This is a genomic window from Collinsella sp. LCP19S3_F2, assembly GCF_052121015.1.
Lineage (GTDB): Bacteria > Actinomycetota > Coriobacteriia > Coriobacteriales > Coriobacteriaceae > Collinsella.
Window position 1 is genome coordinate 1 of record NZ_JBQKFA010000005.1, and the last position, 57,671, is coordinate 57,671.

General features: G+C 56.4%; 48 protein-coding genes and 2 tRNA genes (1 of these 50 running past the window's edge). 36 read left to right on the forward strand and 14 right to left on the reverse strand.

Going from position 1 to position 57,671, the window contains the following annotated elements:
• The 10 genes from ACTQX9_RS05530 to ACTQX9_RS05575 form a co-directional block, all read left to right on the forward strand.
• The coding region (locus tag ACTQX9_RS05530) for a fibronectin type III domain-containing protein (protein WP_441540720.1) at positions 1–1,921 on the forward strand (1,921 nt) is incomplete at its 5' end.
• Between the two features lie 98 nt (positions 1,922–2,019).
• The gene (locus ACTQX9_RS05535; protein WP_441540721.1) at positions 2,020–2,949 is read left to right on the forward strand and encodes a glycosyltransferase family 2 protein; all 930 of its coding nucleotides are present in this window, start codon (positions 2,020–2,022) and stop codon (positions 2,947–2,949) included.
• Positions 2,950–2,952: 3 nt separating this feature from the next.
• Complete coding sequence (locus ACTQX9_RS05540; RefSeq protein WP_441540722.1) at positions 2,953–3,975, forward strand: NAD-dependent epimerase/dehydratase family protein; 1,023 nt, start codon at positions 2,953–2,955, stop codon at positions 3,973–3,975.
• Between the two features lie 2 nt (positions 3,976–3,977).
• Positions 3,978–5,126, forward strand: coding sequence for an ATP-grasp domain-containing protein (locus ACTQX9_RS05545; RefSeq protein ID WP_441540723.1), 1,149 nt, complete (start codon positions 3,978–3,980; stop codon positions 5,124–5,126).
• Positions 5,127–5,129: 3 nt separating this feature from the next.
• Positions 5,130–5,480, forward strand: coding sequence for an EamA family transporter (locus ACTQX9_RS05550; RefSeq protein ID WP_156598966.1), 351 nt, complete (start codon positions 5,130–5,132; stop codon positions 5,478–5,480).
• A gap of 75 nt (positions 5,481–5,555) precedes the next feature.
• The gene (locus ACTQX9_RS05555; RefSeq protein ID WP_441540776.1) at positions 5,556–5,843 is read left to right on the forward strand and encodes an EamA family transporter; all 288 of its coding nucleotides are present in this window, start codon (positions 5,556–5,558) and stop codon (positions 5,841–5,843) included.
• Complete coding sequence (rffA, locus tag ACTQX9_RS05560; RefSeq protein WP_441540724.1) at positions 5,840–6,976, forward strand: dTDP-4-amino-4,6-dideoxygalactose transaminase; 1,137 nt, start codon at positions 5,840–5,842, stop codon at positions 6,974–6,976. The genes ACTQX9_RS05555 and rffA overlap by 4 nt, the downstream gene beginning before the upstream one ends.
• Before the next feature lie 47 nt (positions 6,977–7,023).
• On the forward strand, positions 7,024–10,038 hold the full coding sequence (locus ACTQX9_RS05565; RefSeq protein ID WP_441540725.1) for an N-acetylmuramoyl-L-alanine amidase: 3,015 nt from the start codon (positions 7,024–7,026) through the stop codon (positions 10,036–10,038).
• A gap of 31 nt (positions 10,039–10,069) precedes the next feature.
• Positions 10,070–12,472: a YfhO family protein gene (locus ACTQX9_RS05570; RefSeq protein ID WP_441540726.1), complete on the forward strand. Its 2,403-nt coding sequence runs from the start codon at positions 10,070–10,072 to the stop codon at positions 12,470–12,472.
• Between the two features lie 16 nt (positions 12,473–12,488).
• Positions 12,489–14,840 carry a glycosyltransferase family 2 protein gene (locus tag ACTQX9_RS05575; RefSeq protein WP_441540727.1) on the forward strand — a complete coding sequence of 784 codons (2,352 nt, stop codon included), beginning with the start codon at positions 12,489–12,491 and terminating at the stop codon, positions 14,838–14,840.
• Positions 14,841–14,881: 41 nt separating this feature from the next.
• Here ACTQX9_RS05575 and ACTQX9_RS05580 read toward each other — a convergent pair whose 3' ends face one another.
• Complete coding sequence (locus tag ACTQX9_RS05580) at positions 14,882–16,321, reverse strand: hypothetical protein (protein WP_441540728.1); 1,440 nt, start codon at positions 16,319–16,321, stop codon at positions 14,882–14,884.
• 99 nt (positions 16,322–16,420) lie between these two features.
• Between ACTQX9_RS05580 and rfbA the strand changes: the two genes are divergently transcribed.
• The 3 genes from rfbA (at position 16,421) to ACTQX9_RS05595 (ending at position 19,936) form a co-directional block, all read left to right on the forward strand.
• Positions 16,421–17,320 (forward strand): glucose-1-phosphate thymidylyltransferase RfbA, encoded by a 900-nt coding sequence (rfbA, locus tag ACTQX9_RS05585; RefSeq protein ID WP_427794509.1) that lies wholly within the window; start codon positions 16,421–16,423, stop codon positions 17,318–17,320.
• A gap of 24 nt (positions 17,321–17,344) precedes the next feature.
• On the forward strand, positions 17,345–18,367 hold the full coding sequence (gene rfbB / locus ACTQX9_RS05590) for a dTDP-glucose 4,6-dehydratase (RefSeq protein ID WP_441540729.1): 1,023 nt from the start codon (positions 17,345–17,347) through the stop codon (positions 18,365–18,367).
• A gap of 114 nt (positions 18,368–18,481) precedes the next feature.
• Entirely contained in the window at positions 18,482–19,936 is a 1,455-nt protein-coding gene (locus tag ACTQX9_RS05595) for a sugar nucleotide-binding protein (RefSeq protein ID WP_441540730.1), read from the forward strand.
• 37 nt (positions 19,937–19,973) lie between these two features.
• Here ACTQX9_RS05595 and ACTQX9_RS05600 read toward each other — a convergent pair whose 3' ends face one another.
• From ACTQX9_RS05600 to ACTQX9_RS05610, 3 genes are read right to left on the reverse strand one after another with little or no spacing between them, the layout of a single operon-like run.
• Positions 19,974–22,382: a YfhO family protein gene (locus tag ACTQX9_RS05600; RefSeq protein WP_441540731.1), complete on the reverse strand. Its 2,409-nt coding sequence runs from the start codon at positions 22,380–22,382 to the stop codon at positions 19,974–19,976.
• A complete protein-coding gene (locus ACTQX9_RS05605; protein WP_441535782.1) occupies positions 22,366–23,334 on the reverse strand; it encodes a glycosyltransferase family 2 protein in 969 nt (322 codons plus the stop codon). Before ACTQX9_RS05605 ends, ACTQX9_RS05600 begins: the two co-directional genes overlap by 17 nt.
• Positions 23,335–23,340: 6 nt before the next feature.
• A complete protein-coding gene (locus ACTQX9_RS05610; RefSeq protein ID WP_441540732.1) occupies positions 23,341–24,312 on the reverse strand; it encodes a glycosyltransferase family 2 protein in 972 nt (323 codons plus the stop codon).
• A gap of 160 nt (positions 24,313–24,472) precedes the next feature.
• Between ACTQX9_RS05610 and ACTQX9_RS05615 the strand changes: the two genes are divergently transcribed.
• From ACTQX9_RS05615 to ACTQX9_RS05630, 4 genes are all read left to right on the forward strand, one after another.
• Positions 24,473–25,318 (forward strand): ABC transporter permease, encoded by an 846-nt coding sequence (locus ACTQX9_RS05615; protein ID WP_427794415.1) that lies wholly within the window; start codon positions 24,473–24,475, stop codon positions 25,316–25,318.
• 11 nt (positions 25,319–25,329) lie between these two features.
• Positions 25,330–26,097, forward strand: a complete 768-nt coding sequence (locus tag ACTQX9_RS05620) for an ABC transporter ATP-binding protein (RefSeq protein ID WP_441540733.1) — start codon at positions 25,330–25,332, stop codon at positions 26,095–26,097.
• 52 nt (positions 26,098–26,149) lie between these two features.
• Positions 26,150–26,226 (forward strand) — tRNA-Arg (locus ACTQX9_RS05625).
• A gap of 75 nt (positions 26,227–26,301) precedes the next feature.
• On the forward strand, positions 26,302–27,288 hold the full coding sequence (locus ACTQX9_RS05630; protein WP_441540734.1) for an acyltransferase family protein: 987 nt from the start codon (positions 26,302–26,304) through the stop codon (positions 27,286–27,288).
• Positions 27,289–27,327: 39 nt separating this feature from the next.
• On the opposite strand, the gene ACTQX9_RS05635 is transcribed toward ACTQX9_RS05630, so the two are convergent.
• The 10 genes from ACTQX9_RS05635 to aroF form a co-directional block, all read right to left on the reverse strand.
• Positions 27,328–28,329 (reverse strand): hypothetical protein, encoded by a 1,002-nt coding sequence (locus ACTQX9_RS05635; RefSeq protein ID WP_441540735.1) that lies wholly within the window; start codon positions 28,327–28,329, stop codon positions 27,328–27,330.
• Positions 28,329–28,778 carry a DUF4869 domain-containing protein gene (locus ACTQX9_RS05640; RefSeq protein ID WP_441056638.1) on the reverse strand — a complete coding sequence of 150 codons (450 nt, stop codon included), beginning with the start codon at positions 28,776–28,778 and terminating at the stop codon, positions 28,329–28,331. Before ACTQX9_RS05640 ends, ACTQX9_RS05635 begins: the two co-directional genes overlap by 1 nt.
• A 129-nt stretch (positions 28,779–28,907) precedes the next feature.
• Positions 28,908–29,345, reverse strand: a complete 438-nt coding sequence (aroQ, locus tag ACTQX9_RS05645; protein ID WP_022094776.1) for a type II 3-dehydroquinate dehydratase — start codon at positions 29,343–29,345, stop codon at positions 28,908–28,910.
• A gap of 100 nt (positions 29,346–29,445) precedes the next feature.
• Positions 29,446–30,684 (reverse strand): shikimate kinase, encoded by a 1,239-nt coding sequence (locus ACTQX9_RS05650; RefSeq protein WP_441540736.1) that lies wholly within the window; start codon positions 30,682–30,684, stop codon positions 29,446–29,448.
• On the reverse strand, positions 30,685–31,830 hold the full coding sequence (pheA, locus tag ACTQX9_RS05655) for a prephenate dehydratase (protein WP_441540737.1): 1,146 nt from the start codon (positions 31,828–31,830) through the stop codon (positions 30,685–30,687).
• 169 nt (positions 31,831–31,999) lie between these two features.
• Positions 32,000–33,097 (reverse strand): chorismate synthase, encoded by a 1,098-nt coding sequence (gene aroC, locus ACTQX9_RS05660; RefSeq protein WP_441540738.1) that lies wholly within the window; start codon positions 33,095–33,097, stop codon positions 32,000–32,002.
• A 1-nt stretch (position 33,098) separates the two neighbouring features.
• Entirely contained in the window at positions 33,099–34,418 is a 1,320-nt protein-coding gene (gene aroA, locus ACTQX9_RS05665) for a 3-phosphoshikimate 1-carboxyvinyltransferase (protein ID WP_427794801.1), read from the reverse strand.
• Positions 34,412–35,518 carry a 3-dehydroquinate synthase gene (gene aroB / locus ACTQX9_RS05670; RefSeq protein WP_427794800.1) on the reverse strand — a complete coding sequence of 369 codons (1,107 nt, stop codon included), beginning with the start codon at positions 35,516–35,518 and terminating at the stop codon, positions 34,412–34,414. Before aroB ends, aroA begins: the two co-directional genes overlap by 7 nt.
• Before the next feature lie 36 nt (positions 35,519–35,554).
• Positions 35,555–36,469, reverse strand: coding sequence for a prephenate dehydrogenase (locus tag ACTQX9_RS05675; RefSeq protein WP_441540739.1), 915 nt, complete (start codon positions 36,467–36,469; stop codon positions 35,555–35,557).
• A gap of 3 nt (positions 36,470–36,472) precedes the next feature.
• Complete coding sequence (aroF, locus tag ACTQX9_RS05680) at positions 36,473–37,495, reverse strand: 3-deoxy-7-phosphoheptulonate synthase (protein ID WP_441540740.1); 1,023 nt, start codon at positions 37,493–37,495, stop codon at positions 36,473–36,475.
• A gap of 203 nt (positions 37,496–37,698) precedes the next feature.
• On the opposite strand from aroF, the gene ACTQX9_RS05685 reads away from it, so the two are divergent.
• The 19 genes from ACTQX9_RS05685 to rsfS all read left to right on the forward strand — a co-directional run.
• Positions 37,699–37,775 (forward strand) — tRNA-Arg (locus ACTQX9_RS05685).
• A 75-nt stretch (positions 37,776–37,850) separates the two neighbouring features.
• Complete coding sequence (locus ACTQX9_RS05690) at positions 37,851–40,571, forward strand: HAD-IC family P-type ATPase (protein WP_441540741.1); 2,721 nt, start codon at positions 37,851–37,853, stop codon at positions 40,569–40,571.
• A 215-nt stretch (positions 40,572–40,786) separates the two neighbouring features.
• Complete coding sequence (locus ACTQX9_RS05695; protein ID WP_441056620.1) at positions 40,787–41,941, forward strand: zinc ribbon domain-containing protein; 1,155 nt, start codon at positions 40,787–40,789, stop codon at positions 41,939–41,941.
• Between the two features lie 105 nt (positions 41,942–42,046).
• On the forward strand, positions 42,047–42,589 hold the full coding sequence (locus ACTQX9_RS05700; RefSeq protein ID WP_154516178.1) for a peptidylprolyl isomerase: 543 nt from the start codon (positions 42,047–42,049) through the stop codon (positions 42,587–42,589).
• 12 nt (positions 42,590–42,601) lie between these two features.
• Positions 42,602–43,906: a tetratricopeptide repeat protein gene (locus ACTQX9_RS05705; protein WP_427726917.1), complete on the forward strand. Its 1,305-nt coding sequence runs from the start codon at positions 42,602–42,604 to the stop codon at positions 43,904–43,906.
• 127 nt (positions 43,907–44,033) lie between these two features.
• Entirely contained in the window at positions 44,034–45,065 is a 1,032-nt protein-coding gene (locus ACTQX9_RS05710; RefSeq protein WP_006236061.1) for a rod shape-determining protein, read from the forward strand.
• A gap of 78 nt (positions 45,066–45,143) precedes the next feature.
• The gene (gene mreC / locus ACTQX9_RS05715; RefSeq protein WP_154516181.1) at positions 45,144–46,085 is read left to right on the forward strand and encodes a rod shape-determining protein MreC; all 942 of its coding nucleotides are present in this window, start codon (positions 45,144–45,146) and stop codon (positions 46,083–46,085) included.
• A gap of 12 nt (positions 46,086–46,097) precedes the next feature.
• On the forward strand, positions 46,098–46,664 hold the full coding sequence (locus ACTQX9_RS05720) for a hypothetical protein (protein WP_441540742.1): 567 nt from the start codon (positions 46,098–46,100) through the stop codon (positions 46,662–46,664).
• A 13-nt stretch (positions 46,665–46,677) separates the two neighbouring features.
• Positions 46,678–48,747 (forward strand): penicillin-binding protein 2, encoded by a 2,070-nt coding sequence (mrdA, locus tag ACTQX9_RS05725; protein ID WP_154516187.1) that lies wholly within the window; start codon positions 46,678–46,680, stop codon positions 48,745–48,747.
• A 9-nt stretch (positions 48,748–48,756) separates the two neighbouring features.
• The gene (locus ACTQX9_RS05730; RefSeq protein ID WP_154516190.1) at positions 48,757–49,983 is read left to right on the forward strand and encodes an FtsW/RodA/SpoVE family cell cycle protein; all 1,227 of its coding nucleotides are present in this window, start codon (positions 48,757–48,759) and stop codon (positions 49,981–49,983) included.
• Between the two features lie 18 nt (positions 49,984–50,001).
• The gene (locus ACTQX9_RS05735; protein ID WP_427726909.1) at positions 50,002–50,931 is read left to right on the forward strand and encodes a YcjF family protein; all 930 of its coding nucleotides are present in this window, start codon (positions 50,002–50,004) and stop codon (positions 50,929–50,931) included.
• A 9-nt stretch (positions 50,932–50,940) separates the two neighbouring features.
• The gene (locus tag ACTQX9_RS05740) at positions 50,941–52,818 is read left to right on the forward strand and encodes a TIGR03960 family B12-binding radical SAM protein (protein ID WP_441540743.1); all 1,878 of its coding nucleotides are present in this window, start codon (positions 50,941–50,943) and stop codon (positions 52,816–52,818) included.
• Positions 52,815–53,627, forward strand: coding sequence for a TIGR03936 family radical SAM-associated protein (locus ACTQX9_RS05745; protein WP_441540744.1), 813 nt, complete (start codon positions 52,815–52,817; stop codon positions 53,625–53,627). Before ACTQX9_RS05740 ends, ACTQX9_RS05745 begins: the two co-directional genes overlap by 4 nt.
• 67 nt (positions 53,628–53,694) lie before the next feature.
• Positions 53,695–54,069, forward strand: a complete 375-nt coding sequence (rplU, locus tag ACTQX9_RS05750; protein WP_035138585.1) for a 50S ribosomal protein L21 — start codon at positions 53,695–53,697, stop codon at positions 54,067–54,069.
• A gap of 33 nt (positions 54,070–54,102) precedes the next feature.
• Positions 54,103–54,360: a 50S ribosomal protein L27 gene (gene rpmA / locus ACTQX9_RS05755; RefSeq protein ID WP_154516202.1), complete on the forward strand. Its 258-nt coding sequence runs from the start codon at positions 54,103–54,105 to the stop codon at positions 54,358–54,360.
• 85 nt (positions 54,361–54,445) lie between these two features.
• Positions 54,446–55,912: a GTPase ObgE gene (gene obgE / locus ACTQX9_RS05760; RefSeq protein ID WP_441540745.1), complete on the forward strand. Its 1,467-nt coding sequence runs from the start codon at positions 54,446–54,448 to the stop codon at positions 55,910–55,912.
• Between the two features lie 3 nt (positions 55,913–55,915).
• On the forward strand, positions 55,916–56,593 hold the full coding sequence (nadD, locus tag ACTQX9_RS05765) for a nicotinate-nucleotide adenylyltransferase (protein ID WP_427794396.1): 678 nt from the start codon (positions 55,916–55,918) through the stop codon (positions 56,591–56,593).
• A gap of 87 nt (positions 56,594–56,680) precedes the next feature.
• Positions 56,681–57,214, forward strand: coding sequence for a bis(5'-nucleosyl)-tetraphosphatase (symmetrical) YqeK (gene yqeK, locus ACTQX9_RS05770; RefSeq protein WP_441540777.1), 534 nt, complete (start codon positions 56,681–56,683; stop codon positions 57,212–57,214).
• A gap of 28 nt (positions 57,215–57,242) precedes the next feature.
• Positions 57,243–57,671, forward strand: the 5' portion of a protein-coding gene (gene rsfS, locus ACTQX9_RS05775; RefSeq protein ID WP_427726898.1) for a ribosome silencing factor. The gene runs 27 nt beyond the window's last position; the window shows 429 of its 456 coding nt (coding positions 1–429); it begins with the start codon at positions 57,243–57,245; the stop codon falls past the right edge of the window.

Here is a 57,671-nt window from a genome sequence, read left to right on the forward strand (position 1 = left end):
CGGCCCCGCCAGCCTCGTGCGCTGCAGGCCGGAGGGGACCGTCAAGCCCGCGCCCGCGGCGACCGCCGGCGACGGCAGCGTCGAGCTGTCGTGGGGCCGCGTGCCCGGCGCGAATCAATATGTTGTTTCATGTTCGAACGGTAAGTCGTATAGATTGAAATCTAATCAAACTTGCCTTGAAATTAAGGGATTGAAGAACGGTGAAGAATATACGTTCTATGTAAGGGCGAAGATTTACAATCGTTTGTCAGCTCTTGAGGATACTGACTACATCACCTGTATGCCTTATTCTCTTTTTTCACCCAAGGTTAGTATTTCCAGTGTTGGCGATGGTTCGGTGAGCCTTAAATGGAGTCCAGTTGCCGGTGCATCTCGCTATGCAATTGCGTATAAAACTAGAAACGGATACAAGACCGTCACTTACGACTGTCGTAATACCGAATTCACCATTAATGGACTTACCAATGGCCAGAAGTATTCATTTATTGTTCAAGCTAATATTGATGGTCGCTGGTCTCCTTTTGGGAGCAAGGACCTTGTTACCGCTATTCCTGAAGATCCTAATGCTCCGAAGCCTCATTTAGAGAAAGCCACGGCGACCTCCTGCGTTCTTTCGTGGAATCAGATTCCTGGAGCAGAGAGGTACGCGGTTGCTCTTAAGACTGGAAATAGCTATAAGACGTATTCTCTTGATGTCAAAGAGTCCTCGTATCTGGTTTCCGGCTTGAATCCCGGTAATACTTACCGCTTCCTTGTACAAGCATTTGTTAATGGAAGGTGGAGCTCTTCCTCGGACGCATGCTTATGTGAAGCCGTTCTTGAGGACGTTCGTTCCCCTCAAAATGTTAAGGCCACTTGTCCTGGCGATGGAAAAATACAGCTTACTTGGGACTTTGTTCCCAATGCAACGCGATACGCGATTGCAGAGTATAAGAATGGATCATATGTAACGTTCACGACTAATTGTTTGAGCACTAGTTATACGGTTTCCGATCTTACGAATGGACGCATTCACAGGTTTCTTGTGCAATCTTACGTAGATGGAGCCTGGTCTGCTTACGGTGATGCGCTGCTTGTGGACGCAGTTCCGCATGGTGTTATTACTCCTCGTGTAACTGGTAAAGCTGGGGATCTTTGCGCAAATCTGTCTTGGAGCAAGGTGTCAGGCGCCACGCGTTATGCTATCGCGGTAAAGACGAATAGTGGCTATGAAACTTATACATACAACTGTACTGGCAATTCGTATAGAGTTGAAGGACTAAACGGTGGACAGACCTATCAGTTTGTCGTTCAGGCTTATCTCGATGGCGTATGGTCGCCTTTTGATGAAGACGATCTGGTTAGTGTAAAGCCGACGGGTACGAATGACACTGTATTTGGTATTCCGCGCCTAACCGTTGTTAATTGGCTGACAAATCATCAATACAATGGCTATTATCTTGGTACTCGATATTCAAGTGGCTTTTCTTATCAGACTTGCTTGTATCCTAACGGCGCTCCAGGGCCTGGGGGCTACACCGGTATGAACTGCACCGGTTTTGTTGCTCATGTATTTAGATCTCTTGGCGTAAACGTTGATGCAGTCGCAGCCAATAACAACCATACTCCGTGGGGTGCGGGGCCCGGCGGCGGCGGTTATATCAATGCGTGGCGCTGGTATGGTTATGCAATTGACTCTGGCTGTAAGGTTTATCACTTCAATACTGTTGCCGATATGTTGAATAGCGGATTGGCTAAAAAGGGCGATGTAATTTTCTTTAAAACAGATGGTTCCATCGATTGCCATATTGGATTTTTCTGGGGAGATAACTCCCATGACAATAAGATGTGGCACCAAATTTTGCCTGGCAACCTGATCGGCCCTTGTTTTAATAACGCTAATAAAAGCGAGGTTCGACAACAGTGTGTGCTCATCAAATAGGCCCGGCGTTTGTTTGATGATTGCCTTCACTAGGATTTGACGGTTCACTTAATCGAATGCATCATGAGTAGGTTATTAAAATCAATCTAAGGCTAGTTATGGATTTCTCTGTTGTAATTCCAGTTTATGGTTGTAAAGAGGCGCTGCCCGAACTGCATAAGCGAATCGTTGATGTTTTTGAGGAGATGGAGGCGTCTTTCGAGCTTGTTCTTGTGGACGATCATGATCCATATGATTCGTGGTCTGTTGTGCAGTCGATATGCGAAGCTGATGAGCGTGTGTATGGAATCAAGCTCGCTCGTAATTTTGGCCAAATTCGTGCAATCACTGCAGGTCTTGATTGTTGCCATGGCGATTGGGTTGTCGTAATGGATTGTGACCTACAGGATAGGCCGGAGGCCATTCCCCAGCTTTATAATAAAGCTCTAGAGGGCTTCGATGTCGTCTTTGCAAAAAGGGTAGAGCGAAAAGATAGCGCTTTGACCATGGCGTTGTCTCGAGCTTTTTATAAAGTGTATGAGTATTTTACTGACGGCAGTTATGATCCTTCACTTTGCAACTTCAGTATTGCTCGTCGCGCGGTAATTTCTCAGTATTGTTCAATGCGTGAACATAACCGTGGATACACAATGTTTATTAAGTGGCTTGGGTTTAGGCAAACTGCGATAGAGATAGTTGGCGATGAACGCTTTGCAGGTGAGTCTTCCTATAGTTTTAGGAAAAAGCTAAATATGGCGTTTGAGCTTATTACCGCCCAGTCTAATAAGCCTTTGAAATTTGCCGTTAACGTTGGTTTTGCAATGTCCTTCGTTGCTTTGCTCGTTTTAATTGTAGCGATAGTTCAGAAAATCTGTGTTCCGGGAATTCAGGTCGGATGGACTAGCCTTCTTTGTTCCATCTTTTTTATGGGTGGGCTTATTTTGTCTGCAATTGGAATCGTCGGACTGTACGTTGGCAATATTTTTACTGAGGTTAAAAATAGGCCTCTGTATGTGATTGAAAAAGAATGCAATGGAAAGGATGAGTAAGCTATGGTAATTGTTATTGGTGCAACTAGTTTTATCGGTATGTATACCGTTGACGAGCTTGTCAAATCAGGCAAACAAGTTATTGCTACCGGTAGGAATGAACGACTTCGTCCTTTCCTTGAAGACATGGGTGCCGAGTTTATTAGTCTTGATATTACTAAGCCTGAAGATTTTTCAAAACTCCCTGCTGATAACGTCGAGGGCGTAATACTTCTAGCTGGTTTGCTTCCTGCCAATGCAACTGCTGATTTGGTTAACGAAGAGAATGCCATCGATTACGTTAGGGTGAATACTATGGGCACAGTGAACGTGCTCGAGTATTGCAGGATGAATGACATCAAGAAGATAATTTCCGCTACTACTTATGGTGATGTCTCTGGGGCATGGAGAAAGGACTATGCCATCACTGAGGATGAGCCCAGGAATTTCTCCTTTACTGGTGACCACGCTGTTTATACCATCACGAAGAATGCTGCCAACGACTTGATTGAGTATTATTCGCAGCAACATGGTCTTCAGGGGGCTGTGTTCCGTTTTCCTCCGGTTTACGGCGTTGGACCTCATGGCACAATCTTAGTTGATGGTAAACCGTATAAGTCTGCTATCCAAGTCTGGATCGAAAAGGCCGCGTCCGGACAGAACCTTGAGATATGGGGAGACCCTCATATCTCAAGAGACATTATCTATGTGAAGGATGTTGCTCGAGCATATCGAATGGCTTTGGAAAGCGATTCAACGCATGGGCTTTATAACATGACAAGCGGGGTTCCTTTGGAGCTTGAAGACCAGGCTCGTGCGGTTATCGAGGTATTTGGCGATAGCTCTAAATCGAAAATCGTTTACAGGCCGGAACTCAAGAACAACACCCCTTCATTTTTGTTCGATATGAGTAAGGCTGAGCGTGATTTCGGCTTTGTTCCAGCTTATAGAGACTATTATTCAATGATGCTTGATTATAAGGCTGAGATGGAAAGCGGTCGCTGGAATGATTTCGAAAAGAATTCTTCGGCCAATTGGGAGAAGTAGAGATGTCGAAAAAGCTCGCTATTATCGGTGCGTCTGATTTTCAAAATCCATTGATTCTTAAGGCCAAACAACTTGGCTTTGAAACGCATGTCTTCGCATGGGAATGCGGCGATATTGGCGAGCGAACTGCTGACTATTTCTATCCGATTAGTATTACCGAAATTGATCAAATTGCTGAGAAATGCAAATCGATCGGCGTTGACGGAATTTGTTCTATCGGTACAGACCTCGGTAATATAACTGTGTCTAAAGTCGCTGATAAACTCGGCCTGTGTGCTAATTCTCTAGAGTGTATTGAGGCGTCTACGAATAAGCACTTAATGCGTGAGGTATTTTTCAAGAATGGGGACCCCTCTCCCAAGAGCTATCAGGTATCTGATGTGTCGGATGTCGATATTCTTGATCTGAATTATCCAATAATTGTTAAGCCTGTTGACAGGTCTGGCAGCCGTTGTATCACCAAGCTTCAGTCTTCTGAAGGGCTCGAGGATGCCGTACGCTCCGCAATTGATGTCTCGTTTTCAAAGGCATGCGTTGTTGAAGAGTTTTTTACTGGCATTGAATATAGTGTTGAGTTCATTTCTTGGAAGGGCGAGCACCATTTTCTTGCATTGACGAGGAAGTTTACAACTGGATCGCCGCATTTTATTGAGACCGGTCACCTTCAGCCGGCACCCGTTTCTGATTCTTTGCGTACTAGAATTATCCAGGTTGTTTCTCACGCGTTGGATTCGCTAGGAGTTGAATTCGGAGCTTCTCATTCAGAGATTTTGGTTAACGAGAATGAGGATATTCGTATTGTCGAAATTGGTAGCCGCATGGGTGGTGACTGTATCGGCAGCGATCTCGTGGAACTCTCAACGGGCGTTGATTTCTTGGGTGCAGTAATTTCTGTTGCTACTGGGCATGAGCCCGACCTGAGCGTCTCTGAGCATCCTGATTGCGCCATGATTCGATTTATTTTTGATAGCGAAGACTTAGCGATGCTTCGACAAGCAGAATGCGATTGGTCCGTGAGGGTCGAGCGAAGTTCTGTGGATAATGACATGGAGCATGAAATTGTCGATAGCGGCAGTAGATACGGCTTCTATATCCTGACTTCAGATTCGATCGACAATTTGGAAAAGTATTTGCCGAAGCGAGGCGTATAGAGATTGAAAAATGGACGCGTTTTCTTAGCGCTTCACCTGCTACTGGTTTTGTATTCCTGCAGCGGTATTTTGAGTAAGTTTGCGGCGGGCTACCCTTTTCTATCTTTCGGTTTTTGTGTCTGCTATGCCGGAATTATCATGCTGCTTGGCATTTATGCTATTTGCTGGCAACAAATTATTAAACGACTGCCATTAACGACAGCCTACGCCAATCGCGCCGTTACAGTTGTATGGGGTATGGTATGGGGCGTAGTTGTATTTAAGGAGCAACTCAGCTTCCTTCAGATTGCAGGAGGCATTATTGTTTTAATTGGTGTTGCTTTGTTTGCCTCTTCAGATTCCGATGCTGCTTAGGAGGGTGGTACTGTGGATTTTCGATACGCCCTACTTCTTCTCCTTGGCGTTTTTATTAGCGCAATATCTCAAGTAATGCTAAAGAATGCTGCTCTTAAGACGTATGACAGCAGGGTTCGAGAGTATCTGAACCCTCTAGTGATTTGTGCTTATTTCCTTTTCGTTTGTACGACCTTTCTTTCGATATTCGCTTATAAAGGGATTCCCCTTTCCATGGGCCCGTTGTTGGAAGCCACCAGCTACATATATGTGACAATATTCGGTATTACGATTTTTCATGAGAAAATGTCTCGGCGGAAGTGGATTTCACTGCTTCTTATTTTGCTTGGTATCGGGCTATATTCATTTGGAGCTGCTATATGATCAATTTTAATCTCCCGCCTTATATAGGCACGGAAATGGAATATGTTCGAGAGGCTTGCGCTGTCAATCGTAAGATTTGTGGTGATGGTCCTTTTACTAAAAAATGTAGTGAATGGCTCGAGAACCGTTTTAATTCCAATAAGATCCTGCTAACGACTAGTGGCACGAGCGCGCTTGAGCTTGCAGCAATCTTATGCGACCTACATCCTGGTGATGAGGTGATTCTGCCTAGCTTCACTTTCTCTTCTACTGCTACGGCATTTCAAATGGTCGGCGCCGCATTGGTGTTTGTTGACGTGTGTCCTGACACAATGAATATTGATCCCGATGCCATTGAGAGGGCGATAACTGATAAAACCAAGGTTGTCGTTCCTGTGCATTATGCTGGCGTTGCATGTGATATGGATCGAATCATGGACATTGCCGAGCGCAACAACTTGTTGGTCGTCGAAGATGCAGCGCAGGGCGTTTTGAGCTCGTATAAGGGCAAGGCTCTCGGTACTATTGGTCATTTTGGCTGCTATAGCTTCCACGAAACCAAGAACTATTCAATGGGCGAGGGCGGCGCACTTTCTATTAATGATTCGCGCTACTGCGATCGAGCTGAAATTATTCGCGAAAAAGGAACTAATCGTCAACGTTTTTTCAGGGGTCAGGTAGACAAGTACACTTGGGTTGATCGTGGGTCAAGCTACCTTCCTTCTGACATGAATGCGGCCTATCTTTGGGCGCAGCTGGAGCATGCTGATGAAATTAATGAGAATCGACTCTCAACTTGGCATTTTTATCAGGAGTCTTTAAAGCCGCTTGCAGATGCCGGCAAGATTGAGCTTCCCTATATTCCTGAAGGCTGCGAACATAATGCGCATATGTTTTACATTAAGTGTAAAGATCTTAAGGAACGCGGTGACCTTATCTCTTACCTTAAGGAGCATGGTGTCCAAGCTGTTTTCCATTACATTCCTTTGCATGATGCACCTGCAGGCAAGATGTTTGGTCGTTTTGACGGGGAAGACAGGTTTACTACCTCTGAAAGCAATAGACTTGTCAGGTTGCCTATGTACTATGGTCTAAGCGAAGCCGATAGTCATCATGTTGCTGACTCTGTTCTTTCTTTTTACGCCACTCGATAAAAACTAAAAGGCGGCTTTTGGCCGCCTTTTCCTTTTAAGGACTGTATATGCAAAAGGTTACCCAACACTATTTGTTGACCGCAATCTTTGTTGCCTCACTTCTTTCTCTGTTTCTCGCTCTTCCTGTTAATGCTTTTGCTGATAGCTCAGATGTAGATAACCTTTCGTTTATTTATGTCGAGAAGAGTCACGTTGCTCTCGGTGATACGCAAAGAGTTGCATTGGGTTTTGACGAAACGCCGTTGGATGAGCCGGTGGCCCTGTATTGTGTGAATACGGCGTCTGAAGCACTTGTTCGTTTTGATGTAACTTCCAGCGTTGACGGCACATATCTTTTCTCTTCGGGCATCTCTAGCGCCGGCGTTTACTCCTTGCTAAAAGTGGAGTATGCCTCAGGAGTAACTCGTATTTTTCCTGATGATATTTCTGATCAGATGTTTACCGTCGGCGAAGTGGCTGCACCGTATCGGTTGCGGTCTGATGGTGACTCTGATGGCCAGCTTGAGTCCGTGTTCACTGACGGCACGGGCGCTTCGTTTGATTCGTTGGAATCCGCTGTTGACACCATTTCGGAAAAATCTGCACGGGCACGCAATTGGGTCTTCGTTTTAGACGCAGGTCATGGCGGTTGGGATTCCGGCGCCGTCGGCAATGGTCTTCGTGAGAAGGATCTTACGCTACAAATCGCGCGTTATTGCCGCGATGAACTCCAGAAATACGCTGGTGTTCGAGTTATTATGACACGTGATTCCGACGCTTCCGTTACTGGTGTTGCTAACACTGCAAACGAACTTATTGCTCGTGCTCAAATTGCAATAGACAACAAAGCGTCTCTATTCATGAGTTTTCACATTAATTCAGGTGGCGGTAAAGGAGCTGAAATATGGATTCCGAGGCAGGCTAAATGGTATTCTTCATTTAATGAACTTGGAGAGTCTCTGGGTCAAGATGTTTTGAAAAGGCTTGCATCTGTTGGTCTTGTTAGCCGTGGTACAAAAAATGATTATTACGATTTTAATGGTACGCAGCTTTATTATCCTGACGGCAGCAAGGCCGATAGTCTTTCTGTCATAAGAAATTGTCGCCAATATGGCATTCCCGCAGTTTTGGTCGAGCATGGTTTCATCGACAATAAATATGACTCCGGACTTTTGGCCAGCCCGCAATACCTTAAACAAATGGGTCAGGCAGATGCCCTGGCCATTGCTAATCAGTTCGGCCTTTCGAAGGTAGCTAAACCTGATCCGGTGGTTTCTGAGATGCGCGACGGTAAAATCCAGTTAAGCTGGGATTCGATCCCCAATGCATCTAAGTATGCCATCGCTTTGTGCAAGAGCGATGGCAGCTTCAATACCTACACGTATGATTGCACTGGTACTTCCTATGAAATCGATGGGCTTGAAAACGGAAAGACATATACATTTCTTGTTCAAGCGTATGCCAACGGTGATTGGAATAACTATACATCTGACGATTATTTAACTTGTAAACTGGTTCCTTCCCCCGAGGCCTCTGCCGAGGCGACCGGCGACGGGGAGGTCACCGTCTCCTGGAAGGCGGTCGCCGGCGCCGAGCGCTACGCCGTCGCCGAGAAGATGGCCGACGGCTCCTACAGGACCTACACGCTCGACGAGAAGGGCACCTCCTTCAAGGTCTCCGACCTCGCCAACGGCGTGACCCACCGCTTCCTGGTCCAGGCCCGGCTCGACGGGTCCTGGTCCTCGACCGCCGACGGCTACCTGTGCTCCGCCGCGCCGTCGGGCACCGTCAGGCCCAGGGTCGCGGCGAAGGCCGGCGACAGGTCCGTCGAGCTCACCTGGGGCCACGTGCCCGGAGCGACCCGCTACGCGGTCGCCGTCCGCCAGGGTTCCGGCTACAAGACCTACACCCTGGACTGCGCCAAGGAGTCCTACACCGTGAAGGGCCTCTCGAACGGCACCTCCTACAAGTTCCTGGTCCAGGCCTGGAACGGATCGTCCTGGTCGCCCTTCTCCGAGTCCGACCTCGTGGCGTGCCGCCCGTCGGACCCCAGGGCCCCCGAGGCCTCTGCCGAGGCGACCGGCGACGGGGAGGTCACCGTCTCCTGGAAGGCGGTCGCCGGCGCCGAGCGCTACGCCGTCGCCGAGAAGATGGCCGACGGCTCCTACAGGACCTACACGCTCGACGAGAAGGGCACCTCCTTCAAGGTCTCCGACCTCGCCAACGGCGTGACCCACCGCTTCCTGGTCCAGGCCCGGCTCGACGGGTCCTGGTCCTCGACCGCCGACGGCTACCTGTGCTCCGCCGCGCCGTCGGGCACCGTCAGGCCCAGGGTCGCGGCGAAGGCCGGCGACAGGTCCGTCGAGCTCACCTGGGGCCACGTGCCCGGAGCGACCCGCTACGCGGTCGCCGTCCGCCAGGGTTCCGGCTACAAGACCTACACCCTGGACTGCGCCAAGGAGTCCTACACCGTGAAGGGCCTCTCGAACGGCACCTCCTACAAGTTCCTGGTCCAGGCCTGGAACGGATCGTCCTGGTCGCCCTTCTCCGAGTCCGACCTCGTGGCGTGCACAACTTTGGGCACGCCGATTATGGGTAAGTCTGCCGCTTCGGTTTCGAGCATGGTTTCTTTGTACAACTCTTCTGGACATACCTATCCGACTATTTATGCCTCGAAGGGTGCAGCAACTATTAATGACTTTTGCCAGATAGTATTAGAGGAAGCGAATGCTGAAGGTGTTAAAGCAGAAATTCTGTTTGCTCAGGCTATGCTCGAAACCGGCTGGCTAAAATTTGGCGGCAGCGTAAAACCAGAACAGTGCAACTTCGGTGGAATCGGCGCTGTGAATGCAACTGTGGGTGGAGCAACATTTGGTAGTGTCCGAATCGGTCTTCGTGCTCAGGTTCAGCATCTAAAAGCCTATGCCTCGAAAGAGCCCTTGAATAACGCTTGTGTTGATCCGCGTTTTGATAAGGTCGAGCGCGGTATTGCGCCGTGCGTTGAGGATTTAAATGGTCGCTGGGCAGTACCCGGCGAAGGGTATGGGCAGCGTATCGCCCGTATCGCGACGCAGAGTATTTAATCAGATTGCTAACGTTGTTGAGGTTTAGTATATGAAGCTGCTGCTCCTATTTTTAATGATGTTTGCCGGGTTATGGTTCTTCGCAGAGCTTGTAATGAAAATGGGGCTTATCGCCAAGTATAGGGATAAAACCAATCGGTTTTATTGGGCATTGCTATTCCTATGCACAACGCTTGTTGTGCTGTTTGTTTATCGCAAGTTCATTTTTGGCGATATCGTCTATGCATTCAACGACATTGGGAGCGATACCACCCAGCAGTACATCCCGTTGTATCTAGATTTGATTCATGATTTTCAAAGAGGGAACGTATCTGTATGGAACCAGAATTACGGACTTGGATGCAGTAGGCTTGTTTACCAGTCTCTATACTTCGACCCTTTTAATTTGGTCCTAATTCCATCGTGTGTATATTTGGGCGATTGGTTTTTACCATATGCGCTGATTTCCATCCAGATTGCTAAGGTTTATATTGCCTCGATAGGTTTTTATATCTTCCTTAGTTTTTATGGCTTTAAGGAGCCAGCTAAAATTGTATCGTCTCTCGTGTATTCGATTAATGGATACCTAGTTCTTTGGGGAAATCACTATTTTCTTGGTAATGCATGCCTCTTTGTTCTTTTAATTTTGGTTGGCATCGAACTGTATTTCGATAATCGATCTCGTCTTGGACGATTGCTTCTTTCGGCTGGTGTGGCGCTCGTCACCCTTCTCAGTGTATATATTTCGTTTATGACATTGGTGCCCTGTGCAATTTATGCATTATTGCGAGGGGTCTATCTGAATGAAAGCTGGTCAAAGGGCTTCAAATCGTTTTCCGATTTTATATTGCCAGTTGTAGGGGGATTGCTCGTTTCGGCAGTCGTTTCAGTTCCCGTCGCATATTTGTTGCTGTTCGATTCCAGTCGAATATCTGGCGGACCGTCTCTTCAGTCAAAGGTGCTGACCGCACTCTCTTCCAATGTTGGATTGGGAGACTTGCGTTTATTTTTACTTCGAGTAATGGGTAATAATTATGCTGGAACCTGGTCTTCAGACTTTGGTTCTTCGAATTACTATGAGCTTCCTCAGATTGGGTGCTCTGGTGTTATTTATTCATTTATATTTCTATATCTTGTTTGGCTGTTCTCTTCCAAAAGATCTAGAACACGCAACATCGTTCTCGGCATTGCCCTTGTGTTGCCCTGCCTATATCTGATTAATACTTTTTTCCCTGCATTTTTAAATGTATTTTCTGAGGTCAAGTATCGGTCATCCTTTTTCATTCCGGTTTGCTGCTGCTTGGTGATAGCAGTTGTGTTTGATCAGCTCCAGAGTGCTCACTTTTATTCAAAACCGAGTATTCTCGTTGCTTTATTAATTAGCTTGGTAATTAGCGTCCTGTGTTGTATTGGCAACGAAGGCGACGCAAAGGCGCTTTCGTTATTTTTGATGTTTGTCTGTATTGCGCTTATTGCATGTTTGTTGCTATCGGTAAAGTCCTTTGTTCGATTTGTCCTCATCTTGTCAATATCTGCCGTCTCGCTTTCTATGGCTGATGCTTATGTTTCCGTCACTTGTCGCACTCACTTGAAAAAGGACTCATTTCCTAGTTATCAACTCGTCGAGTCTGGAATCTCGGCAAATGCCCTTAATTACGTTATGGATAATGATTCAAGTGTCTACAGGATGGACAAGACATTTTCTGAATGGTCAGTCTTTCAAGATGGCTTAATCCAAAATTATGATGGAGTTACTTCCTATAATTCCACTCGGCCAAAAGAGGAGATTTCTCTACTGGATGCTTTTTGGCAGGGCAATACTGATGGGTCCCCTTCACATGTTTATTCCGCATTCTTTTTTGATCAAAACGAAGGGGATGCAGCCGGTTTATTTGGAGTCAAGTACGTTTTATCTGGTGATGAATTAAGCTATGACTGGCTTGATTTGGTTGAAGTAATTGATCAAATATACATTTACAAAAATCGTCATTTCTCGTTTGGAACGTTTTATTCTAATGTGAGAAAGGAAAATGACTGCATCAATGGAAATCATAATTCCTTATGGGATTGTCTGAATAGCGGCGAGGCCATAGTTGATGACGATAGCTGTGCCAAGCTCGACCGAACCTTAAACAACGATCATGATTACATGATGTCGTCAGTCAATGTCACTCAGGTTGATGAGGGACGTTACGATGTATCCGTTTCTTCAGACAACGATGGGCTCGTGATGGTGCCGGTGCTCTCTAGCCCTGGTTGGCGTGCATTTGTTGACGGTTCAGAAGCGGAGTGTATAACAGTAAATTACGGGTTTATTTCTACCGCTGTTTCCAAGGGCGAGCATCACGTTGAATTTGTATACATACCGTATGGTTTAATGTTAGGCATCTTCTTAAGTCTCTTAGGTCTGTTTATTGTTTGTGTGGTCGTCGCTACGCCTTTTCGGCGTCGCTAATGTGTAGGTGATTGTAATGAAGCTAGTGGCTGCTGTCCGCGGCTGCGGAACTGTATATTTCGCTCTTGATGGTGAACTTCCGGCCTCTTATGCTGTCGATGTAGTTTCTAAGTCTGGTAATTTGATCCCGTATTCAAGCCACTTAATTGACTCATTGCTTGTAATTGCAATTCCTTTGCTTGAGGGTGAAGATTTCAATCTATCTGTGTTTTCTAGTAATCAAAAATTGAATCGGTTATTTAGTAAGAACTTCGGATGGGATGAAATTAAGTGGATTTCTCGATTTAATTATCGATTTAAGTCATCGTTGTCTTATTTAATTCGCGACTCAGATCGTCAGGTCTATTCAAATCAAATTCATGTGAGACCCACTATTCTCTTGAAATCAGCAGATGGCTCTGAGTTAATATGCAAAGGAGTTATTTGTTATCCCAATAGTGAGATTTTAGCTCGACTCGACGTTATTGATTCAGATGGCAGGACGTTAGCGTATAAACCGGATTTTGGAAGAACCAATACCATTGATATGGGTGGGCTTAAGAGGAAAGAGACTTCTTTTAGCCTTCGTTTGTCGGTCGGTCCGAAGAGCTATTGCCTAGTCGCTAATGTTGAATCAAAGTCCGTCCAGACTGGTTTCCTGTGCTTTGATCCTGCATCTGTTGAGTTTTATTCAGATGTCTGTTCTCCACACTTTTATAAGGCGTCTTCGCCGGGTTTGTATTCTGAATTTTGTGCAAAGCGGCATGACTATTTGGCAATGCTTGATTCGTGTGACTTTGATACGAGTTGTTCGCTGAAATTCAGTATCGTTGTGCCACTGTATAAGACCCCTCTTAAGTTCCTTCATGACATGATTGATTCCGTTCTCAACCAGATTTATCCAAATTGGGAGCTTATTTTGATTAACTCAACACCTGATTGTGTTGAGCTGTGTTCAGCTTTGGATCAATTGAAAGATGAGCGCATTAAGGTCGTCACTCTAGATTCGAATAAGGGTATTTCGGGGAATACTAACTTTGGCGTTGCTGAAGCAAAGGGTGATTATGTCGTGTTTTTCGATCACGACGATACACTCGATCCATTCGCTCTTTATAGATACGCAGAGCGAATTCAGGACTGTCCTGATACTGATGCACTGTATTGCGATGAGGACTTCTTAAATGAGGCCGGTGAGTATGTGGCCCCTCATTTCAAGTCTGATTTCAATCTAGATCTGCTTCGCGTTCATAACTACATAACTCATCTGCTTTGCGTTCGCGCCTCGTTCGCTAAAGAACTGATGCTACGGAAAGAGTTCGATGGAGCTCAAGACTATGATTTTCTGTTGCGTTTAGTAGAGAGAACTCAGAATATCTATCATGTCCCTGAGGTTCTCTATCATTGGAGAATTAGCGATACGTCAACTGCGAAGAGTGCGGGAAATAAGAACTATGCCGACGATGCCGGCAGAAGGGCACTACAAGAGCATTTGGATCGCTGCGGTCTGAACGGAACTGCGGAGTTAACTGATTCCGCCTGCTTCTATCACATTGCCTACGCTCTTAATGAAGAGCCCTTGGTCAGTATCGTTATTCCCAATAAAGATAGCGTTGAGGTCTTACGCCGCTGCATTGACTCTATTGAGGAAAAAACTGATTACCGCAACTTCGAGATTCTGGTTGTTGAAAATAACAGTACAGAGGACACGACATTTGAGTATTACCGCACCGTTTCCGAGCAATATGAGAACGTTCGCATTGCAACATGGGATGGTCCGTTTAATTACTCCGCTATCAATAATTATGGCGTTGGACTGACATCCGGCAAATACCTGCTGTTCTTGAATAATGACACCGAGGTTATTGAGAGCGGCTGGCTTTCTTCAATGCTGTCTTTCTGTCAGCGTGATGATGTTGGAGCGGTCGGTGCAAAGCTGCTGTATCCAGATGATACGGTGCAGCATGCAGGCGTAATGATGATATGTTGTAGAAATGAAGGCGAAATGGGCGGCCCCATTCACGTATTCAACAATCTTGACCGGGATGATCCGGGCTATATGCGCCGTGCGGTTATTTCACAAGACTTAAGCGCCGTTACCGCTGCGTGCATGATGACAAAGCGCTCCGTATTTGAAGTGCTTAATGGGTTTAATGAAGACTTTGAAGTCGCGTTTAATGACGTTGATTTCTGCCTGAGGGTTCGTTCACTCAATAAATTAGTTGTTTTCGACGCAGATGCGCTTCTGTATCATTATGAATCTTTTAGTCGCGGCTATGAGACCGGTGAGAAGAAAGTTCGATTTATGCGCGAACAGGGTAAATTGCGCACTGCTTGGGCGGAGTACTATGTCAATGGCGACCCGTATCACGGTCCGATGAGTACTTTGTAGATTGAAGTAAAGGTCTGGCGACATAATACGTCGCCAGACCTTTACTTGTGAAACAGTTTTCCAAATATACTAGTCTGCTTTTTGTTTATTTGATTGCAGATACATATAACATCCGAGAGGTCCAGTTTATTTGCGACGAAGTGGATACTTTTTGCCCCTGATAACTGATATTGGGGGTCGAATGTCAGAAATGTCTCTTGTGTTGCATTCGAGGAAAAACAGTTATTTGAAGTGGGCTTGTAATTACTAAGAGTGCACTTGCACGGCTTATTATCGGGATCGAATCTAATGATAATAAGCCCGCTTCCTATTTGCTCGGGGAGCTCTATTTCGACTTCAGTTGAGTACCTATATTTAAACCGATAGCTATTGCACTGCTGGGCTTGTGGGTTGGATTCAGATTCTTTGTCATAAAAGAGCTCGCCTTGGCCAATGCAAGCGTTTTCATAGCTTGTTGAATAATTTATCGCCTTAAGTCTGTAGAGTTCTTTTGCTTCATCAGAAATAGGATTCTGCGCGAAAGGCTTTTTGTTTTTATTGGCATTAATAAAGCTCATGACTTGTTCGAATAGATTTTCTAGCTGGAATCTGTTTATGCATAAATCCTTTATTTGGCTTTGCATCCTTTGGGCTTCTGCATAGCTATTGACTAAATCACTATAGAGTTGTTGCGCTGAGCTCTTTCGTTTCTCTGGTCGTCCAGAAAAATTGAAAAGGGCATTATGTTCGATGTTATTAGGAGTGATATAGCCAGGTCCCCCGAAGTGGTCATAGCAATAGAAGGGAATTCCCATGGACATACATTCCTGTGCGGTTCTTCCGATGGAAACTACAGCATCATATTGAGAAAGTAATTCCGGCGTCACTTTGACACTTTGAGATTGATAGCCAAAGACATCGGCCCTTATTCCGTCTTTTTTTAATAAATCAAATGCTTCGAGGCATTCTGGGGCGGGATGATTAGATATGCAGCAGATGCTTTTCAGTCCATTATTTCCCTGGTAATTATAATCGTAAAAAGATTTCGTGCAGTAGTTTGGAAAGACGTGGACGGGGGGGAGCTGAATATTATGCGCCTGAGCACTGTTTTCTATATGACCTTTAACTTCATGGCTGACGGCGATGATTCCGTCTGACAGATTTGTGAAAAAGGGCAAGCCTTCATGTTCATCTGAGAGCCCGAGTACTGAAATAAAAATGGATGAGAACGTAATTCTTTGAAGTGAATATATGTATTCACTTACTACTCGGTGTTGTGCAATAAATAAATCATACTGATTCTCGAGTCTGGTCTCGTCTCCTAGGGTCAATACTTCGATGCCTTCTTCTTCAAATTCTTTAAGTAAAGGGTAAGCGGCGCATAAGCAAAAGCAGGTGACAACGTAGCCTCTATTATGCAGTTGTTTGGCGAACTCAAGAGTGTGAAGCTCTGAGCCAGTACGGGAGTTGATGTTCAGGTTGGTAAGCAGAGCCGTTGGCATGTGTTGTTCCTCTTCCGAAAGGAATAATGACAGTCAAATTAATATAGAATTACTTTAGCCTTCTCCACTTTTGTTTTTTCCTTAGAAGGAGATTTTGATATGAAAGGCATTATCCTCGCCGGCGGGTCCGGCACCCGCCTGTACCCGCTCACGCTCGTGACCTCCAAGCAGCTGCTGCCGGTCTACGACAAGCCCATGATCTACTACCCGCTTAGCACCCTCATGCTGGCGGGCATCCGGGACATCCTGGTCATCTCCACGCCGACGGACCTCCCCAACTTCGAGCGCCTGCTCGGGGACGGCTCGCGCTACGGCGTCAACCTCTCCTACGCCGAGCAGCCGAGCCCCGACGGCCTGGCCCAGGCCTTCACCATCGGCGAGGACTTCATCGCCGGCGAGCCGTGCGCCCTCGTGCTCGGCGACAACATCTTCTACGGCAACGGCCTGTCGCGCCACCTGACGCGCGCCGTCCAGAATGCCGAGTCGGGCCGTGCCACGGTCTTCGGCTACCACGTGGACGACCCCGAGCGCTTCGGCGTTGTCGAGTTCGATGCACAGGGGAGGGCCGTCTCCATCGAGGAGAAGCCCGCGGAGCCCAAGAGCTCCTACGCCGTCACCGGCCTGTACTTCTACCCGGGCGACGTCGCCGCCAAGGCCCACAAGGTTCAGCCTTCCGCCCGCGGGGAGCTGGAGATCACCACGCTCAACCAGATGTACCTGGAGGAGGGGACGCTGTCCGTCGTCACCCTCGGCCGCGGATACGCGTGGCTGGACACCGGCACCATGGAGAGCCTGCACGAGGCCGCGGAGTTCGTCCGCGCCGTCGAGCACTCCCAGGACCTGCCCGTGTCCGTCCCCGAGGAGATCGCCTGGGAGAACGGCTGGATCACGACCGCCGAGCTGGAGGAGGCCGCGAAGGCCTACGGCAAGTCGGTCTACGGTCAGCACCTGAAGAAGGTCGCCGCCGGCGAGATCGTCAACAGCCCGCGCGAGTACTAATCCGATTCAATGGGAGATAGAAACATGTCTGAAGAGCTCTTCGAGCCCAGGAACATCATCGTCACGGGCGGCTGCGGCTTCATCGGCAGCAACTTCGTCCACTACGTGGTCAACAACCACCCCGGGGTGCACGTTACCGTCCTGGACAAGCTGACCTACGCCGGCAACCCCGAGAACATCGCCGGGCTGCCCTCCGACCGTGTGGAGCTCGTCGTGGGCGACATCTGCGACGCCGCGCTTCTCGATAGGATCGTCCCGGGCCACGACGCCATCGTGCACTACGCCGCCGAAAGCCACAACGACAACTCCATCGCCGACCCGGAGCCGTTCCTGCGCACCAACGTCGAGGGAACCTTCCGCCTGCTTGAGGCCGTCCGCAAGTACGGCATCCGCTACCACCACGTCTCCACCGACGAGGTCTACGGCGACCTGGCGCTCGACGACCCGGCCAAGTTCACCGAGGAGACGCCGTACAAGCCGAGTTCCCCGTACTCGAGCACCAAGGCGAGCTCCGACATGCTCGTGCGCGCCTGGACCCGCACCTACGGCCTGCGCACCACGATCTCCAACTGCTCCAACAACTACGGCCCCTACCAGCACGTGGAGAAGTTCATCCCCAGGCAGATAACCAACATCATCGACGGCGTTCGCCCCAAGCTCTACGGTAAGGGCGAGAACGTCCGCGACTGGATCCACACCGAGGACCACTCCTCGGCCGTCTGGGACATCCTGACCAAGGGCCGCATGGGGGAGACCTACCTCATCGGCGCAAATGGCGAGAAGAACAACATCACCGTCCTGCGCATGATCCTGGAGGCGATGGGAAAGGACCCCGAGGACTTCGACTGGGTCGCCGACCGCCCCGGCCACGACCGCCGCTACGCCATCGACAGCACGAAGCTCCAGCGCGAGCTGGGCTGGAGGCCGGCCCACACCGATTTCGCCGAGGGCCTGAAGCAGACGATCGACTGGTACGTCGCCAACGAGTCCTGGTGGCGCCCGGCCAAGGAGGCCACCGAGGCACGTTACCGCGCCCAGGGCCAGTAGGCCGCCCGAGCGCCCTTACGGGGCGCCCCGGGCGGACCGCAGGGCATGGGGATGATCCTGCGGCCCGCCCGGGGCGCCCGCAACCACCGTATCGTCGATAGGAGCTTTTCCCGCATGGCAGACATCGCATTCGAGAAGGACCTCTCCGTCACCGAGACCGGCATCGGGGGCCTGAAGGTCGTCGACCTCGCCGTCCACGGCGACTCGCGCGGCTGGTTCAAGGAGAACTGGCAGCGCGCCAAGATGACCGCCCTGGGCATCCCGGACCTCCGCGTCGTCCAGAACAACATCTCCTACAACGACAGCCGCGGCGTCACCCGCGGCATCCACGCCGAGCCCTGGGACAAGTTCATCTCCGTGGCGCGCGGCTCGGTCTTCGGCGCGTGGGTGGACCTGCGCGAGGGCAGCGCCACCTACGGCAAGGTGTTCACCTGCACGCTCGACCCGAGCAGGGCCATCTACGTCCCGCGCGGCGTGGGCAACTCCTTCCAGGCCCTGGAGGACGGCACCGCCTACACTTACCTGGTGGACGCCCACTGGTCGCTGGAGCTCAAGAGGACCTACACCTTCGTGAACCTCGCCGACCCCGAGCTTGCCATCGAGTGGCCGATCCCGCTCGATGAGGCCACCGTATCCGAGGCCGACCTCAACCACCCGATGCTCAAGGACGTCGTCCCCATGGCGCCCAAGCGCACCCTCGTCACCGGCTGCAACGGCCAGCTGGGCCGTGCGGTCCGCGCGCTGGCCGAGGAGAGCGGCGTCGCGAAGGACTTCGACTTCTGCGACATCGACACCTTCGATATGTCCGACCCGGAGGCCTACGATCAGTACGACTGGTCGCTCTACGGCACCGTGATCAACTGCGGCGCCTACACGGCGGTCGACAGGGCCGAGACTCCCGAGGGCCGCGTGACCGCCTGGAAGGCGAACGCCACCGGCCCGGCCCTTCTCGCCCGCACCTGCGCCGAGCACGGGATCGCCCTGGTCCACGTGTCCAGCGACTACGTCTTCGACGGCACCGCCGAGGTCCATACCGAGGACGAGCCCCTCAGCCCGCTTTCCGTCTACGGCCAGACCAAGGCCGCCGGCGACATCGCCGTGGCCGGCTGCCCGCGCCACTACATCATGCGCTCCAGCTGGGTCATCGGCGAGGGGCACAACTTCGTCAAGACGATGAAGGGCCTCTCCGACCGCGTCGCCGACCCCGAGGACAAGCTCACGCAGGTCACGGTCGTGGACGACCAGCTGGGACGCCTTACCTTCACGCGCGACATGGCCGAGGCTATCTTCCACGTGCTGGGCTCGCACGCACCCTACGGCACCTATAACTGCACCGGCTCCGGCGCCGTCAAGTCCTGGGCGGACATCGCCCGCGCCGTCTTCGAGGCCGCCAACGGCAACGGGGACAAGGTCGTGCCGGTATCGACCGTCGACTACTACGCCGGTGCCGAGGGCCCCGTCGCCCCGCGCCCGGTCCACTCCGCGCTCGACCTCTCCAGGCTCGAGTCCGTCGGCTTCCGAATGCCCGACTGGGAGGAAGAGCTTGGGGAGTACCTCAAGACGCTTTAGCCGATATCAACTTTTCGAGAGAAAAAGCCGCCGCTTGTTAACGGCGGCTTTTCTTATGCCTAGCGTATAGTCCCGCTGCAATAAGGGCGGCTGCGGTCGCCAGACTCACTGCAAGCCCCGCAAGGGCGCCCGGAGTCTTATAGGTCATCACGATCCTATTTGCGCCTTTCTGCATGTTCAGGGACGACAAGCCCTTATCGGCGGCGGGCGTTAGTTCTGCGGCAGTTCCGTTTACCGTTACGTTCCATCCCTCATCGTACGGAATGCTCAGCAGCAGGTTACCGTCGTCCTTGGCGGTATACTCGCCTTCGATCCTTCCGTCTTCAAAAACCGTCGGAATAAACTCGCTCGTCCTAAGCTCGTTAATAATCTGCTCAAAAACGTCCAGATTGAGGGCGTAAAAGACCGGCTCATTGTCTTGGGGCATGTCTGTATAGCCCTCTGCGACTCCGATTGACACCGTATGCTGGCTCGGGGCGTCCGATGCATCTGCAATCTGGCGGATATTATTGTCGAATCTCCAGGCCTCGTTTTCGATCGTTCGCTGGTCGATGGTAAGGGTGACGGGCCAATAGCTACCGGCGGTCGCATCTTTGTTGATGTAGAGATAGCCGATGGAACCCGACGGCACGGTGACGTTCCACTGCCTTAAGTTCTGGCTGTCCACTGTCTGTGTGGCTTCAATCTTGGTATAGAGTTCAATCTTGCTGCCTAGGATTTTGCCATATAGATCGTTTTGCTTCTCGAAGGGGTTTTCGCCGTCTAACGTGCAGTTTTGGATGTCTTTTGATGCCGCAATACCAAGACTGAGCGCGAAGGGGTTCTTGTATACCGAGTTTACTGCACCGGCCAGCTCTGGCATTGCCGTGTATTCCACGGGCGCGTGCTCGGCGATGGCGTACTTGACCCCCAGCAGGGCATCGACGGCAAGAATGGGCTCGGCATAACGGGTCGAAAACTCGCCGACACTGCTGTATCCAAGGGAGTTGAGTAGTGCTATGGCCTGCGGGTTGTTGGCGGACGAATACGAGGACAGCTGGTTGTATCCAAGCGCCAGGCCTTCGTTGAGGGCGGCGCTATCGACACGCGTGGTCGTACGATCAATGCGATAGAATGGCGCAGAATCCTGGTCTTGAATGGCTGTGATCGTGTCAGTTGCTGTGGCCACATAGGTGCAGTTGGCATTCTCGGAATAGCCTACGTACAGCTGATTCCACATGACATGGGCGTTTGCAAATAGTTCAATTGCCGTGAGTGCCAGGAGTGGCATGACGATGGCCGGCCGATGGGCTCGACGTAATGCTGGCCGTTCTTTGAGCTTCTGCAGCGCGTATCCTGCGGCCCACATCGTAAAGAAGCCCAGCAAAAAGGCTGTGCGCGAATAGAACCCGTTGGGAACGCGCATGCCGCACCAGATGTACTCGAGCGGGCTCAAAACGGAGCTAGCGATCAGGACGGCTGTGACGACGAACGTTGCGATGCGTATCTTGGCCGAAACCTTGCGGTTAAACAGTAGGCTTATTGCAAGTAACATCATGATGACGCCGCAATAGAACTGCGGCGTATTCCCGTTATTCACCCACATGCCGGGGATGAAGCCCCTGATGAGCGATTTGAGGCCTGTTTTAAGCAAAGGGCCAAGTGCCAGCACGGGGCGGCCTTTTGCCATGGCAAGGATGGTCGGCAAAAAGGTCCAGGCGGACAGGAGCAGCCCAAGCATCATAGCCCCTGCAAATCGTTGGGCCCGGTCGAGCGTGAGCATCCAGCTAAATCCTTCTGCAGCGACGTAATCGACAAACTCAACCAATACGAAGATGCAGAGGAATAGGATGTTGATATAGGCCGTATACCAACAGAACATGACATTGAGAGCAATCGCAATAACGAGGCGTATCATTTTTTGTTCGCGAATGAGCTCGTAGCATCCGAAGGCGCAGATGGGTAGCAGGATAAGGCAATCAATCCAGAGCGGATTACACAAATTACTTATGGTCCAACTGCAAAACGTAAATGAGAGGGAAAGCAGGAATGATGCGGGCCTGGACAGGTCAAAGCGCTTTTGCACATACCAAGCGCTGCTGATGTGAATGCAGCCAAGCTTTAGCGCGCTGATGATAAACACAAAGAGCGTCAGCTTGTCTGCGGGAAACAGCACGCAGAGCAGGTTGAAGGGGCTGGCGAGGTAGTAGCTATAGAGCCCCCATGTGTTCATGCCGAGTCCCTGTGAGAAGGAATAGCGAAGGTTTGCCTCGCCTAAAAGGACGCGGCGAAACCACGCGAAGAAGTCGATGTATTGGTATTTGAGATCGTTGGTGAGAAACGAGTTGTCGCCAAAGGGGTAGACATGCCCCGCCGCTGCAAGTGCGACAAAGAGTGCGACGGAAAACGTGAAGCAGGCGGCGTAGAACGCCACATTCTTGAGCGTGCTGTTATTGGGCCGTGTCATCAGATTCCTCGTTGGACTCTCGAATGATATAGATGGGACGTCGCTTGGTTTCCAAGTAGGCTTTTGCCAAGTATTCACCGATGATTCCTAGGCATAGGAGCTGCATGCCGCCAAACAGCGTAATGAGGCAGGCAAGGGAGGGCCATCCGCCTACGGGGTCGCCCCAAACAAGCGTTTTGACGAGGATGACGATAAATCCCAGGATGGCGATGAGACAGAAGACGATACCCGTGAGGGCGGCGAGGGAGAGCGGCGCCGTGGAAAACGCGACGATGCCGTCGATGGAATAGAGGAGCAGCGACCAAAAGCTCCATTTGGTCTCGCCGGCCACGCGGTTGACGTTTACGTAGGGGAGCCATTTGGTCTTGAAGCCGACCCAGCCGTAAATGCCCTTGGAGAATCGGTTGTATTCGCCCATGGAGATGATGGCGTTGACCATAGGTCGCTTCATGAGCCTAAAATCGCGTGCTCCGTCGACGATGTCGGCCTTGGAAATGCGGTTGATGATCTTGTAGAACATACGGGCGCAGAACGACCTGATGGGAGGCTCGCCTTCGCGGGTGGTCCTGCGTGTGGCGACGTTATCGTAGTTTTCGGTCTGCAGGATCTCGTACATCTGCGGCAGAAGCGAGGGCGGGTCCTGCATGTCGGCATCCATGGTGGCGACATAGTCGCCCTTTGCGTGCTGGAGGCCAGCGAGTAGTGCCGCCTCCTTGCCAAAGTTGCGCGAGAAAGAGTGCCAGCGGATGGCGTATGGATGCGCCGCCGCGGCTTCTGCTTTCATGACGGCGAGCGTTTTGTCTGCCGAGCCATCGTCGATGAGGACGGCTTCAAAGGAGATGCCGGGGTCTTGCTGGGTCATGATGCGAACGACGCCATCGAGCTCTATAAGAAAGATCGGAAGTGATTCCTGCTCGTTGTAGCACGGCACGACGATGGAGATGAGCGGCATGGTGGTTTACCTCTCGCTTGACTTGGAAGTAGGGTGGCCGGGCTGGTCGTCGTAGGCGTATTTGCTGTACACGTTGACCTCCCACTGCTTTTTTTCGACCTTTGCTACAGAATCCAGGATGAATCCGGTCGCAAGGCTCAGGCCGCACAGGAACATAAACGAGGCGGCGAGTATGGCGGTGGGGAAGCGCGGGACCAGGCCGGTCTGAAAGTACTCAACAAAGATAGGAATGCCCAAAGCCAGGCCGATAATCGCGAATAGAAGCGCAACCAGGCTAAAGAACTTCAGCGGGCGGTAGTCCTTGAACAGCGTGCCGATCATCGCAACGACTTTAATGCCGTCGCTCACGGTATTGAGCTTGGACTCGGAACCCTCGGGACGATCGCGGTACTCGATGGGCACATCTTTGATGCGCCAGCGGTGGTCGACGGCGTGGATCGAGAGCTCAGTTTCGATTTGGAAGCCCTCGGAAAGCACAGGGAAGGTTTTAACGAACGGGCGGCTCATTGCGCGATAGCCCGTCATGACGTCATCGAAGCTGTAACCATAGATCCACTTGATCATGGCGCGAACTAGGTTGTTGCCAAAACCATGGAAGGCGCGCTTGTTTTCCTCGGCATAGGTGCCGTTGGAAAGGCGGTCGCCTACGGTCATGTCGGCCGTGCCGTTAAGGATGGGCTCGCAGAGGGCCTTAGCCGCCTCGGCGGGGTAGGTGTCGTCCCCGTCGACCATCAGGTAACAATCGGCATCGATATCGCGAAACATCTGACGGCAGACGTTGCCTTTTCCCTGACGGGGCTCAAAGCGGACCGTGGCGCCGTGCTCGGTGGCGATGCGTGAGGTATCGTCCGACGAGTTGTTGTCATAAACATAGACCGTCGCCTGCGGAAGCTCGCGGTGAAAGTCGTCGATGACCTTACCGATCGTGAGCGCTTCGTTGTAGCAAGGGATGATGACGGCGATGGATTCAGAATTCACTCAATGCTCCTTATACATTCAATCCTAGAAAGTATAGCCTTTTGCGTCTGACATCCTTAGATGTGGGTTAGTTCTCCAGTTTTGCTGCGCGAATCTTTTGCATGGCCGTCGGGTCTATACTGTTCATTTGTCAACGATTACGAGTAAGGGAGTTGCATCCGTGTCGGATCAGACAAAGCAACAAGAAACTCGCAGTCTGCCTGCGACGTTTGCTAAGAACGAATTTGAGAAGGATGCATTTATCCTTCGTCAGCTGGTTACCAAGGATTTTAAGATCAAGTATCGCCGTAGCGTTCTGGGCGTCGCATGGTCGGTGCTCAACCCGTTGCTGATGATGATCGTCATGGCCATCGTGTTCTCGACGATTTTTGCCCAGGGCCGCAATGGCTCGATTACGCCCGAGATGTACCCGCTGTACTTGATTGTGGGTAACGTTACCTTTGCCGTGATGTCCGAGTCCACGAACCAGGCACTGACGTCCATCGTAGGTGCGGCTCCGCTGCTCAAGAAGGTTAAAGTGCACCGCTGGGTCTTCCCGGTGCAGAAGGTGCTTTTCTCGCTGGTGAACTTTGCCTTCTCCCTGGTCGCCGTCGCCATCGTCATGCTGTGGTTCCACGTTATGCCTTCTTGGCACCTCATTCTGCTGCCCGTCTGCCTGCTGCTGCTTATGTGCTTCTGCATGGGTCTGGGCATGATGCTCTCTGCCCTTACGGTTTTCTTCCGCGATGTCATGCATCTGTGGAGTGTTGTCATCACGGCTTGGACCTATATCACGCCTATCTTCTGGACTACCGACTTTATCGTTCAGATGCCTCATCTTGTTCGTATTTTGGTTTACGCGAACCCCATGTACAACTATCTGCAGTTTATGCGTGATATCTTCCTGTTCCAGACTACGCCCTCGCTTATGACGTTTGGTATGTGCGTCGCTTGGGCGGTTCTTGCGCTTGTTATTGGCTACACCGTGTTCCATAAGTCCGAGCGCAAATTTATCCTCTACATCTAAGGAGTGCTGTGATGACTGAATCTGTTGTTGATTACAGCGAGCAGCCTCTGGCTGTCGAGGTCGACGACGTCACCATGATCTTTAACATGGCGTCCGAGTCGCTGACCAACCTCAAGGAGTACTTTATCAAGCTTGCAAAGCACGAGCTGTTTTTTGAGGAGTTTAGGGCGCTTAAGCATATCTCGTTTGATATTCATCGTGGCGAGGTTGTGGGTCTGGTCGGCACCAACGGCTCCGGCAAATCCACGATGCTCAAGATTATCGCTGGCGTGCTTGAGCCTAGCGAGGGCAACGTTAAGGTTCACGGCAACATCGCGCCGTTGATTGAGCTTGGCGCCGGCTTTGACCCCGAGCTGACTGCCCGCGAGAACATCTATCTGAACGGCGCCCTGCTCGGCTATACCAAGGAGTTCATCGACGCCAGCTTTGACGGCATTATCGAGTTCGCTGAGCTGCAGAACTTTGTTGATATGCCGCTTAAGAATTTTTCCTCGGGCATGGTGGCGCGTATCGCCTTTGCAATCGCGACGATCACCGAGCCCGATATCCTGATCGTTGACGAGACGCTGTCCGTCGGTGATGTGTTCTTCCAGCAGAAGTGCGAGGACCGCATTCAGCACTTTATCCAGAGCGGCGACGTGACAGTTCTGTTCGTTTCGCACTCCATGGAGCAGGTTGAGCGCATCTGCCAGCGTGCCGTTTGGATTGAGAAGGGTGACCTTCGCATGGACGGCCCGGTTGATGAGGTCTGCAAGGCGTATCGCGAGCAGTTCAACTAGGTTATAATTACAGCCGCTTGGCTGATTTATTTGGTTGAGCGTGCGGTTATTTGCTCCATTAGCTCAGTTGGATAGAGCAGGGGACTTCTAATCCCAAGGTCGACGGTTCGAATCCGCCATGGAGCACCATCGTTTATTGAGCCCGGGCCGCTTGGTGGTCTGGGCTTTTTTCGTCTTGTGTGCTGCGGTTTTGAAGGGTTCGCTATGGGAAGCAAAAGGCTCGACTGGATCGATATTGCAAAGGGGATTGCAGTTATTTTGGTCATTGTGGGGCACACCGTCCCAAATCCCTCTCCCTTGAGGCACGCGATCTTCTCGTTTCACATGCCGGTGTTCTTTATTCTTGCCGGGTATACGTTTAGGCCGAAGCCGTGGCGTGAGCTGCTGAGTGGCTCGGTGTCGCGTCTGCTGGTGCCGTATGTGGTTCTTGCACTGGCGTGGCAGGTGCCGACGTTCTTGATGAGCGACGCTCCGTTGACGGGAGGTACACTTGCAGGCGGGCTCGAGACGCTTATGTTTGCCTCGGGCGTTGATGTGCCCGGGCTTGGCGTTGCTGCCGTTGGCATGGCATGGTTTCTAGCAGCGCTGTTTACGTCGCGCCTGCTGTTTAATGCGCTCGTGCGGTTGTTTGACCGCCGCGGGATTGGGGTTGTTTGGCAGGGCGTTGTCTGTGCCGCGATTGCCTTTTGCGGTTTGAGCGTCTCTCGCGTTTTGGGTATTTACCTGCCGCTCGATCTGGATCTGAGCTGCTATATTGTGCTGCTGATGTGGGTTGGGTATACGGCGCGCCAGAGGGGGCTGGAGCCGAGCGTGTGCAAGCCTCTGCTGTTTATTGGAGCCGGTGTCGCTTGGCTTATCCTTGCCGCGCTGAGTGGGCTTGAGCTTTCGAGCCGCCGCGTGGATGGATTTGTTGTTGCGACGGTTGCTGCTGTTGCGGGTAGCTACTGCGTCTGTTGGGTTTCGATGGCGCTGGAGAAGTTGAAAGACGTGCCGGTTTTGAGGGCTTTTGAGCTAGGACTCGTGTTTTGCGGGCAGGCCAGCCTTGCCATCTTCGCAATCCATGCGGTTGATTGGTTTATCCCTTGGCAGACGATGCCTCTGCTTATGACGCTGCCAGCATCGTGGTTCTTTGCTTCAATCGTACGCTGTGCCTGCGATATTGGATTGGCATACGTGATCAAGAAGGCATGATGACAGTGGGGAGAACCAACTTGGTCCTCCCCGCCGTATCTATTCTGCTTTCAAACACTCGGGCAAGACGTTTGCTACTGCATCCATTGCCTGCGGCCTCAGGTACTGCTCATTGAGCTTTGCCTTTTTGTAGGCATAGCGAGTGTCTGCCGAGTATTTGATCAATACGTCGGTGAAGAATCGCTCCCAACTTAGGTACTTGCGGCTTTCGATATAGCTCGAAGGATCCTTGAGGATTTTTGGAATGTCGTTGTTGGGGATGAGGCCGGATTGCAGAAGCGTCCACTCAAATGATTCCGGGAGGAACAAGCGAACGTTCTTGTAAACGCGCTGTCCCAGCACCTTTTCGATGTAGGGGCCAAACGCTGCGCCGTCTCCAATGGCAAGAACGTTTTGCTCGGGGCATTCGTGAATCGTTCGTTTTAGGTTTGCTACGCCGGTAGCGGTGTAGCAGGGGATTCCCAGTCGGCTGCAAAGGGCGCTGTAGAATTGATAACCAGACTTGCTATCCTCGACAATTACGGCATCGGGATTGTCGAAACCTACGTTAAGGTCCTGATACAGCATACTTGCCGTGTGGTCATATAGCGGCTTGGTCACCGAGTAGAAGCGCCTGTCGCTCTTGCGGCCATTGATCGTCTTGCTTGTGGTGTTGACCAGTTTTAGGATCTCGTCGACGCTGTAGGGGAGCTCGTTGGCGTCGCGACGAGATATCAGAACAAAATAGTTGGACGAGCCGTTGACGGCTTTGGCGAAGTCCTTTGAGTAGATAAACTCGTTACCCTCATCTAGAAAGACGATTGAATCTTCGATAATCGACAGCTCGCGCTCCCAGCGTCTGCCAGAAAGCGTTTCGCAGGGCACGTCGCAGCTGAGTGTAACGCCGCTTTCCTGTCCTCGGTCGTTGTAATCGCGAATCATCGAGATGAGCGTCGTTTTGCCCGTGCCGCTGTTGCCGCGTATAAAGGAAATATTGCGCTTAAACGTGAGTGTGTATTTGACCTTTGCACGCTCTACGACAACGGTATGCGTTCCTTTCATTACTCATCAACATCCAAATAGTCATTCGTGGCGCCGACAAACTCCTGCATGTTTCTGACGATGCGGCCATCGTTTTCAATGCGGATTTCAAAGTTCTTCCAAGGGAATTTCATGATGTGGTAAAGGGTCACCAGCACATCCTGTTCTTTGCCGATCTTGAGTAGCCAGCGGGCACAGTTGTCTCCGCAGGTGGATGCGTTAAACACCATATTTGGGAGATTGCGCACCAGCAGCAGCGTCTTAACGCCGCCGGACAGTTCGAGTGGAGTGATTGAGCCCAGCTGCTTGCTTACGATGTTGTGGGGACCGATGAGCTCTGATCCGTCCACGCGTTTAATAATCTGTGCGGCCATGGGGTCTTCGAACCATGAGTCCAAGTATGAGTTCCTAAAATAGGTTTCGGTATCGTAGATGGAACCGGGGTAATCCCCCAGGTGAATGCTCAGCATGTGGGTCTCCAGACGTAGTGTGACTGCAACGATTATATGCCAGTAATAAAATGCCGGCAGCAGCGAGGTCGCTACTGCCGGCGCTGGCTTTATTAGCGCGTAGTCGTTTTGATGGATTTGCTCGCGACGTTACTTTTCGAGATGCTCCTTCAGCAGCTCCAGCGCGTGAGCGTAGCCCTGCAGGCCTTCGCCGGTGATGGTGGCGAAGCAAGCCAGGCGCGCGTAGCTTACCTGGCGGAAGTCCTCGCGGGTCTCGACGGCACTGATGTGGACCTCAACGGCGGGGATGGCGACGGCCTTGAGGGCGTCCAGGATGGCTACGCTGGTATGCGTGTAGGCAGCCGGGTTGATGACGATGCCGTCGACCTTGCCGTAGGCTTCCTGGATCTTGTCGACGATGCTGCCCTCGTGGTTGGACTGGAAGACCTCGACCTCGTCAAAGCCCTGCGCGGCGCCTGCCTCCTGGCAGATCTGGACCAGGCGGTCGTAGTTGTCGCTGCCGTAGATACCCGGCTCGCGAATGCCGAGCATGTTGAGGTTGGGGCCGTTGATGACGAGTGCTTTCATGGTTGCTTCCTTTGTGGTCTGGTTGGTGGCGGGGCTTGCTGTCTGCGACGTTTGCCCAGATAAAACCTGCCAAAATAAACCTGTCCCTTTTTTGCAGGTTTTAGAGGGTGTCGAGGAGGGCGCGTGCGGTGTTGGCGGCGCAGTCGCGTGAGTCGATGATGTAGTCGGCCCAGGCGCGGTAGCGCGGCATGCGCTGCTCGGCGAGCTTGTCGATGCCGTCGCGGGCGGTGATGGGGCGACCCTTGTGGGCGAGCTCCTCGAGCTTGCGGTTGAGCATCACGATCTGGCTGTTTTGGTGCAGCAGCGGGTAGTTCTCGTCACGCGTGACCACGCCGCCGCCGGTGGAGAGTACCAGGCCGCTGCGCTTGGAGATGTCGGCCAGCGCCGCCGTCTCCTGCTCGCGGAATGCCTCCTCGCCGCGCTCGACGATAAAGTCGGCACAGGGCATGCCCAAACGCTCCTCGAGCGCGCGGTCCAAGTCGATGTGCTCGCGGCCCGTGAGCTGGGCAATCTGCTCGCCCACGCGGGTCTTGCCCGAACCCGGCATGCCGATGAGCGCGATGTTCTGCTCGCGGCGAGACAAGCGCTCCGTTACGTCCAGGATGCGCTCGCGCGGGGTGACCTGACCGGTGTAGCGCTCAACAGCCTGTGCCGCTTGGGCCACGAGCATCAGCAGGCCGCCGATGCAGGGGATGCCGCGGCGCTCGGCCTCGAGCATGAGTCCCGTGCGGGCGGGGTTGTAGACAATGTCGATGACGCCCTCGAGCGCATCGAGCCCTTCGAGCGTGCAGGGCGCGGCGGGGCAGTGGGGGAACATGCCGACGGGCGTGCAGTTGACGAGCAACGCGGCATCGGGCTGCTGCGCGATGTTGTCGTAGTTGACTTCACTCGTGCGGCCGACAGGCACAACGACGGCGCCCAGGTCGCCCAGCACCATACTTGCCGTGGTGCCGGCACCGCCGGTGGCACCGAGCACGAGGACCTTTTTGCCGGCAACCTCTACGCCCAGCTCCTCGACCAGGCACTGAAACCCAAAGTAGTCGGTGTTGTCGCCGCGCAGGCGGCCGTCGGGTAGGCGCGTGATGGTGTTGACGTTGCCCATGCGCTTGGCCAGCGGACTCAGCTCGTCCAGGTAGTCCATGACGGCGCGCTTGTAGGGGATGGTCACGTTGGTGCCCTCCCACTCGTCGCCCATCATAAAGGCCTCGAGGTCCTCGGGCTCGCGCTCAAAGCGCACGTATTCCAGCCCCGCGAGCTCCTTGTAGATGGTCGGGGTGTAGCTGTGACCCAGCACACGGCCCAGGACGCCGTAGGGGCGGGTTGCGGTGACATCGGTCATCTAGAGCACCTCCGTGTAGCTGCCAAAGTAGGTAAAGCTCTCGCACACGTCATCGATGGAATCGAGCAAGTCGTCGAGGGCCTTGCTGCCAAAGGGGCAGTCCAGGTCAAAGTAGAACATAAACTCAAAGTCGTGCCCGGGGATGGGGCGGCTCTCGAGCTTGATGAGGTTGATATTGAGCGCGTAGAAGCGCTCGAGCACGCGGTAGAGGGCACCCGGTTCGTTGGCCGTGGTGATCATGAGTGAGGTACGGTTGGCACCGGGATAGACGCGCGGCTCGCGGCAGATGACAACAAAACGCGTGTAGTTATTGTCCGAGTCCTGGATATTGGGCTCCAGCACCTCGAGGCCATACAGCGCGGCACAGCTGCGCGAGGCGATGGCGGCGACGTCGGTGCGATCGGAGTTGGCGACCATCTCGGCCGACATAGCAGTGTTGGGGTACTTGGTGGCGTGCAAGCTGTGGGCTTCGATAAAGCCGGCGCACTGGGCGATGGCCTGGCCATGGCTGTAGACCTCGCGCACGTCGGCGAGCTTGGTGCCGGGCTTGACGAGCAGGTTGTGATCGATCTTGAGGCGCAGCGAACGCACGATGTGGAAGTCGAACTGGGCGAGCAGGTCGTAGACGGCGTTGACCGAGCCGGCGGTGGAGTTTTCGATGGGCAGTACGCCAAACTCGCAAAAGCCGTCGCGTACGGCGCGCATAACGCCTTCAAAGGTCTCAAAGAACGCGATATCGGGCACGTCGAAGAGCTTGCACGCGGCGATTTGGCTGTAGGCGCCCTCGACGCCCTGGCAGGCGACGGAGGCCGTTTGAGGGAAGGGCGTGTCAAATGCTGCTGCCGTGGCATGGGCCTTTTGCGACACGGTGATGCCCTTGAGCTCGTTGATGTAGCGCTGCTGCTCGGCCTTGCTCATGCTCATGAGGAGGCGGAACAGGGTAATGGTCTGGGCCTCGTAGCGCTCGGGTGCTCGGCTGGCAAGGTTGTTGAGTTTGGAGCGCTCGCGGGCGGGGTCAAAGACGGCCTTGCCCATCTCGATCTTTGATTTGGCGACCTCGGTGGCAATGTCCATGCGCTCGACAAAGCTATTGAGGAGCGTGGTATCGATGCCATCGATGGCCTGGCGAATATCGGCAAGGTCCATGGAGACCCCTTTCGTGAATCGTTGCCTGGGGTAGTTAATTTGGGACGGGGCTTTTTTAGCTACCCTTTGACTGATGGCGAATCGATGGGTGCCGGGGCAAATACTCACTGGCATATGGGGGTAGCTAAAAAAGCCCCGTCCCAAATTAGCTACCCTGGGGGTGGGTGGGCTAAAGCTGGGCGGCGTCTTCTAGGAGGGCGTCCCAGATGGCCAGCGCCGCGGCTGCTTCGGCTACGGGGACGGCGCGCGGGACGATGCAGGGGTCGTGGCGGCCGTGGACCGAGAGCTCCGCATTTTCCATGGCGTCCATGTCCACGGTCTGCTGCTCGCGACCGATGGAGGGCGTCGGCTTTACGGCCATCCGCCACATGACGGGCGCGCCGGTGGAAATGCCGCCCAGGATGCCGCCGGCGTTGTTAGACTCGACCGCAATCTCGCCGGTCTCGGCATCTATGCGGTACGGATCGTTGTTCTCGCTGCCGCGCATGGCGGCCACGGCAAAGCCCATGCCAAATTCCACGCCCTTTACGGCGGGGATGCCAAAGGCGATCTGCGCGATACGGTTCTCGATGCCGTCGAACATGGGGTCGCCGATGCCCGCGGGGAGCCCATAGATGCCGCACTCCACGATGCCACCGATGCTATCGAGCTCATCGCGCGCGGCTAGAATTTCCTCGCGCATGCGACCGGCGGCCGCGGCATCAATACAGGGCAGATCGTTCGTAAGGATCGCCTTGCGGTCGGCCTCGCGATAGACCATGTCGTCCATGGGCAGGTCGGAGATGCCGCCGATCTGCGCGACGTGCGCCATCACCTTGATGCCGCGGGCCTCGAGCGCCTGCAGCGCAATGCCGCCGGCGATGCACAAGGGTGCCGTCAGGCGGCCGGAGAAATGCCCGCCGCCGGCGACGTCGTGCATGTTGCGGTACTTCACGCGCGCGGGGTAGTCCGCATGGCCCGGACGTGGCTTGCGGCGCAGCTCGGAATAGTCCTTGGAGCGCGTGTTGGTGTTCTCGATAATCGCGGCTATGGGCGCGCCGGTGGTGTGCCCATCGACCACACCGGCAATGATGTGCGCGGCGTCGGCCTCGCGGCGCTTGGTCGCGGTCTCGTCGCGACCGGGGGCGCGACGGTCCAAAAAGGCCTGCAACGCCTCCTGGTCAACGGCAATACCTGCCGGAATGCCATCGAGCGAGCAGCCGATGGCGGGGGAGTGCGACTGGCCGAAGATGCTTAAGTGCAAAACGTTGCCAAAGGTCGAGGACATGCTACTCCTCCTCGAGCGTGACCTTGCCGCCCAGCAGGCGGTAGTGGTCAAAGAAATCGGGATAGGACTTGTTGACAGCCTCGGCGCCGTGGATCACAACTTCGCCGGTAGCACGGCTCGCGGCGATAGCGGCCATCATGGCGATACGATGGTCGTTGTGCGAATCGACCTCGCCGCCGGTAAAAGCATCGACACCCTTGATGATGAGGTCGTCGCCGGCAATGCGCACCTGCGCGCCCAGCGCGGTGAGCTCGCGGGTGGTAGTGGCAAGACGGTCGGATTCTTTGATGCGCAGGCGGGCACAATCGCGGATGAACGTGCGGCCTTGTGCCAGCGAGGCCACGGCCGAGATAACGGGTACCAGGTCGGGAATGTCGTGGGCACTCATCTCAAAGCCGGCGAGCTTGTCGGACTGCACGGTGGCGGCGTTGGTGGAGCGCACGATGCGGGCACCAAAGCGCGAAAGCGCGGCGAGCACGTTGCGGTCGCCCTGCGCGGAGCTCAGTGATACGCCTTCCACAGTGATGGGGTCGGAGCCGATGGCGCCGGCACACAGCCAAAAGGCGGCGTTGGACCAGTCGCCCTCGACAGCCACGTTGCCAGGCGTGCGGTACGAGCCGCTGCTCACGCGGAAGTTCGTGACCTCGGGCTTGCCGTTTTTGGCGGGGATGCGCTCGACGTTGACCTCGACGCCGAAGGCCTTCATGGCCTGGATGGTCAGGTTGATATAGGGGCGGCTCTCGATAAGGCCGGTCACCTGCACGCAGGAGGGCTGGGCCAGCAGCGGGGCCGCCAGCAGCAAGCCGGAAATGTACTGCGAGCTCACGTTGCCCGGCAGGATAAATGTGCCCGGGCGCATGCGGCCGCTCGTCTTGAGCGGAAAGCCGCCCAGACCCTGCAGGTCGCAGCCGGCGGCGATGATCTCGTCCGAGAGCGGGGAGAGCGGGCGGGCGCCCAGGCGGCCCTGGCCCACAAAGGTTGCCTCTGCCCCCAGCGCGCAGGCCACGGGCAGCATAAAGCGGAGGGTGGAGCCGCTCTCGCCGCAGTCGAGCGTGCCGCCGGCAAGTGCCTTGAGCAGGCCGAACTCAATACTCTTCATAGTGGGATGGACTTGGAAGCCATCCTCGACGGTCTCGATGCGGGCGCCGAGCGCCGTGAGGCAGCGCACCGTGGCCTCGATATCGGCGCAGGTGGTGTTGCAGGTCACATGCGTCTCTCCGTTGGCAAGGGCGGCGCAGATGATGAGGCGGTGCGCCATCGACTTGGATGCGATGGCGGGGACGGTGCCCTTGAGTGGGGACGGAGTGATGCGGGCTAGCATGCGGAGGCGTCTCCCTTCTGGCCGAGGCCCTCGGCAATTAAATCATGAAAGGCGGAAAGCGGCGTGCGGTCGATGCTGCAGCGGCCAATGTCGTGCGGAATTACCAGGTCGATGGTGTCACCGGCTCGTTTTTTGTCGTGCAGCGCCTCGGCAAAGACGGCGTCGGCGGAAAGCTCGCAGCGGGTCTTGAGACCGTGGCGGGCGCAGAGCTCCTCGATGCGGCCGGGCAGCTCGGCGTCGCAAATGCCGTGCAGGGCTGCGGCGCGCGTGATGATGCCCATGCCGATCGACACGCAGTTGCCATGTCCCAGCTCAAAGTGCTCGCAGGCCTCGACAGCGTGTCCGGCACTGTGCCCAAAGTTGAGGAGCTTGCGCTGGTTGGTCTCGCGCTCATCGGCGACAACCACGGCGCGCTTGATGTCGATATTGCGGGCGATGATGAGCGCCACGCGGGCCACGTCGCGGTTGAGGAGCTCCAGCGTGAGCGGGGTCTTCTCCAACTCGGTGAAAAGCTCGGGGTCGGCGATCACGGCGTGTTTGACGACCTCTCCGCAACCGTCGGCGAACTGCTCGGGCGTGAGGGTGGCGAGACACCCCACGTCGGCAATAACAACACTCGGCTGCCAAAAGGCGCCGGCCAGGTTTTTGCCGGCAGCTAGGTCGATGGCCGTCTTGCCGCCCACCGATGAATCAACCATAGCGAGCAGGCTCGTGGGGATCTGCACAAACTTGCAGCCGCGCATGTAGGTGGCGGCCACAAAGCCGGCCACGTCGCCCACGACGCCGCCGCCGAGCGCCACGATCACGTCGGAGCGCGAAAGCTCGTGCTCGGCCACAAACTCCAAGATGTTGATGTAGGTCTCGGCGCGCTTGTGGGCCTCGCCGGCCTCGAAGGTGCAGACACTCACCGTATAGCCCGCAGCCTCCAGGCTCTGCTTAACGGGCATCTGGTAGAGCGGACCCACATTGGTGTCTGTCACAATGACGGCGCGCGATCCGCCGGCGGTGGCGCGGACGAGCGGGCCCGCCTGCTCCAGCAAAAACGTGCCGACGTGCACCTGGTAGGGGCGTGCGGTGTCGATATCGATGGTAATCGCCATAAGCTTTGGTCCTTTCGACCTGGCGTGATAGGTGGTCTAGTGGGTGGCCTCGTCGTCGAGCGCGCGCTTGATGCGGTCGCCCTCGGCAAGGAGATTCTCAAGATAACGCTGGTCGCGGTCCTTGAGCGCACGGCTGTAGGCGCCAAGTGACTGGATCAGATGGTCGATCTCGAAGGCGAGTGCGTCGGCGTCGTCGATCATGAGCTCGGACCACATTTGCGGGTTGAGGTGCGCCACGCGGGTAAGGTCGCGGTAGCTACCGGCCGAAAAGCCGTGGTGGACCTGGGCGGTCGGGCTCTTTACGTAGGCGTTTGAGACGACGTGCGCGAGCTGGCTCGTAAAGGCGATCACGCGGTCGTGCTCGGCGGCGGTGGTCACGCTGAACTTGCCAAACCCTAAGGGGCGCACCATCTCTCGCACCTGGCCTAAAAGCTCCAGCTTGAGCGCATCGTCCACCGTGGGCGGCACGAGCACGAGTGGCGCGCCCTGGAACAGGTCGGCACGGGAGTGAGCGTAGCCCGAGTACTGGGTGCCCGCCATGGGGTGCGCGCCCACAAAGTAAAACCCGTACTCGCGGGCGAGTTCAAAGGCACGCTCGCACACGATGCCCTTCACGCCCACGGTGTCAATCACCACGGGCCCCATGATGGCCTCGGTATCGGTGGCGTCGGCGAGTGCCTGGGCGTGCGCCTCGAGCCATTCGATGCAGGCCTCGGGGTAACAGGCAAGCACGATGATGTCGCACTCGCCGAGCGTCTCGTCGTTGAGCTCGCCGGCGACGGTGCCCATGCTGGCGGCCGTCATGACGTCATCGTCGGGGTCCCAGGCCAGCACGCGGACGCCCGCCTGCGCATAGCCGCGGGCAAAGCTGCCGCCGATCAGACCCAGGCCCACAACGCCGGCGCATTTGGGGCCGCCCTGGTTAACGCGTGCGTTTCTTACCGTACCCATGGGCTACTCCATGGTCTCTTGGCAGACAACCTCGCGGATGGCGCGGATACGGCGCATGGTGTCGTCGAACTGGTCGGGGGTGAGGGCCTGGGCGCCGTCGGACCACGCGCGGCTGGGCTCGTCGTGGACCTCGATTTCCAGGCCATTGGCGCCGCAGGCGGTCGCGGCGAGCGCCATGGGTTCAACGTAGCGGGTGTAGCCGGTGGCGTGGCTGGGGTCGGCCACGATGGGCAGGTGCGACAGGTGGTGTAGCACCGGCACGGCGTTGAGGTCGAAGGTGTTACGGGTACGGGTCTCGAAGGTGCGAATGCCGCGCTCGCACAGGATAACGTTGTCGTTGCCCTCGCTCATGATGTACTCGGCAGCCATGAGCAGTTCGTCGATCGTGCCGGACATGCCGCGCTTGAGCAGAATCGGGGTCTTGGTCTTGCCGACCTCCTTGAGCAGGGGGAAGTTCTGCGCGTTGCGGGCGCCAATCTGCATGACGTCAATCTTCTTATCCAAGAAGACCTGCACGTCGCGCGGGTCCATGATTTCGGTGACGATCGGCATGTCGAGCTCGGCCGATGCCTCGCATAGCAGGTCCAGGCCGGCGGGGCCCATGCCCTGGTAGGCGTAAGGGGAGGTGCGGGGCTTGTAGGCACCGCCACGCAGCATGGTGGCGCCGGCGGCCTTTACGCGGCGTGCGATGCGAATGAGGTTTTCGCCCTCGACGGAGCAGGGTCCGGCGATGACCTGGAACTGGTCGCCGCCGATCTTGATGCCGTGGCCGCAGTCGATGACGGAGTCCTCGGGGTGAAACTTGCGGTTGGCACGCTTGAACGGCTCGGAGACGCGCTGCACACGCTCGACGACGTCCATGGACTCGAGCAGGAACGGGTCGATCTTGGTCGTATCGCCCACCAGGCCGATGATGGTCTCGTTCTCGCCGCGCGACACGTCGGTTTTGAGACCCTTCTTCTCAATCCAGCTGACGATGTGGCCGATGGCCTCATCGCTTGCGCTCCGCTTTAAAATTGCAATCATGGTGTGCCTCTCACCTCGATGGATAACCCTTGCAAAAACGGCCCGCAGTGCGAGCCGTATCATATGGTGCATGAGAGTTTATACTAATTATTTCACTTTTGCGTCCTAAAGTGAGCCGTTGCGCTTCGTCTCCCACGTAATTGCAGAGCTTTTTCTGTTATGTTGTTAGCTCGTGGCGCACTTGGGTATAATGCCAACCGTTGGCCCTATTAGCTCAGGGGATTAGAGCGTCTGCCTCCGGAGCAGAAGGCCGTTGGTTCGAATCCAACATGGGGCACCATCGAACGTAAGGCCGTCCGAACCTCGTATGGTCCGGGCGGTTTTCTTATACCGATGCGACGTGATGGGACGTGGTATGGCAGCTACAGATATCGAGCGCGGGCTTTCGACCGCCGAGGTCGAGGAGCGCATTGCCGCCGGCAAGATCAACCGCAACATGGAGCTCAAGACTAAATCGGTTCGTGAGCTTATCATCGAAAATCTCTGCACGCTGTTCAATCTGATCAACGTGGTTTTAGCGATTTTGGTCATTATGACCGGATCGTTTAAGAACCTGACGTTCCTGTTCGTGGTGTTCCTCAACACCGCCATCGGTGTTATCCAGTCCATGCGATCAAAGAAGATGGTCGACAAGCTCACACTCCTCACTTCAAAGAAGGCCATCGCGGTGCGCGATGGTGCCGAGGTGGAGCTCGACTTGGACCAGATCGTGCTCGACGACATCATTCGTCTGGGGCGCGGGGACCAGATACCTGCCGACGCCGTGGTGGTATCGGGCGAGGCGCTCGTTAACGAAAGTCTGCTGACGGGCGAGAGCGACCTCATCAAAAAGCAGCCTGGCTCCGAGCTCATGAGCGGCAGCTTTATCGACTCGGGCCTGTTGCGTGCCCGCGTGGTCCATGTTGGTGCGGATAACTATGTGGCCAAGATCAACAACGAGGCCAAGTACGTCAAAAAGGTCAATTCCGAGATCATGAACGCGCTCAACGCCATCGTGCGCTTTGCGAGCATCATCATGATTCCGCTCGGTCTGGCCTTGTTTGCCGCGAGTGTGAGCGGGCTATGGGATGCCGCCGGTACGCCGGGCGATAGCGCGCTTTCGTGGTGCTTTTCCGAGCTGCTGGCCGGTCGCGTGCCTTCGTCGGCGCTGCTGTCCACGGTGGGCGCTCTTTTGGGCATGATTCCGCAGGGCCTGGTGCTGCTGACCTCGTCGGTGCTCGCGATTGCCACGGTGCGCCTGGCGCGCCGCAAGGTACTCGCGCAACAGCTCTACTGCATCGAGACGCTCGCGCGCGTCGACGTGCTGTGCCTGGACAAGACGGGCACTATCACGTCGGGTCGCATGGAGGTCGAGGGCACCTATCCGTTGCCCGTTGAGGGTGTGGGCTTGGCCCCGGACGAGGCACCTGTCCCCGTCGATACTACCGTGCTCGATTTTGCGCTTGCCAATGTCGCGCGCGCGACCTCGGCCGATGCCAATGAGACCTGTCAGGCGCTGCTCAACTACTACGCCGACCGCCCGGTCGAGGTGTCCGAGCCGCTGTCGGTCATTCCGTTTTCGTCCTCCAAAAAGTGGAGCGGCGCCTCGTTTGCGCAGGGCTCCTATGTGATGGGCGCGGCGCAATTTGTGCTTTCGGAGCGTATCTTTGCGCAGGTCGAAAATCGTGTGGCCGAGCTTGCCGACACCTGCCGCGTGCTCGTGGTGGCCCGTGTGGACGGCTTTACGCCCGATGGCGATATGGTGGGCGAGGCCGAGCCCGTGGGCTTTGTGACCATTCGCGATGAGATTCGCACTTCGGCCGCCGAGACCATCGGCTACTTTAACGAGCAGGGTGTGACCCTTAACGTGATCAGTGGCGACGACCCGCGCACGGTGTCGTCGATCGCGCGCGTGGTGGGCGTGCCGGGGGCCGATGCCTACGTCGACGCCACGACGCTCGATACGCCGTCCAAGATTGATGCGGCGGTGGACCGCTATCACGTCTTTGGCCGCGTGACCCCGCAGCAGAAGCGCGAGCTCGTGCAGGCGCTCAAACGTCGCGGCCATACCGTTGCCATGACGGGTGACGGCGTCAACGATGTGCTGGCGCTCAAGGAGGCGGACTGCTCCGTGGCCATGGCCGCCGGTTCCGACGCCGCACGCAACGTGGCCGAGATCGTGCTGGTCGATAACGACTTTGCCTCGATGCCCGCCGTGGTGGCCGAGGGCCGTCGCTCCATCAACAACCTGCAGCGTTCGGCCTCGCTGTTCCTGACCAAGACGCTGTTCTCGATGGGCCTGGCGGCACTGTGCATCGCGCTGCCGCCGTATCCCTTTGAGCCAATCCAGATGACGCTCATCAACTTCTTCTGCATCGGCGCGCCGGGCTTTGTGCTGGGCCTTGAGCCCAACAATGCCCGCGTGAAGGGGTCGTTCTTAACCAACGTACTCAAGCGCGCGCTGCCGGCGTCGGTTGCAGTCATTTTGGCCGCGGCGCTCGACATCTTTGTGGCGCGCGTGTTTGGCTTTAGCCAGCTCACGCTGTCGACGATGTGCCTTCTCACGTCGTGTGCGGCAAGCGTGAGCCTGATCTGGCGTATCTCGCAGCCGCTCACACCCTTGCGCGTGATGCTCTTTGTATTTGTCGTCGTCGGCATCTTGGTGGGCGTTATCGGATTCCCCGAGCTGCTGTCTATCGCCAACTTGTCGATGGGCGAGGCAATTATCCTTCTGGTGATTGTGGTCTTTACTTGCAGCGTGTTCTTTAAACTCGCCACGATGATGGATTCGCTTAAGCCGCGTCGCCGCCATGCCGCCACTGGCTTTGGCCGCGGCGTGCGCGTTCGCTTGGGCCGCGGTGGCGGCAAGGTGAGCTCGACGGGCTCGACGGCCGAGCGTTTTGCCAAGCGCGTCGCCGCCGACATGGCGCAGCGCCGCGAGGAGCGTACGACACGTGAGGCCGAGGCCCGCGCGCTCGAGGGCGTGGAAAAGACCCAGCCCAAGAAAAAGAAGGGCGCGGGCGTCAAGCGCTCGCGTGTGACCAAGTCCGCGCAGGGCATTAAGGTTTCGATGCCGAGCAAAAAGAAGAAGAAGTAACCGCATCTCGCAGGGTAGCTAATTTGGGACGGGGCTTTTTTAGCTACCCGGCTGATGACGCGATCTATTTGGCCGATTGGCGGCCAGGGCAGCTAAAAAAGCCCCGTCCCAAATTAGCTACCCTGCGATGTTGAATTGGTGCCCTGTGCCTTTAGGGGCGTAGCGATGTTATGCTCTAACCTCGATTGTTCGTATGATTCCGAAAAGAGGATGCCGTGATTTGCCCGCATTGTCTCAAGACCATAGAGGACGGCTCCTCGTTCTGCCCCTATTGCAACACCTATGTTGGCCCGGGCGATGGCCCCGAGCACACCGAGTTTGTGTTCTGCGAAGGCTGCGGTGCCCGTCTGTCGCCGCATGACCGTACCTGTTCCAAGTGCGGGCGCCCTGCCCCGGGCATTCTCTCCGAGGATGCGGCCGCATCCGACCTGGCTGCTGGGCGCACGGCTGGTTTTCCCCGCCTGACGCAGGAGCAGATCGATACCGAGGTGCCCCATGCGCCGGCCTCTGCCGCCGCGGTACTTTCCGATGCCGCCGATCCCAATGAGACCTGCGTGCTGCCGGCTTTCGACAGGGATTTTGGCATTCCCAAGGTCGATATCCCGCTGCCGGTGTCCCTTCGTGACGACGCTCAGTCCAAAAATCAAAAACCCAAGCGCAAGGTGCATCCGGACGAGGATGCCTACCACAAGCACAAGCGCCGTATTCCCAAGCCGCTCATCGTCATCGCGTTGCTCGCTGCCGTGTGCGGCAGTGCCTATTGGTTTGTGACGTCGGACCCCATGGGCGTTATGCCGGGCTTTTACGACCAGTTTGGCCAGGCCGCCAAGACGACGTTCCCCTCGCGCCAGAAGGGCGAGGCTACCGAGGAAGAGACTAAGTCCGACGATACCGCCGAGGTGGTCCAGGAGGAGACCGTCCTTTCCGACGACCAGCTCTATACCAAGCTCGACGGTCTGTATCGGACGATCGTGTCGTATGGCGACGATGATCAGATCGGCGAGGTTGTCGACTCGTTTAACAGCGGGTACCTACGCACGCCGCTCTCCACGCGTCAGGAGCTGTCGCAGAGCGCTTATGCCCTGCGCGACCAGATCAAAAATACCCAAGACGAGCTCAACAACCTTAAGGTGCAAGATGATACCGTCTACGCGGAGGATATCGAGCACCTCAAGCAGCTTGCCGAGTGGATGTACGAGCGCGTCGACATGATCTGCCAGAGCTGGGATATCTCGCTGTCCATTCCCGATGGCGAGTCGCTGAGCGCCCGCCAGAGTGAAATCTTGGCGCCCATCGCACAGGGCGGCAACAGCGCCCTTAACCAGTACGATGCCAATGTGAGCGCCTGGAAGCCGCAGCCGCGTTCGTAATTTGTTGCCCTCCGACGGCATAACCTGCGTGCGCAATTGATGGAAGCCCGTGCTTATTGCTACAATTCGTACAAATATGCTTTAAACGCACGAGGAAGGAACCACATGTTTGGTTTTAAGAAAGAGCTTTATACGCCCGAGTACCAGCTCGCTGGTGACGAGTGTGCGATCATCGAGACGTCGAAGGGTACGATCAAGGTCAAATTTGACGGCGAGGGCGCTCCCATCCATGTGGCGAACTTCTGCGAGCTTTCCACCATGGGCTTTTATGACGGCCTTAAGTTTCACCGCTATGTGCCCGGCTTTGTGATCCAGGGCGGCGACCCCAATACCCGCGATATGTCCGGCGCTGACGTCGCCGCCGGCCTTGAGGGCCCCGACGGTATGCCCGGCACCGGTGGCCCCGGCTACTGCATCAAGGGAGAGTTTGCCACCAACCCGCGCAACAGCCATGTGGACGGTGCGCTTGCCATGGCGCGTTCTATGGATCCCGATTCCGCGGGCTCCCAGTTCTACTTCTGCCTGGGAGCCCAGCACAATCTGGATTCCGGTTACACCGTCTTTGGCACCACGGTCGAGGGCCTCGACGTGATTTCGCAGCTGCGTGCCGGCGACGAGATCGTCCATGTCGAGATCGTTCACGAGTAAAAGGGGACTTCCTTGAATAGCCAGCTGATTCAACAGGGTCGAGCCGCTTATCGTGCGGGCGACTTTTCTGCAGCCGCTCAGATGCTCGGTGCGGCAAAGACCCCCAGCGAGATCATGGGCGAGGCCGACCATCTGCGTGGCAACGCTCTGATGCACCTGGGTATGTACGCCGAGGCTGCCGAGGCGTACGCGGCTGCCCTCAACGACGGCACCTATGGAAAGCGCGGCGCGCTGCTCACCAACCGCGGCAAGGCGCTCGCTGCCGTGGGTGACTATGTGACCGCAGCCCAGGCGTTCTCCGCCGCAACGCAGGATGCTTCCTACGCCACGCCGTTTAAGGCCTATCTGGGTCTTGGCAACGCGCTGTTCCAGTCGGGCGATTTCGCCAATGCAGGCACTGCCTTCCGCCAGGCCGCCATCGATGGCGCCAATCCAGCCCCCGCGGCCGCCCTTGGCGAACTCGGCCGCTGCTTCATCAAGCTTGGCCGACCGGCGGACGCCGTGGAGACCTATCGCACGGCCATCGACTTTGCCGGTCCGCGCGATGACACGCGTGCGCTTAACGCGGGTATGGGCGAGGCGCTTTCTGCCGCGGGTCGTCCTTCCGAGGCGCTCGATGCCTTTAATGCCGCCACCGCCGACGGCATCTATCAGCTCACACCCGAGCAGGCCGATGAGCTTGCCCGCGTGCACGATTCACTTGCCGCGCTTTCGGCCCAGACCGCCATGGCCACGGCCCCGGCGCCCGCCATGGATACGACTGCTGTCGATTCGCTCGATCCCACGGGTGCCACTGGCCAGTTTATGCCCGATCCGTCCGACACGGGCTTCTTTACGCTGTCCGAGTCCGAGATGGTCCAGCAGGATCGTCAGGACCGCAAGCAGGCCAAGGTCCGTCGTCGCCATCGCCATACGGGCCTCAAGGTCTTCCTGGTTTTGCTTCTGCTGATTGTTCTTGCCGCGGGCGGTTTGGGCTTTGCCTACACGCGCGGCATGGGTATCCCCTCGCAGGAGTCCGTCATCACCGATCTGTTCCAGGCTGCCGGCGACGGTGATACCGCCAAGGCCGAGTCCTGCCTGGCCTCCAGCTTGTCCGAGGACGCCAAGGCGATGATTATCTCCTCGATCCCGCAGGGCGCCACCGTCTCCATCGAGGGCATGGATCAGTCCATGACCGAGACCACCGCGAAGGTGAAGGCTTCCCTGTCCAAGGGCGGCGAGCAGGAATATACCGTCAAATTCGTGCGCTCCGATAACCATATCGGCTGGGCGGTATCTTCGCTCGACATTGATTTCTCGGCCGCTGACAACCAGTAGTGACCTTATGAGATTTGGCGCTGCCCGGTGCTTCACCGCAAGTGAGGTGCCGGGCTTGCGCTAGTATGATGGGCTAGTAGTTTTCCAGCAATCATCCAACACATCAGGAGTTGCGTTGTTTTCTTTGATGGACATGTTTTTCGGTAGCTATGCGGGCGATCTAGCCATCGACCTCGGCACCGCCAATACGCTTGTCTCCGTGCGCGGCAAGGGCATCGTCATTCGCGAGCCTTCCGTCGTCGCCATCGACAAAAACGACGAGCGCATCCTTGCAGTCGGTATCGAGGCTAAGCGTATGCTTGGCCGTACGCCCGGCAACATTGTGGCCGTGCGTCCTCTTAAGGATGGCGTCATCGCCGACTTCGATGTCACCGAGGCCATGCTTCGCTACTTCATTGATAAGGCTTCCGAGAAGCGCTATCCGTGGACCCCTCGTCCGCGCGTCGTCGTATGCGTTCCCTCCGGTGTCACGTCGGTCGAGAAGCGCGCCGTGTTCGAGGCTACGATCCAGGCTGGCGCTCGCCAGGCCTATCTGATCGAGGAGCCTATGGCCGCGGCTATCGGTGCTGACTTGCCTGTCGAGGAGCCGACCGGCTCCATGGTCATCGATATCGGTGGCGGCACCACCGAGGTTGCCGTTATCGCCATGGGCGGTATCGTCGTATCGCAGTCCATCCGCATTGCCGGCGACGAGTTCGATCAGGCTATCCTCACGCATGTTCGCGATGCCTACAATTTGGCCATCGGCGAGCGCACGGCCGAGGACATTAAGATTAAGGTCGGCTCTGCCGTGCCGCTCAAGGACGAGCTTGACGTCGAGGTCAATGGCCGCGACGTGATCACGGGTCTGCCCAAAACCGTGCGCATCGAGAGCGAGGAGATTCGTCGTGCGCTCAATAAGCCGCTCGACGAGATGGCCAAGGCCGTTAAGGACGCACTCGACGCCACGCCGCCCGATCTTGCCTCGGATCTTATGTACTACGGCATTCTGTTGACCGGCGGCGGAGCGCTGCTGCGCGGCCTCGACGTCCGCTTGCGCGACGAGACAGGCGTTTCGGTCAACGTGAGCCCCACGGCGCTCGACAACGTCGTAAACGGTTGCGCCCGCGTGCTCGAGGCCAACGCGTTTGACGGCGGTTTCGTCCAGACCAATGCTTAATTTCCAAAAGGTGGATTCCATTTGGCACGATCTTCGGGTTTCTCTTCAAATCTGAATACCAAACGACAATCAACGGGTATGCGCCCGTTGATTGTTTTCAGCCTGATTTCTGTGTTGCTGCTCACGTTTTACATTCGAGAGGGCGAGGCCGGGCCGATACATGCCGTGCGTTCGGGCGTCACGACAATCACCTCTCCGGTGCGTTTTGTTGGCTCGGCGGTGGCGGCGCCATTCAATGCCATCGGCAACGTTTTCTCCAACCTCACCGCTTCGCAGGAGTCGCTCGACGACCTTAAAAAGCAAAACGAGGTCCTCACTTCCAAGGTCGCGGAGCTTTCCGAGGCCCAAAAGACCGCTGAGCGCCTTGAGGGTCTTGTGGGCCTGCAGTCGACCTATAACCTCAAGTCCACTGCGGCTCGTATTGTCGGAGCCTCGGGTGACGCCTGGACGTCGACCGTCACCATCGATAAGGGTTCTGCCGACGGGCTTACCATCAACATGCCCGTGACGAGCTCGGCCGGCGTCATCGGCCAGATTATCGAGGTTTCGGCCAAGACATCGACCGTGCGCCTGATTGGCGATGAGAACTCTGGTGTGTCCGCCATGGTGCAGGACACGCGCGCACAAGGCATGCTACAGGGCCAGCCCGATGGCACGCTGCGTCTTGAGTACGTGAGCGTCGACTCCGATGTTAAGGTTGGCGATATCATCGTGACCTCGGGCATCGGTGGCGTGTTCCCCAAGGGACTGCCGCTTGGCACCGTGTCTTCGGTCGAGAAGTCGGCTAACGACGTGTACTACACCATTGTGGTGCGTGCGCAGACCACGGCCGAAAATAACGAGGAAGTGCTCGTCATTACCTCGCTCACCGACGAGCAGTCGGCTTCGGACGATGATGTGAGCTCGGCCAATAGTGCCCCGCAGGGCTCGTCGCGCGATGCTGCGACTCAGTCTAAGGACGAGAAATCGGATGATGATTCCGACACGGCCGAAGCGTCCGATTCTGGATCGAGCGAATAGGGAGGCATGTCCATGGATCTACACGAACAGGGGACTGGCTCCCGCGCCTTTGCAATCGCCGCTATCGTCTGCGTGCTGCTGCAGGCGGGACTGGCACCGCAAATCTCCATCGCGGGCGGCCGCGTCAACTTTATGATCATCTTGGTGTGCCTGAGCGTGTTTTCGGGCGACCCTACGCGTGCCGTCGTGTGCGGCTTTTGCAGCGGTCTGTTTTACGACCTTTCCGCCGCCGTGCCGGTGGGCGTTATGTCGCTGCTGCTGACCGTGGGCAGTTTTGCTTTGGTGCACAGCGCGGCTGGTCAGACGGTCGGCTCGCCGGGCGCGCGCGGCATTACCGTGGGCGCCTTTGCGCTTGCCATCAACGTGGTCTACAGCATCATCTTGCTGTTTATGGGTCTGGAGACGAGCTTTGTGGTGGCCATCTTTGGGCACGCTCTGCCGTCCTCGATCCTGACGGGCTTGATTGCCATTCCGTTTTTGATGTCCGGCGCCGCTCCGCAGTCTGGCTATGGGTTCTCCGCGCGCGGTGGGCGTCAGACGGGCATGCGCTTTAAGCCCAAGACCCGTAAGCTCAAATAGGGGAGGCCTCAAGATGTCTTCCCAGTTGACGGTTGTTGTCGCCGGTATCGCGCTGGTCGTGGCCATTGTGGTCGCGCTGGTCATCATGCGCCGCGGCGACTCCCGCTTTACCTACGACACACAGCACGGAACGGCCCCGCGCGCCACCGAGGGCGAGGGCAATACGGCCGCCACAGCCTTCAAGGGCCGTTTTTCCATCCTCACCACGGGTGTGGGTGCCATGTTTGCCGCGCTTGCCGTTAAGCTGTGGGGCATGCAGATGGTCTCGTCGGACTACTACGACAAGCAGGCCAAGAGCAATCAGACCCGTACCGTTACCACCCCTGCCGTGCGTGGCCGCATCTTGGACCGCAACGGCGTCGCACTGGTGCAAAACCGCCCCTCGCTCGCTGTCGTTGCCTATCGCGATCTTGCCGACGACAAGGTGCTGGTGCGTCATCTTGCCAACGTGCTCGGCATGCCGTATGTCGCGGTGCTGCGCAACATCCAGGACAATTCCGAGGGCGCGCAGAGCCTGCATACGATCGCGACTGACGTGCGCCGCTCTACCGTCGCCTACATTCAGGAGCACGCCGGTGAGTTTCCCGGCGTGAAGATCGCCGAGCGCACCGAGCGCCAGTACCCGTATGGCGAGACCGCCTGCCATATTTTGGGCTATACCGGCACCATTACCTCCGAGCAGCTCGAGGCACAGAACAAGAAGTCGTCGGACGGCAACGAAAGCGCGGCTGGCCAGATCTCGTATCAATCGGGCGATATTGTGGGTCAGGCGGGCGTAGAGATTTACTACGAAAATCTGCTGCAGGGTATTCGCGGTGAGCAGACCGTGAAAGTTGACGCCTCGGGTAACGTTACCGGTCAAGCCGGCGCCGTTCCCGCCAAGGCCGGTTCTGACATTAAGCTTACGCTCGATCTTAAGATTCAACAGGCCTGCGAGACGGCTCTGGCGAATGCCATTGAGCTTGCCAAGACTACGGGCCATAGCAATGCCGGTAACGGTGCCGTGGTGTGCCTTGACCCCAACAACGGCGAGATCCTGGGCATGGCAAGCGAACCCAAGTTTGACCCTTCTGTCTTTATCGGCGGCGTTTCCAATGACGTGTGGACCGAGCTTAACGATGACGAGGGCTCGCATCCGCTGCTCAACCGCGCCATTAGCGGCCAGTACATGTCCGCCTCGACCATCAAACCCCTCTCGGCGTTGGCTGGCCTCGAATTTGGCACGTACACTTCGAGTCAAACGACCAACTGCACGGGATATTGGACCGGCTTGGGCAAATCTTGGGGAAAGTACTGCTGGCTGCACTCCGGCCACGGCACGATGACGCTGCAGTCCGGTATCGCCAACTCCTGCGACCCCGTGTTCTACGATATGGGCAAGGCCTTTTTCTACAACGACCAGCATCCCGAAGGCCTGCAAGAGGTCTTTCGCCGTTGGGGCCTGGGCAAGACCTGCGGCATCGACCTGCCGAGTGAGGGTGCGGGCCGCATTCCCGATGCCGAGTGGAAAGAGTCGTACTTTACCGACGCCTCGGCCGAGGACCGCAAGTGGAATGCCGGCGATATGACCAACATCGCCATCGGTCAGGGCGACATTCTGGTGACACCGCTGCAGATGGCCTGCGCCTACATGGGTATTGCCAACGGCGGCAAACAGTATGTGCCGCATGTGTTCTTGTCTGCCGTCTCGCGTGATGGCGACGGCGATGCCTACAAGTACAACGGCAAGGGCAAAAAGAAGCGCCTTGAGGCCCAAATTAACAACGATGCCGATCTTGCGCTGGTCCGCAACGGTATGCACGATGTGATTTACTCGGCGTCGACTTCGACCGCCGCGCACTTTAACTCCCTGACCCCTACGGTCTACGGCAAGTCCGGCACGGGCGAGAAGAGCGGCGAGGACGATTACGCGTGGTTTTGCGCCTACGCGCCGGCCGATGACCCCAAGTACGTGATCGCCACTGTCTTGGAACAGGGCGGTGGCGGCTCCGATACCGCGCTGCACGTTGTGCGCGATGTCCTCGGTGCGATTTATGACGAGCCCGACACGTCGACGGCCACGGGCGATTCCTCGGTTCGATAGGAGGTTGCGATGGACTTTTCGCCGGCGGACCTGTTCCGCTCAACCAAAACCGGCTCTCGCAGCAGCCTGGACCGCGTCAACAAGCAGATTTCCGCATCGCGCGGAACGTTTCGCCAAAAGGTGCACGTCGGCGTGCTGTTGGCGACTGTGGCGCTCGTCACCTATGGCGCCATTATTATCTGGTCCGCCTCGCAGTTTAAAGCCGACGCCTCGTTCTCGCGTCACCTGCTGGGTATCGGTATTGGCGCGGTGCTGGCGGTGCTCGTCTGGCGCACCGACCTGCGCGGCATTTCCAACTTTTCGACGGCCCTGCTCGTCATCGATCTCATCGTGATCTTCTCGCCTAAGATTCCGGGCCTGTCCTATACGGGCGGCTTGGGAATGACGGGTTGGATCAAGATTCCCGGTATCGGTTTAACATTCCAGCCCGTTGAGCTTGCCAAGCTCATCACCATCTTCTTTATGGCCACGCTTGGCTCGCAGTACAACGGGCGCATCGATACCGCTCGCGACTACATTAAGCTTTGCGGCATGCTGTCCGTTCCGTTTTTGGCCGTCGTCGCCATGGGCGATTTGGGCTCGGGTCTGGTCGTGCTGGTGTCGGGCGCCATCGTCATCTGCATGAGCGGTGCGCGCCGCGAATGGGTGCTGTCGACTTTGGCTCTGCTCGTGGGTTTGGTGGCGCTCGTCCTGGCGCTCGATTCGGTCTTCGATTCGCTGCTCGGCCACGATGTGCTCATTAAGCAGTACCAGATGAATCGTCTGACGGTCTTTATCGACCCCGACAACGCCGATTCGGACGATGCGTATAACCTGCAGCAGTCGTTGATCGCGGTCGGCTCGGGCGGTTTCTTTGGTAAGGGCCTGGGGCATGCGACGCAGTCGGCCGGCGGCTTTCTGCCCGAGTTCCATACCGACTTCGTCTTTGCCTTTTTGTCAGAGACGTTCGGCTTCTGCGGTTCCTTTTTGTTGCTGTGCCTGTACGTGCTGCTCATCTTCTCGACGATCCGCGTCGCCTTTAAGTGCGAGTCTCTGTTTCTACGCTTGTCATGCGTGGGTATTGTCGGCATGTGGGCATTTCAGACGTTTGAGAACATCGGCATGTGCATTGGCATGATGCCGATTACCGGTATTCCGCTGCCGTTTATTAGCTTTGGTTCGTCGTCGATGATGATCCAGTTGCTGACGGTGGGTATCGTACAATCCATATGGCGGCATCGTTCGGGCGCCGCGTAACCGCTGGAGGGGTTTGCCATGAAGATTCCCGTGGAAAAGCTGACCCGCGCTTTTAAAATGGGCGCGACCACCAAGAGGGATTCCGATACGCCGGTGCGCGTTTCGGTCTACCTGGATTCGACTGCCTCGCGTTTTTTGGTCGAGACGGTGCGCGATGCCTTTGTGCCGCAGACGACCTCGGGCATTGTCCGCGTTGAGCGCCTGGGTGAGGAGCGTATCGTCCCCAAGACCGATACCGACGTGGTGCTGGTGCTTTCGTGCGGATCTGAGCGCCTTGAGAGTGCTGTACAGGAGCTCGTCATTGCCGGCGCGCCCGTGTGCGTGCTGGCCGAGTCCGCTGTCGAGGTGCCTTTTATCCAGGAGTCCACGCCCATGCTCGGCGTGGTAGCGGCCACCGATAAGACGTATCTGCTCGAGACACTCGCCCGCTGGATCCTGGACCGTACGGAAAAGGAGACGGCCTTTGCGGCGAACTTTGCCTTTATGCGCATCGCCGCCGCCAACCGCATCATCACCTCGTGCGCGCTTACCAATATGGCGACGGGCGCGCTGGTGTTTTTGCCGGGGGCCGATTATCCCGTTATGGCGCTGGCGCAGGTTGGCATGCTCTTTGAGCTTGCGGCCATTTTTGGACGCGGCATTAAGCCCGAGCGCGGCTACGAGGTCGCGGGCGTGCTTGCCGGCGGCTTGGTAATGCGCGCCGTCACTCGCGCCCTGGTAAAGCAGACGCCGCATATCGGCTTTGCCGTCAAGGCACTCTCCGCCGCCCTCGGCACCTATGGCATGGGTCGTGCGCTCGTGTCTCTCTACGAGCGCGATATCGACTACAGCCGTGCCAACGAGGTGGTTGCCGCCACGTTCTCGCGCGTCCGCGACCTGGTGACCACGGTTGCCGGCGCTACCCGTCCCATGAATCCTTTTGAGGATGCATCCGATCTCGCTGCTTAGGGGTTTCTTTTGCGCGTTCCATACCAAGACTGTTTTCATTTGATCGAGCCGCTGCTCGCGAAGGTCGAAAAGCCGAGTCGCTATATCGACCACGAGTGGGGTACGCTCTCCAAGGCCGATGCCGACTATCGTTGCTGCATGATTTACCCGGACGTGTACGAGGTCGGCCTGCCCAACCAGGGTATCGCCATCCTGTACAACATCCTTAACCAGGCCGAGGGCATCTCCTGTGAGCGCGGTTATGTGCCGTGGCCCGATATGGGCGATGCCATGCGCGAGGCCGGTATCCCGCTGCTGTCGCTCGAGGGCGCAGCGCCCGTGGCCTCGTTTGATATCGTCGGTATGCACGTGCCGCACGAGATGGCCGTGACAAACTTTCTCGAGGCGCTCGACCTCGCCGGCATTCCGCTGCTGGCGGCCGACCGCACCGAGGACGATCCCATCATCGTCGCCGGCGGACCTTCGGTTTATAACCCCGAGCCGTATGCGGCCTTCTTCGATGCCATCCTGATTGGCGAGGGTGAGGAGTCGCTGCTCGAGATCTGCCACCTGCATCGCCGCCTGCGTGACGAGGGCGTACCGCGCGCCCAGATTGTCGAGCGGCTCGCGACGGTCGGTGGCACCTATGTGCCGTCGCTGTACGAGGTGCGCTATGACGAACCCTGCTCACCGCACGGCTATACCGTGCCGCGCGAGGGTAAGGACGTGCCGCCGGTGGTCTACAAGCGCGTTGTTGAGGACTTTGGCGCTACCAATCCATTGTCGCAGTCGTGCGTGCCCTATGCGCAGCTCGTTCACGATCGCCTGTCTATCGAGATCCTGCGCGGCTGCGCTCGCGGTTGCCGTTTTTGCCAGGCCGGCATGACGTATCGCCCGGTGCGCGAGCGCTCGGCAGACCAGATTGTGTCCTCGGTGATCCAGGGCCTGGAAAAGACCGGCTATGACGAGGTGTCGCTTACCTCGCTTTCGACCACCGACCACTCCTGCATCCGCGACGTGCTTGGCAGGCTCAACCGCCGCCTGGAAGATACGGGCATTCGCGTGTCCATTCCCTCGCAGCGCCTGGATTCGTTTGGCGTGGATATGGCCGAGTCGGTCGCCGGCGAAAAGAAGGGCGGCCTGACGTTTGCCCCCGAGGCCGGTAGCCAGCGCATGCGCGACATCATCAACAAGAACGTGACCGAGGAGGACGTGGACCGCGCGGCCAAGGCGGCCTTCGAGGCCGGCTGGAACCGTATGAAGCTCTACTTTATGATGGGTCTTCCCGGCGAGCGCGATGAGGATATCGTGGCCATCGCCAACCTGGCCGACCATGTGCTCGAGCTCGGCCGCTCCGTGGTGCCCAAGGCGCGCCGCGGCTCCATCTCGGTGTCCATCTCGGTGTCGGTGTTTATTCCCAAGGCCGCCACGCCTTTCCAATGGTGCCCGCAGCTCGATTACGACGACGTCAAACGCCGTCAGAAGCTCCTCATTACGAGTGTTCGCAACCGTGCGGTCCGCGTGCACTACCACGATGCCGAGACCTCGCTTATCGAGGCGGCGCTGTCTCGTGCAGGCCGCGACATGACGCCGGTCATCATCGATGCCTGGCGTGCCGGTTCGCGTTTTGACGCCTGGGTGGAGCATTTCTCGCTCGATAACTGGAAGGAGGCCGCGGCCAAAAACGGCATCGACCTCAACGAGCTCGTGCACCTGCCCTACGAGCTGGACTGGCACCTGCCCTGGGAGCACGTGAGCCCCGGTTGCTCGCGCGGCTTCCTCGAGCGCGAATACCGCCGCTCGCTGGAGGGCGTCACGACGCCCGACTGCACCCGCACGTCGTGCACCGGCTGCGGAATCTGCCCCACGCTCTACGCCAAGAACGTATTGGTGGGTGATCGCGCATGAGTGAGCGCTTGACCGACAACCCCACGCTCTTTAGGCTTCGCGTTCGCTACGGCAAGCGCGATCGTCTCAAGTACCTGGGCCACCTGGAACTGATTCATACCATTGAGCGTATCGTGCGTCGCGCGGGGCTGCCCTATGCCGTGACGCAGGGTTTCTCGCCGCATATGCGTGTGGGCTTTTCGTCGGCGCTGCCCGTGGGCACGTCGTCGACCTGCGAGTGGTATGACCTGTTTATGACCGAGTTCGTCGCGCTCGACGAGGCCTTTGGGCGCCTGGCGGCGGCATCTCCGGCCGATTTGGCGCCCGTCGAGGCCGCCTACATCGACGTGCGCACGCCGGCGCTGACGGCGCAGCTCACGCGCCTGTCGTACCGTATCGACCTGCATCTGGACCCTGAGGCGCCGGTCGCTGTCGACGAAGTGCGTCGCGCAATCGACACGTTGCGCGCGGCCCACGGCATCGACTATGCGCGCGGCAAAAAGAGCAAGCGCCTGGACTTGGACCATACGCTCGTGGGCTACGAGCTTAAGGCGGGGGAGCGCCCGGACCATCTGGTGCTCATACTCGACACCCATGCCGACAACGAGGGCTCCATGCGTCCGGAAATTTTGCTTTCTGCTGCTGATGTTTTGTTGCAGGGCTTGACCCCGGGCGTCGATGCACCTATTGTTTCCACCGGTATGCAAGACCTCGTGACCATCTGCTCCTACGATGTCGAGCGTCAGAATCAAGCATGCGAAGACGACGAGGGCCGACTCGTCAGCCCCATACCTGTGCGAACTTGTGGATTTGCTCCACATACTCGTTGACGGGGGTATTATCGCCTGCTACTATATTCGGCTGTTGCACTAACTGATGCATGAAGGGCAAGTAAACATGTACGCAATCGTTAACACGGGCGGCAAGCAGTACAAGGTCGCCACCGACGATGTCATCACCGTCGAGAAGATCGAGGGCAATGAGGGCGACAAGGTCACCCTGCCGGTCATCTTCCTCAACGATGGTAAGAAGATCGTCACCGATCCCGACAAGCTGGCCAAGGCCAAGGTTACCGCTCAGATCGTTGAGCAGTTCAAGGGCGAGAAGCAGCTGGTCTTCAAGTTCCACAAGCGTAAGCGCTATCGTCGTCTGAAGGGTCACCGTCAGCAGCTCACCAAGCTGAAGATCGTGAAGGTTCAGGCTACCTCCCGCGCCAAGAAGGCTGTCAAGGCAGAAGCTGAGGCTGTTGCCGAGGCTCCCGTCGCCGAGTAGATTACACTCGTAACGAAAGAGTAGGTATACACAATGGCACACAAAAAAGGACTCGGTTCCTCCCGTAATGGCCGTGACTCCCGCGGTCAGCGCCTTGGCACGAAGCGCTTCGCCGGCCAGACGGTAACCACGGGCACGATTCTCGTCCGTCAGCATGGCACGCACATCCACCCGGGTGCGAACGTTGGCCGTGGCAAGGACGACACGCTGTTCGCGCTGGTCGACGGTACCGTTGAGTTCCACAAGGGTATCAAGCACAGGGTCAGCGTACGCCCGCTCGCGAACGCGTAATTCACCCTTCATAGAGCACATATGTGGGAGGCACTTGAGTTTTAGGATTCAAGGGTCTCCCTCTTTTTTGTAGGAGGCGATTCTGTTGTCACAGTTCACCGATATCAGCCGCATAAACGTTTGCGGCGGCGACGGCGGAGCCGGATGCATGTCGTTTAGGCGCGAGGCATTTGTTCCCAAGGGCGGCCCCGATGGCGGCGACGGCGGCCGTGGCGGCAATGTCGTCATCCAGGCCGATGCTCAGCTGTCTTCGCTGATCGATTACCGCTTTAAGCATCACTTCCGTGCCGAGCGCGGCACGCACGGTCAGGGCGCCCGTCGCAATGGCAAGAGCGGCGAGGACCTGATTTTGAAAGTTCCCATGGGCACCGTAGTCCGCGAGCTCGATCCCGAGACGCAGACCCCGATGTTCGAGATTGCCGACCTGGTGCACGATGGCGAGCGCGTTGTCGTGGCGCCCGGTGGGGCCGGCGGTCTGGGCAACACCCACTTTGTGACGTCGGTGCGCCGCGCGCCCGCGTTTGCCCAGCTGGGTGAGCCTGCCGAGGAGCACTGGATCGAGCTCGAGATGAAACTTATGGCCGATGCCGCGCTCGTGGGCTTTCCATCGGTGGGCAAGTCCTCGCTCATCGCGCGTATGAGCGCCGCCCGTCCCAAGATCGCCGACTACCCGTTTACCACGCTCGTGCCCAATCTGGGCATGGTGCGTGCCGGCGAATATTCTTACGTCGTTGCCGACGTCCCCGGTCTCATCGAGGGTGCGAGTGAAGGCAAGGGCTTGGGTCACCAGTTCCTGCGCCATATTGAGCGCACTGCTTTGATCATGCACGTTGTCGATATGACGGGCGGTTTTGAGGATCGCGACCCGGTCGAGGACTATCGCATCATTAACCGTGAGCTCGAGCAGTATGGTGCCGAGCTCTCGGAGCGCCCGCAGATCGTCGTCGCCAACAAGTGCGATGCGCCGGGTACGGCCGACAAGATTGCCGACCTTAAGCGCGCGGCGCTCGACGACGGCCACATGTTTTTTGCCGTTTCCGCCGTGACGGGTGCCGGCCTCAACACGCTGATGCTTGCCGTGGGCGAGCAGGTGGCTAAGCTTCGCGCGGAGCTTGCGGTCTCTGATGAGCCGGTCGATCTGCGCGATGAGGAGTGGGAGCGTCGCCGCCTGCAGCGCGAGAAGCGCTTCCGCATTGTTGAGGAAGAGCCCGGTGCTTTCCGCGTGGTTGGTCGCGCGATCGAGCGCATGGTTATCCAAACCGACTGGGAAAACGAGGAAGCTGTCATCTACCTGCAGCATAAGTTTGCGCGCATGGGCGTTGACGACGCGCTCGAGAAGGCCGGCTGCCGTGCCGGCGACGAGGTTCGCATTTGCCAGCGCGCCTTTGACTTTGAGGGCGCCGAGGACTTCTCGGAATACGAGGATGAGCTCGAGGATGCTGGCGTTGAGGTTATTGACGTAGCGGCCGAGGATGCGGACGTGGCTCATGTCGCCGAGGACTCCGAAGGTGCTACCGATGTCGACGTTATTGAGACCCCGGAGGACGAGTAAGCCATGTCGCTGCGCGGTGGAATCGGATTGCCAGAGCTGCCCATCAAGGATGGGCACGAGTTTCGGCTTGGCATTATGGGCGGCACCTTTGACCCGATTCATTACGGGCACTTGGTTACCGCCGAGCAGGCTCGCGAGTCGCTCGACTTGGACGCTGTGCTTTTTATGCCGGCCGGCTCTCCTGCCTTTAAGCTCGACAAACCTGTGACGCCTGCCGAGGACCGTTATGCCATGACAGTCCTCGCGACTGCCGCGAACCCGGCCTTTTTGGCAAGCCGCTTCGAGATCGATCGTGCCGGTGTCACCTATACAGCCGATACGCTGCGTGCCCTTCGCGAGTTTTACCCGCCACAGGTGAAGCTTTACTTTATTACGGGTGCCGATGCGATTATCGATATTGTGACCTGGCACAATGCTCACGAGATTGCCGAACTGGCAACCTTTATCGCTGCGACGCGTCCCGGCTTTGACATCGATACGGCCCGGGCGAGGATTAAGGAATCGGGGCTGCCATTCGATGTGCGCTATATTCAGATTCCGGCGCTGGCGATTAGCTCGACCAACATTCGCAAGCGGGTTGCCCGCGGCATGAGCGTGCGCTATCTTACGAGCGAGTCCGTGCTCGGCTATATCCGTAAACGCGGCCTGTATGCCGATCTTGGGCAAGACGATTTTGATTGACGGGGGGAAACGTTGTCGGTAGAAGATCAGTTTGAGGGCGACGAGCGCGCGCTCTTGACGCGTATCCACGAGTTGCTCGATGTGCGCATGAAGGATAAGCGTAAGCGCTACGTGCATTCGCTCGGGGTTGCCGAGACGGCGCTGCACCTAGCCGAGGTATACGGCGTCGACCGCTTTGATGCCGCTGCCGCCGGCCTGATCCACGACTGGGACAAAGTGCTCTCCGACGACGAGCTGGTCACGCGCGCTCTGCATTATGGCATTAAGATTGCCGGCTCTCCGTCTGCCGCGACGCCGCTTTTGCATGGCCCGGTTGCCGCCTATGAGCTTCCGCAGCTTTTTCCCGAGCTGTCGCCGGCGGTCTTTCAGGCTGTCGACCGTCACACCGTGGGCGCTTGCGACATGACGCCACTCGATATGGTGGTCTTTGTGGCCGATGCCATCGAACCCAACCGCCACGGCGATTATGCCCATGCGCTGCGCAAGATGGTGGGGACGTCCTCGCTCGACGAGTTGTTCTTCTCCTGTTTTGCGCAGGGTCTGGTCTATGTGATCCAGTCCGGGCGCTATCTTTATCCCACGGCTATTACGATTTACAACCATTACGCCCAGCTGCGCTAGCTCGGGTGCGTCTAGAAAGAGGTATTCCATGGCCGATGAGACCATGACTGACGAGCAGATTCTTGAAGGTGCGGAGCACAAGAGTTTCGTGGCCACGTCCGACCGCACTGCCGCGACGCTCTCCGCCAGCGGTGTCGCCGCCGAGGATGTCGCCCGCGCTGCCGCGCAGGCCGCCTACGACAAGAAAGGCGAGGACGTTCAGGTGCTCGACCTGACTGAGCTTTCCGATGTGTGCGACTACTTTGTCCTTGCTACCGGCACCAACAACCGCCAGGTTGATTCCATCGTCGACGAGATTGAGGAGAAGGTCGCCGAGGCTTGCGGCGAGCACCCGTTTTCCATTGAGGGCCGCGAGCAGAAGACCTGGATGCTCATGGACTACGGTTCGGTTGTCGTCCACGTCTTCACTCCCGAGGCGCGTGAGTTCTACCGCCTCGAAAAGCTCTGGGGCGACGCT

What these genes read in the sequence shown, in the direction of transcription:
- ACTQX9_RS05535 (WP_441540721.1), top strand. Translation starts at nt 2,020, where the DNA reads ATGGATTTCTCTGTTGTAATTCCAGTTTATGGTTGTAAAGAGGCGCTG.
- ACTQX9_RS05540 (WP_441540722.1), top strand. Translation starts at nt 2,953, where the DNA reads ATGGTAATTGTTATTGGTGCAACTAGTTTTATCGGTATGTATACCGTT.
- ACTQX9_RS05545 (WP_441540723.1), top strand. Translation starts at nt 3,978, where the DNA reads ATGTCGAAAAAGCTCGCTATTATCGGTGCGTCTGATTTTCAAAATCCA.
- ACTQX9_RS05555 (WP_441540776.1), top strand. Translation starts at nt 5,556, where the DNA reads ATGCTAAAGAATGCTGCTCTTAAGACGTATGACAGCAGGGTTCGAGAG.
- rffA (WP_441540724.1), top strand. Translation starts at nt 5,840, where the DNA reads ATGATCAATTTTAATCTCCCGCCTTATATAGGCACGGAAATGGAATAT.
- ACTQX9_RS05565 (WP_441540725.1), top strand. Translation starts at nt 7,024, where the DNA reads ATGCAAAAGGTTACCCAACACTATTTGTTGACCGCAATCTTTGTTGCC.
- ACTQX9_RS05570 (WP_441540726.1), top strand. Translation starts at nt 10,070, where the DNA reads ATGAAGCTGCTGCTCCTATTTTTAATGATGTTTGCCGGGTTATGGTTC.
- ACTQX9_RS05575 (WP_441540727.1), top strand. Translation starts at nt 12,489, where the DNA reads ATGAAGCTAGTGGCTGCTGTCCGCGGCTGCGGAACTGTATATTTCGCT.
- ACTQX9_RS05580 (WP_441540728.1), bottom strand. Translation starts at nt 16,321, where the DNA reads ATGCCAACGGCTCTGCTTACCAACCTGAACATCAACTCCCGTACTGGC.
- rfbA (WP_427794509.1), top strand. Translation starts at nt 16,421, where the DNA reads ATGAAAGGCATTATCCTCGCCGGCGGGTCCGGCACCCGCCTGTACCCG.
- rfbB (WP_441540729.1), top strand. Translation starts at nt 17,345, where the DNA reads ATGTCTGAAGAGCTCTTCGAGCCCAGGAACATCATCGTCACGGGCGGC.
- ACTQX9_RS05595 (WP_441540730.1), top strand. Translation starts at nt 18,482, where the DNA reads ATGGCAGACATCGCATTCGAGAAGGACCTCTCCGTCACCGAGACCGGC.
- ACTQX9_RS05600 (WP_441540731.1), bottom strand. Translation starts at nt 22,382, where the DNA reads ATGACACGGCCCAATAACAGCACGCTCAAGAATGTGGCGTTCTACGCC.
- ACTQX9_RS05605 (WP_441535782.1), bottom strand. Translation starts at nt 23,334, where the DNA reads ATGCCGCTCATCTCCATCGTCGTGCCGTGCTACAACGAGCAGGAATCA.
- ACTQX9_RS05620 (WP_441540733.1), top strand. Translation starts at nt 25,330, where the DNA reads ATGACTGAATCTGTTGTTGATTACAGCGAGCAGCCTCTGGCTGTCGAG.
- ACTQX9_RS05630 (WP_441540734.1), top strand. Translation starts at nt 26,302, where the DNA reads ATGGGAAGCAAAAGGCTCGACTGGATCGATATTGCAAAGGGGATTGCA.
- ACTQX9_RS05635 (WP_441540735.1), bottom strand. Translation starts at nt 28,329, where the DNA reads ATGAAAGGAACGCATACCGTTGTCGTAGAGCGTGCAAAGGTCAAATAC.
- ACTQX9_RS05640 (WP_441056638.1), bottom strand. Translation starts at nt 28,778, where the DNA reads ATGCTGAGCATTCACCTGGGGGATTACCCCGGTTCCATCTACGATACC.
- aroQ (WP_022094776.1), bottom strand. Translation starts at nt 29,345, where the DNA reads ATGAAAGCACTCGTCATCAACGGCCCCAACCTCAACATGCTCGGCATT.
- ACTQX9_RS05650 (WP_441540736.1), bottom strand. Translation starts at nt 30,684, where the DNA reads ATGACCGATGTCACCGCAACCCGCCCCTACGGCGTCCTGGGCCGTGTG.
- pheA (WP_441540737.1), bottom strand. Translation starts at nt 31,830, where the DNA reads ATGGACCTTGCCGATATTCGCCAGGCCATCGATGGCATCGATACCACG.
- aroC (WP_441540738.1), bottom strand. Translation starts at nt 33,097, where the DNA reads ATGTCCTCGACCTTTGGCAACGTTTTGCACTTAAGCATCTTCGGCCAG.
- aroA (WP_427794801.1), bottom strand. Translation starts at nt 34,418, where the DNA reads ATGCTAGCCCGCATCACTCCGTCCCCACTCAAGGGCACCGTCCCCGCC.
- aroB (WP_427794800.1), bottom strand. Translation starts at nt 35,518, where the DNA reads ATGGCGATTACCATCGATATCGACACCGCACGCCCCTACCAGGTGCAC.
- ACTQX9_RS05675 (WP_441540739.1), bottom strand. Translation starts at nt 36,469, where the DNA reads ATGGGTACGGTAAGAAACGCACGCGTTAACCAGGGCGGCCCCAAATGC.
- aroF (WP_441540740.1), bottom strand. Translation starts at nt 37,495, where the DNA reads ATGATTGCAATTTTAAAGCGGAGCGCAAGCGATGAGGCCATCGGCCAC.
- ACTQX9_RS05690 (WP_441540741.1), top strand. Translation starts at nt 37,851, where the DNA reads ATGGCAGCTACAGATATCGAGCGCGGGCTTTCGACCGCCGAGGTCGAG.
- ACTQX9_RS05700 (WP_154516178.1), top strand. Translation starts at nt 42,047, where the DNA reads ATGTTTGGTTTTAAGAAAGAGCTTTATACGCCCGAGTACCAGCTCGCT.
- ACTQX9_RS05710 (WP_006236061.1), top strand. Translation starts at nt 44,034, where the DNA reads ATGGACATGTTTTTCGGTAGCTATGCGGGCGATCTAGCCATCGACCTC.
- mreC (WP_154516181.1), top strand. Translation starts at nt 45,144, where the DNA reads ATGCGCCCGTTGATTGTTTTCAGCCTGATTTCTGTGTTGCTGCTCACG.
- ACTQX9_RS05720 (WP_441540742.1), top strand. Translation starts at nt 46,098, where the DNA reads ATGGATCTACACGAACAGGGGACTGGCTCCCGCGCCTTTGCAATCGCC.
- mrdA (WP_154516187.1), top strand. Translation starts at nt 46,678, where the DNA reads ATGTCTTCCCAGTTGACGGTTGTTGTCGCCGGTATCGCGCTGGTCGTG.
- ACTQX9_RS05730 (WP_154516190.1), top strand. Translation starts at nt 48,757, where the DNA reads ATGGACTTTTCGCCGGCGGACCTGTTCCGCTCAACCAAAACCGGCTCT.
- ACTQX9_RS05735 (WP_427726909.1), top strand. Translation starts at nt 50,002, where the DNA reads ATGAAGATTCCCGTGGAAAAGCTGACCCGCGCTTTTAAAATGGGCGCG.
- ACTQX9_RS05745 (WP_441540744.1), top strand. Translation starts at nt 52,815, where the DNA reads ATGAGTGAGCGCTTGACCGACAACCCCACGCTCTTTAGGCTTCGCGTT.
- rplU (WP_035138585.1), top strand. Translation starts at nt 53,695, where the DNA reads ATGTACGCAATCGTTAACACGGGCGGCAAGCAGTACAAGGTCGCCACC.
- rpmA (WP_154516202.1), top strand. Translation starts at nt 54,103, where the DNA reads ATGGCACACAAAAAAGGACTCGGTTCCTCCCGTAATGGCCGTGACTCC.
- nadD (WP_427794396.1), top strand. Translation starts at nt 55,916, where the DNA reads ATGTCGCTGCGCGGTGGAATCGGATTGCCAGAGCTGCCCATCAAGGAT.
- yqeK (WP_441540777.1), top strand. Translation starts at nt 56,681, where the DNA reads ATGAAGGATAAGCGTAAGCGCTACGTGCATTCGCTCGGGGTTGCCGAG.